The following is a 57,671-nucleotide window of genomic DNA, read 5'->3' as shown; positions in this document are numbered from 1 at the left end:
GCCTCGGCGAGCATCGACAGCTCCACCCCGAAGCCGGCGTTCGCGGCCTGGGTACCGGCGATCGACTGGAACACCAGGTCGACCGGGGCGCCCGCGGCGATCAGGTCGATCGTGGTGGTGACGTGGGTGAGGACGCAGGACTGGGCGGGGATCGCGTACCGCTGCCGTACCTCGTCGATCAGGTGCAGCAGCCGGGCCACGGTCCGCGGGTTGTCCGAGGCCGGGTTGATACCGATCACCGCGTCGCCGGAGCCGAGCAGCAGCCCGTCCAGGATCGCGGCCGCCACCCCGGCGTGGTCGTCGGTCGGATGGTTCGGCTGGAGCCGGGTCGCGAGGCGGCCGGGCAGCCCGAGCGTGGTCCGGAAGCCGGTCACCACCGAGGTCGCCGCGGCCACCGCCACCAGATCCTGGTTGCGCATCAGCTTGGAGACCGCCGCGACCATCTCCGGCGTCAGCCCGGGCGCCAGCGCGCTCAGCACCGTGCTCGCGCCCGGCCGCGCCACCAGGTCGAGCAGCCATTCCCGGAACCCGCCGACGGTCAGATGCCGCACCGGTGCGAAGGCCACCGGATCGTGCGTGTCCACGATCAACCGCGTCACATCATCTTTCTCGTACGGCACCAGCGGCTCGTTCAGGAACGCCGTGAGAGGCACGTCGGCCAGCACCCACCGTGCCGCGGCGCGCTCGGCGTCGGTCCGCGCCGCGCATCCGGCCAGCACGTCCCCGGACCGCGACGGCGTGGCCTTGGCCATCACGTCCACGAGCCCGTCGAACTCGTAGGTGTGCCCGTGCAGGGCCTGCCGATAGCGCATTGATCAAGAGAAGCCGGGGAGACTCCGCAGCGTCAACGGCCACCGGCAGATGCAATACACAGTTTCCGGGCCGGAAATACAGCACCGGCTCCCATATTCAACGTATATCGCAGAGGGGGCCTTGCGGCAAGACCCCGGCAGCGGCGGAGAATCGCTGTTCACCTGGGAAAATGGGGGCTCTCATGATCGATGTGATCGTTGCCGGCGGCGGGCCCACGGGGATGATGCTCGCCGCCGAGCTGCGGCTGCACGGGGTCGGCGTGGTGGTGCTGGAGAAGGACGCCGCGCCGCCGCCGTTCGTCCGGGCGCTCGGGCTGCACATCCGCAGCGTCGAGGTGATGGACCAGCGCGGGCTCCTGGAGCGCTTTCTGGAACACGGGAAGCAGTACAAGGCCGGCGGGTTCTTCGCCGGGATCGCGAAGCCGTGGCCGGACGGGCTGGACACCGCGCACGAGTACATCCTCGGTGTGCCGCAGACCGTCACCGACCGGCTGCTGGCCGAGCACGCCGCCGAGGCCGGGGCGGACATCCGGCGCGGCGCCGAGCTGGTGGGACTGCGCCAGGACGACGACGGGGTCACGGTGCTGCAGGCGGACGGGACCGAGCTGCGCGCCCGCTATCTCGTCGGGTGCGACGGCGGGCGGAGCACCGTACGCAAGCTGCTCGGGATCGGATTCCCCGGTGAGCCGAGCCGGACCGAGACGCTGCTCGGTGAGATGGCGGTGACGGCCACGCCGGAGGCGGTGGCCGAGGTGGTGACCCGGGTCCGGGAGACCCAGAAGCGCTTCGGGCTCGGGCCGGTCGGCGACGGGATGTACCGCGTGGTGGTGCCCGCCGACGGGGTGGCCGCGGACCGGAGCGTCCCGCCGACGCTGGACGAGTTCCGGCGACAGCTGCTGGCCACCGCGGGTACCGACTTCGGGGTGCACTCGCCGCGCTGGACGTCCCGGTTCGGGGACGCGACCCGGCAGGCCGAGCGGTACCGCGACGGTCGGGTGCTGCTGGCCGGCGACGCCGCGCACGTCCACCCGCCGGTCGGTGGCCAGGGGCTCAACCTCGGGATCCAGGACGCGTTCAACCTGGGCTGGAAGCTGGCCGCACAGATCCGGGGCTGGGCGCCGGACGACCTGCTGGACACCTACCACGCCGAGCGGCACCCGGTCGCCGCCGCGGTGCTGGACCTGACCCGCGCGCAGATGCAGCTGCTCGCCACCGAGCCGGGACCGCAGGCCGTCCGGCGCCTGCTCGACGAACTGATGGACATCCCGGAGGTGAACCGGCACCTGATGGCCCGGATCGGCGCGATCCACCTCCGCTACGACCTCGGCGCGGACGACGACCTGGTCGGCCGCCGCCTGCGCGACCTGCCGCTGAAGAACGGCCGTCTCTACGAACTCCTGCGGACCGGCCGTGGCCTGCTGCTCGACCGGACCGGGCGCCTCTCGGCCGGCGGCTGGGCGGACCGCGTCGACCACGTCACCGAGTCGGGCGACGAGCCGGCCGTGCCCGCGGTGCTGCTACGGCCGGACGGCCACGTCGCCTGGGCCGGCGACGACCAGGAGGACCTCGACGCGCACCTCACCCGCTGGTTCGGTCGCCGCCGAACGTGAGCACGGGTTTGACGGCGGCGCCGGTCGCGGCCGCCTCGATCTCGGCGAAGGGATACTCGGTGACGAGCTTGTCGACCGGGAGACGGCCCTGCCGGTAGAGGTCGATCAGGTACGGCAGGAAGGTGGCCGGGTCCGCGTCGCCCTCGATGACGCCGCGGATCCGGATGCCGTGGTACAGCACGGTCATCACGTCGACGGTCGCCGTCGTGCCGATGCCGACGAGCGCCAGCGTCCCCCGGCGGCGCAACGCGGAGATCGCCGTCCCGATGACGTCGGAGCGGCCGGTCGTGTCGACGGCGTGGTGGAAACCGCCGGGCGGCTTCCCGGACGGATCCAGCGCCGCGACCGCGCCGAGGCTCAGTGCCAGCGCGCGGCGGGACGCGACCGGCTCGACCACCGTCACCGCGCAGTCACGGCTGACGGCGGCGAGCAGCGCGCTCAACCCCACGCCCCCACCGCCGAAGATGACGACGCTGTCGCCGGGCGCGGGGTCGAGGACGTTGAAGACCGTGCCGGCACCGGTCTGCACGCCGCAGCCGAGCGGCGCCGCGATCACCGGCGGGAGGTCGGCGGGAACACGGATCGTGTTGCTCTGGTACGCGATCGCGTGCGTGGCGAAGCTGGACTGCCCGAAGAAGCCGCCGTAGACCGGTGCGCCGTTCCTGGTCAGCGGCGTCGTACCGTCCGGGCGGGTGCCGCGGGTGTTGAGGCCGCTGCGCAGGCAGTAGGCGGGGTGCCCGGCGCGGCACTCGTCGCAGGCCGCGCAGCTGCGGTAGCTCAGGCAGACCGCGTCGCCGGGCGCGACCGTGGTGACCCCGGCGCCGACCGCGAGCACGGTGCCGGCGCCCTCGTGACCGAAGACCATCGGGGTGCGGGCGGCCGGCCACTGCCGTCGCATACTCAGGTCGGTGTGGCAGACACCGACGGCGGCCATCGCCACCAGGATCTCGTCGTCGCGCGGCTCGCCGATCTCCACGTCGTGGATCGTGAAGGGGCCGCCGGGTTCCTCGACCAGTGCCGCCCGGGCCCGCATCTCAGGCGCGGTCCAGCAGGAAGTAGTAGTGGCGGCCGCCGTCCAGGACGCCCCGGCCGTTCATCACCCCGAGCAGGGTGTCCTCGCCGGCCGGTTTGAAATGGTCGAGGATCGGCCGCCGGTCGTAGACCATCGTCGCGGTGGTCTCGCCGCGGAACTCGACACTCCAGAGGCTCGCGCCGCCCTTGGCCAGCTCGATGTTCGCGTACAGGGAACCGTCGTCGGCCCGGCAGACGATCGGGGTGACGTCGGTGAGCGAGGCGAAGGTCTTCCCGTACCACCCGACGCGGGCGAGGCTGCCCTCGAAGCTGTGCCCGGTCACGAATTCACTGCCGGCCCAGGTGCCGAGGATCGCGTCGGGACGAACGGTCGGCAGCGCCGCCCAGATCTCGTCGAGCTCGTCGATGGTGGCCTTGCCGCCGGATTCGCGGATGGCGGTGACGCGGGCGCGGGCTTCGGCTGCATCCATCGCCACAATTTAGTGGCTCGTCACGCGGCGGACCAGGATGGAAATGTCACTCCGTCCTGGTCCGCTCACGTCGCGTCTACTTCGCGGCGAAGGTGAACTCACCGCCGTAGTCACGGGTGTGGTCGCGGTAGACCGTGTGGTAGTGGATCTGGTTCGACAGGACGACGCCGTTCTGGCAGACGAACTCGATCCAGACGCTCGGCCCGTCGATCCGGACGTAGTCGGCGTGGTTGGTCAGCGAGGTGGTGCCGGACCAGCCGATGTACGTGTCGTCGAGCTCGGACTCGTACGTGCTCATCAGGGAGGTGGCGGTGGCGTCGTCGGCGTTCGCGACCCACGGCTTGATCGCGGCGAGGACCAGCTTCTTCTGGTCGTCGGTGAGCTTGCTGACCTGCAGGCCCTCCTTCGTCGCCGGGAACTGGCCGTCCTCCTGCGGGCCGACCAGGACGTCGCTGAAGGACTCGGAGAGCTTCGCGGCGGCCTGCTCGTCGGCGCTGAGCCCGCTGGTCATCGCCAGCATCGCGCTGTGCATGCCCTCGAGCGGGGCGTACGTGGTGCCGTCCTCGGTCCAGGTGGTCGGCTCGACGCCGATGAAGAACGGGGAGGCGCCGGTGACCTGGCCGGCCTTGTAGGTCAGGTGGGTGGCGAGGTGGTGGCCACCGAAGTTGAGCTGCCAGGTGCCGGTGGTGCTGGGGGTGCCGAGGAAGGCGATGAAGTACGTGTCACCGGAGTAGCCGCCGGCACCGCCGTTGCCACCGCCGCCGGGACCACCGGAGGCGCCGGCACCGCCGGGAGCCTGGCCACCGCCGCCCGGGCCACCGGACGCGCCGCCACCGGGGAAGCCGCCCCCGTCCGGCGCACCCGACGCGCCGCCACCGGGGAAGCCACCGCCGTCGGGACCACCCGACGGCAACGCGCCGCCCGGAGCCTGGCCGCCACCGGGAGCACCCGAGGCGCCACCGGGAGCCTGGCCGCCGCCCGGAGCGCCGGACACGCCACCCGCACCCGGGCCGCCGCCGGTGCCGCTGGCCTGGACGCTGTTCAGGTAGGTGTCGGCCTTGAGGATCTGCATCATCTGGTCGTAGCCGCTGCCCTCGCCGGTACCGAAGGCCGTCAGCAACACGCTCTTGGCGGCCGCGAGCTGGCTCTCGTTCAGGTCACCGAAGCGCACACCCGGCCGGCAGCTGGAGCCGCACGGCAGGTTGGACCAGCTGACCGCGGTCTCCTGGGTGAAGTCCAGCTGGGCCTCGGCCGTCTGGTCGGCGTCCAGGGTGGCGAGGAACGCGGTGGCCGCCTCGACCACGCCCGCGACGCTCTTGTCGTAGGACTTGACCTCGGCGGTCGTCCCCTTGTCCTCGTCGGACCCGCTGCAGGCTGCGGTGCCCAGCAGCAGCACCGCCGAGGCGGCGGCACCGGCGAGGGCCGTCCATCGGCGCCGCGGCGTGGTGGATGTGAACACGGATTGCTCCTTCTCAGCGAACGCCCAGATCGTTGACAATAAAGTCAACGGAACGCGCGCTTGTCAATTCGCCGCCCGCCCTCACAGACGACTCAAAAGCGCCCCTGAGCTGTCGCTATTCACCTTCATCAACACCCGCGGCCGCGCTCCGGCGGATATTCACAGCGATTCGACAGCAACCTATGAACGTCCTGACAGCTCAGAACGGCGCCTCGAGCGACGCCAGGAACTCCCGCAACGACGGCCGCCGCCGCGGATCGGAGGCCAGCGCCGCCAGCACCGGCTCCTCCAGCGCCGGGACGAACTCCGGCCGCAGCAGGGTGGGCCGCAGGGGATCGGAACCGGCCGGCTCCCCGGTCGCCAGGTGATAGACGATCGCCGCGAGCTGATAGACGTCGGCCGGCGGCCCGGGCTGACTCAGCAGCGGCCGCTCCTGCTCGGGTGCGCGGTACTCACGCACACCCTCCCCGGCCACCGGCGGCGTCGCCGCCAGCCCCGCGTCCCGCAACCAGAGACGATCACGCGAGGCGATGAGCACTTCCGGCCGCAGGGCGCGGTGCGCCCGGCCGCTCACGTGCAGGCTCTCGAGCGTACGCCCCAATTGGGGTATCGATCTGACCAGCGCGTTCAACACCTTTATCGGGTACGGCGGGCGGCCGTGCACCGCGGGAAGCGCCGCGCCGGCCGGCATCGCCGTGACGAAGCTGAACACCCCGCCGCGCTCCTCGCGTGCCAGCAGCCGCGGCAGCCCGGCGACCCTCTCGTGCAGCCGGGCCTCCACCTTGAGCTCCGCCGTCTTGGCGATCGCCTCCGGTGCGGCCTCCAGCCGGGTCAGGCAGACCTCCCGCGCCGGGGTGCTGATCTGCCGGGCATCCGCGCGCAACAGCCGGTACGACCCACCGAGCGTCTCGGTGACCGTCCCGATGAGACGGTACCGCTCCCCGCCGATCCCCATCTCCCGGACACGGCCGACCGCCCACGTATCGACCTCGCCCGACGCCACGCCGACACGATAGGGGTACTAGGCGCGACAAGGCAACTACCCAGAGTCAGTCTCCTGGTTCACTCCGGGCCTTATCCGACATCCCGCGCACCGCCGCGGCCACGGCGGACAGCACCGGCTGCGGCAGCGTCCCCGCCGTCGCCCGCTCCACCGCGAGGCTCAGCAGCACCTCGGCGAAGAAATCCCCGGCGACCCCCTCCCCCGCCTCGGCCCCGGCCCCGGCCCCGGCGATCCTCGCTCGCAGCTCCTCCTCGATCTCGCTCGCGCTCCGGCCCGGCGCGAACGCCGCGAGCGCCGCGATCACCTCGCCCGCGGGCCCGAGGGCGGCGGCCCGGCGGCCGGCGTCGATCTCCCGCTGCGCCGCCAGCAGTTCACGGACATCGGCCCGCTGCCGCGCGGACATCGCGGGAGCGGGCGCCCTGCTCCGCCCCGAGGGTTCGGGCTTGGGTTCCTTCTTCCGTTTCCGCGACACCGGCATAGCGGAATCCTAGGAGCCCACCCCCGCGCGAACATTCCCCCACACGAGGCCCTATTCGCAGGTAAACACCCTTTCAGGCGTTGTCATGGGACCAGGCAGCCAAATCCTGGTAGATCTATGCCGCACGCCGCGCCGCATCGAGCCCGGCTTCTCTCCGAGAAGGGACCAGCACACGTGCCCGACATACCGAAACGGGACTACGACGGCCTGTACAAGGCACTGCTCGAAGCACACCCCAGAGACGCATTACGACTCCTGTGCCGAGCCGGCCCCGACGATCGCGCCGTCATCGTCGACGGCCCGACCGAACAGCCCCGGCTGCGCAGCCGCCAGCGGGACAAGGTCTTCGTCATCACCCAGCCCGACGGCACCGTCGACATCCATCACATCGAGATCCAGGTCAAACGCACCGACGAATTCCAGGTACGCATGGTCGCGTACTGGGCCGGCCTCGCCGCCAAGTACGAGGCGACCAGACACCGGATCCACCAGACCGTGGTCTGGCCCATCGGCGGCGGACTACCCGGCCACATCCGCCGGGACCGCCTCCAACTGGAGTACAACGCGGTGAACGTCCCGGACGACCTCGACCCCGACGCACTCCTGAACGGTCCCCTCGCCCCACTCGCCCTCTGGTCGACCCGGTGCCCACCCGACGCCGTCGACTAAGGCCTGTTTCATAACTGGGGCGAGAGCGAGGCGGGGTCCAGGTTTCGTCTGGCGTCGGCCCGTGAGGGCCCAGCTCCCGGTGTTGGAACTGGGCCCTCACGGGACGCCGTCAGACGGAAGCTGGACCCCTCCGCAGCCCCGCCTCAGTTATGAAACAGGCCTTAGGTCGCCACGCAGATCGCAAACCTGGCAGACAACGAGGAACAACTCGTCCTCATCGAGCTGAGTATGCTGGCGGGAGATGACGTCGCAGCTCAGGTGGTCACGTCACTGAAAGGCAGAGGCATGGTATTTCGTCTGGAAACGACGGAAGTCGGCCAGGAGATCGCCAACAAGTACCTCCAGAAAGGCCTCGAACAGGGGCTCGAGCGAGGGCTCGTGCGCTCGATGACGCTTCTCCTGAAGGCCAGGCACGGTGACTTCGACGGTGTGGAGGAACTCGCGGCGGCCTTGGTCGCCGACGATTATGAGGCCAACCTCGCGAAAGTCGTGAACGGTGCCGCACTGGAGGATCTCCGGCGTTCGTGATCCGGCGCCCGCCGGGGAGCGGACGACGCGCGCGACGGACGGGCGGTGAGCGGGGCGGTGCGGCGGGCTGGGTAGGGTGGGACAGTGCCGGAGACGCGAGACGCCACATTCGGGCTGGACGATTTCGGTCTCGATGACCGGATGCGCCTATTCGGATACGTCAACGCCGACAACCGGCTGGCCTACCTGTGGCTGCTCCGCGCGTTCGACACCGCCCGCTCGTCGTACCACGTCGTGTTGCACACCACCGAGGTGCAGGCCGCGCTGGCCGGGCTCGCGGCCGAGCACCGCGACTGCCCCGATCCGTCCACCATGGATCTTCCCCGGCTGCTCGACGCGCTGGTCGAATGGGGTGTGCTGGACCGCGGCCAGGACGGCACCCGCGCGGCCACCCTCGCCGAGTACCGCAACCGTCACTCGGTCTATCAGTTCACCGAGGCGGGATACCGCGCGCACCGGGCGGTGGAGAGCGTGCTGGCCGCCGGCATCGACGACAGCACCCTCTCCCGGCTGGTCTTCGCCGACCTGCTGGCCGACCTGAAGGCGCTGCGCGCCGCGAACGAGAGCGGCGACGCCGAGGAGGTGTACCGCAAGCTCAACCGGCTCGACCGGGCCCTCGCCGACGTCGCCGAGCGCGCTGCCCGCTTCTATCACATGCTGGGCGACCTGGGCCGGACCCACGACGTACGGCCCGAGGTGTTCCTCAGCCACAAGGACGCGCTGCTCGTGCACCTGCGCGACTTCCACGACGAGCTGCAGCGCTACACGCCCCGGCTCCGGGAGGCCGTCCTCGAGGTGGAGGAGACCGGCCTGGAGCGCATGATCGAGGCGGCGGCCGAGGCCGACGAGCGACTGTTCACCACGCCCGTCGAGCGGCTCGCCGACTGGCGGCGCCGCTGGACCGGCCTGCGCTCCTGGCTGGCTCCGGCGAACGACCGGATGAGCGAGGCCGACCGGCTCTCCGGCGCGACGATGGCCGCGATCGGCGACGTGCTGGCCCTGCTGCGGCGGGTCACCGAGGCACGCCGGGGCGGGGTGAGCCGGGAGTCGCAACTGCGGCACCTGGCCGCCTGGTTCACCGGCGCAGGCTCCGACGGCGCCGCGCACGCGATCTTCGACGTGGTCTTCGGCCTGGGCGCGCCGCGGCACGCCGGGGTGGCGTACGCCGACCCCGAGGCGATCGCGAGCCGCCTCTCCTGGTGGGAGGCGCCGGCGGTGGAGCTGTCCCGCTCACTGGTGCAGTCCGGCCGGATGCCCGGGCAGGGCAACGGCCGCCCGGCCCGCATCGACCGCTCGGACGCACCCCGCCGGGCCCTCCGCGAACGACAGGTCGCCGAGGAACGCCGGCAGGCCGGGGCCGCGGCCGGGCTGGTCGGCGCGGAGGTGCTCGACGACGACCAGGCCGCGGCGCTGCGCCGGTTGCTGGACATCGCGCTGGCCGCGCGGGTGGCCGGGCGGGGTGAGGCGCCCCTGGCCGCGGCCGCTTTCGGCGTACGCCTGACCCTCACCCCGTGCCCCGGCCGGTTCACCACGGTGCCCACCGTCTCCGGTCGCCTGCACCTCGACGGCTACCGGCTCGCGGTGACCCCGGCCGAGCACACCGCCCTGGGCCGAAGGGAGCCCGCCACCGTATGAGGTTCGCCGCCGACGTCTCCGACCTGGAGCTCGCCGACTATCAGCGCGCGGTACGACTGGTCCTGCGCCACCCGCTGATCACCACGACCTGGCCGGACGAGAAGGCCCTGCCCCGGGTCCGCCGGTTCGCCGCCGAGTTGCGCCGTGATCTCGCCGAGGCGTTCGGCTACCGCCTGGAGCTGCACGGCGGCACCGCCCGCCTGGTCCGCACCACCGATCAGCTGGTCGTCGACCGTCCGGCGGAGTCGCGGACCGGCCGCCCGTTCGACCGCCGCCGCTACGCCTACCTGACGCTCTGCCTGGCGACGCTGGGCCGGGCCGGCATCCAGATCACGCTCAGCGAGCTGGCCGGCGCGGTCGCCGCCGACGCCAACCGGATCGCCGGCCTGGGCCTGGACCCGGACACCGCCGCCGACCGGCGCGCCTTCGTCGACGCGGTCGCCTGGCTGGAGGACCGCGGCGTGCTGCGGCTGGCCGACGGCTCCAGCGCCGCCTGGGCCAGCGATCCGGGCGCCGGTGAGGCCCTCTACGACGTGGCCCGGGATGCGGTCTTCGCCCTGTTCCGCCCGCCCCGGGTACTGCAGCACCTCGCCTCGGTGACCGCCCTCCTGGAACGGTCGCTGAGCAGCAGCGGCAACGCCGAGCGACGCGCCGCGGCGCAGGCGGCCCGCCGGGCCGTGGTGGAACGGCCGGTCGTCTACTACGACGACGTCGCCGCCGAGATCGGCAACCATCTGCGCGGGCAGGCCCTCCCCGCCGACCTCGCCCGGTTGACCGGCCTGCGGCTGGAGCGGCGGGCCGAGGGCGTGTTGCTGGTCGACACCGCCGGCTGGTCGGCCGAGAGGTTCCCGGGTACCGGTTCGGTGGCGCAGGCCGCGGTGCTGCTGGCGGTCGCGATAGCCGAACGGGTCGCCGACCCGGACGGCCGCCGCGCCCGGCGGATACCGGTCCCGGAGCCCGGCGAGGCCCAGGAGAAGCTGATCAGCCAGATCGACGCGGGCCTGCCCACGGGTGTCCCGCTGCCCGCCGAGGACGATCCGGCCCGGCGGTTCGAGACCGGCGAGACCGGCGAGGCCGACGGGGACGCCGACCAGCGGCGGCTGCCGCTGATCACCGAGAGCTTCCTGCGTGAGGCCACCGCGGAGATCCTGCGGACGTACGGGTCGGCGTTCGGCGCGGCGTGGCACGCCGACCCGGAACGGCTGCGTACCGAGGCGGTCGGGCTGCTCACCCGTTTCGGCGCGGTGCTGGACGTGCCGGGCGGGGTGCTCGCCCGGCCGCTGATCGGCCGGTACCGCAGCACGGTCGCCCAGGTCAAACAACGCACGCTCTTCTGACTCGGACAGGATCGGTCTTGGCACGCTTCGCACCAACCCGCGCCGGCATCGTCAACCTCTGGGACTACCGGGACGAGGAGTTCCTCTTCGTCGACGGCTGGCTGGTGCTGCGCGGGCCGAACGGCTCCGGCAAGACCAAGGCCCTGGAGGTGCTCTTCCCGTTCGTCCTCGACGGGCGGATCGAGCCGCGCCGGCTGAACCCGTTCGCCGGCGAGGACCGGACGATGAAGTCCAACCTGCTCTATCGCGGGCAGGAGTCGTCGTACGCGTACGTGTGGATGGAGTTCGGCGACGGCAAGCGGTTCGTGACGATCGGCATCGGGCTGCGCGCGCACAAGCACAACGACCGGGTGACCCGCTGGCACTTCGTCGCGGACGGCCGGGTCGGCGTGGACCTCTCCCTGCTGGACGCCGACGACCGGCCGGTCTCCCGCCGTGACCTGATCGACCGGCTCGGCGCCGAGGCGGTCCGCGACTCCGCCGAGGAGTACCGCCGCCTGGTCGACGCGCGGCTCTTCGAGCTCGGCCCGGCCCGCTACGAGCAGCTGCTCGACCTGGTGCTGACGCTGCGCAAGCCACAGCTGGCCAAGGATCTCAACCCGGTCGAGCTCTCCCGCACCCTGCAGCGGGGCCTGCGCCCGGTCGAGGACCACCTGCTCGTCGAGGCGGCCCGCTCCTTCGACGACATGGAGGCGGTGGCCCGCACCCTCGAAGGGCTGATCGCCGCCGACTCGGCGACCACCGCGTTCCTGGCCGTGTACGCGACCTACCTGCGTACGCACGCCCGGGCCGCCGCCGACGCACTCACCGCACGCCGTGGCGCCGTCGGGGAACGCCGCGCCACCCTCGACGCCGACCGGGAGGCGGCCGCCGGCGCGGACCGGGAGGCCGGGGATGCCGCCGGGCGGCTGCACGCCGCCGAGGGCGAGCCGGGGCGGTTGCGCGCCCACCTCGAACGGCTCAAGGGCTCGGCCGCCTACCGCTCGCACGAGCAGCTCGCCGACCTGGACCGGCACGTCGGTGACCTCGCCACGGCGGCCACCGCCGCGGACGCCCGGGTCACCGCCGAACGGGAGACCGCCGGCCGGCGACGGACCGAATCGGTCAGGGCCGCCACCACCGCGCGGGACGCGCTCGCCACGGTCACCCGCCGTACCACCGACCTGGCCGCCGAGGCGGAGAACGGTGGGGTCGACTGGTCGGCCGGGGACGGATACCCGGACGGGCTGGCCACCCGGCTGGCCGCCCGGTCGCAGGCCCGTCGCGAGGACGTGCGGGCCGTCCGGGAGCTGGCCGGGCGCGTCACCGAGGCGGAACGGGAGCACACCCGGGCCGCCGAGGCCGACCGGGACGCCCGGGCCGCCGCCGACGACGCGGCCGTCGCCGAGGCGGAGGCCGCCGCTGCCCTGGAAACGGCCGTCGAGCGGACCGGCACGGCGATCCGTGCCTGGGGCGCGGAGCACGCGGCCCTGCTCGGCGAGCTCGGCCTGCCGGACCTGCCGGACGAGCTCGCCGCCTCCGTCCCGGACCCCACGACCTCGCTGCGCGACCTCTATCTCGCCGCCGTCGCGGCCCCCACCGGCGCGATCCGGGACGAGATCTCCGTGCTCGGGGCGCGGGCCGACCGGCTCACCGGCGAGCGCACGACGGTCGTCGCCGAACGCGCGGCGATCGCGGCGGAACACGACGACGCTCCCCCGCCGTCACCGACCCGCCCGGCGGCGCGCACCGGCCGGGTGGGCGCTCCACTGTGGCAGCTCGTCCGGTTCGCCGATCACGTCCCCGCGGCGGAGGCCGCCGCGATCGAGGCCGCGCTGCACGCCGCCGGACTGCTGGACGCCTGGGTGCACCCGGACCGGGACCACCCGGACGACCAGGACGCCCACCTGCGCGCCGGCCCGCCGGGAGACGGTGCCACCCTCGCCGCGGTGCTGGTCGCCGAGGACCAGGACATGGTGCCCGCCGCACGGATCACCGCGGTCCTGGACGGTGTCGCCCTCGGCGACGTCACCGGGCCGTCCGGCGTCACCGGCGACGGCCGCTGGGCGCAGGGCAGCGGCACCGGCCGGTTCGTCAAGGACCGCTGCGAGTACATCGGGGCGACCGCCCGGGCCGCCCGCCGGGCCGCCCGGATCGCCGAGTGCGATCAGCGGATCGCCGCCCTGGACGCGGACCTCGCCCGAGTGGAGAAGGACCGGGAGGCGCGCCGGGAACGGCTGGCCGAGGTCGGCGCGGCGGGCACGGCCCTGCCCGCACGGACCGCGATCACCCAGGCCGAGCGGGCTCTCGACCGGGCCGCGACCCTTCTCCGGGTACGCCGGGAGGCCGCGCACGAGGCGGCCGGGCGTCTCGACGCGGCCGTGGCCCAGCAGGCCGCCGCGGGCACGGCGCTGCGCCGGGCGGTGGCCGAGCGGTCGCTGCCCGTGGACCGCCTGGACGCGACCGGCGCCGCCCTGGACCGGTTCGACCGGCTCGGCATCGAGGTGCGGCACGCCCACGAGACCGCGGAGCGCACCGGGGTGGCCGCCGACGAGGCGGCCGAGCGGCACGCGGAGGCCGAGGAACGCGCCGAGGCCGCGGCGGGTACGGCGCGCGAGGCGCGGTTCCGGCACGCCGAGAAGGACGAGGAGCTGCGCACCCTCACCGCGGCGATCGGTGCCGAGGCGGCCCAGGTGCTGGCCGACGTGGCCCGGACCGAGCAGGACGTGGCCGCGGCGGAGACGGTGCTGTCGGCGGCCCGTGACGCGCACACCTCGGCACTGCAGCACCAGGCCGGCGCGCAGGCCCGGGTCCAGCTGGGGGAGACCGCGGTCGCCGAGGCGGCTCTCGAAGCCGCTCGTGAGGCGGTACGGCTCCGCCCGTACGCCCAAACCGATCTTCTCGGTCTGATGCGCTGCCCGCCGCACCTGCGGTGGCCCACCACCGAGACCGCGGAGAGCGACCTCGACCCCGCCGTGGTGACCCTGCACGAGGCGATCCTGGCCGCGACCCGGGAACTGAGCCCGACCGAGAGCTCGCTGAAGCAGTCCGCGACCCGGCTGACCAGTGCACTCACCGAACTGCAGGCCCAGCTGCCGGCCGCCGGGCTGGACCACCGGCCGGAGTGGGACACCGACGAGGGCGTGATCGTCGTGCGGGTCGCCGACGAACAGGGCATGACGCCGGTCGCGCACTTCGCCGAGCGCATCGCCGGTGAGCGCCGTGACCAGGAGCAGCTGCTCACCGACGCGGAGCAGCGCGTCTTCGAGGACGCCCTGCTCGGGCAGCTGGCCGGGCAGATCCACCGCCGCACCATCGAGGCCCGTGACCTGGTCGGCGAGATGGACGACCAGATGCGGCTCCGGCGGATGTCGTCCGGGCTGACCGTCGGCGTCGGCTGGCGGCTCGCCGACGAGCTCGACCCGGAGCAGCGCGAGGTCTGCAAGCTGCTGGAACGGGACCCGGCCCGGCTCGGCCCGGGTCAGCTGACCACGCTGCGCCGGCACTTCGCGAGCCGGATCAAGGCGGCCCGCGCCCAGGCGCCGGAGAAGCCGTACCGGGAGTTGCTCGCCGAGGTCCTGGACTACCGGCAGTGGCGGGTGTTCGCGTTCACCCTGCACCGGCCGGGCGGCGTCACCGAGCCGCTCACCCGGGCCCGGCACAGCCAGCTCTCCGGCGGCGAGCAGTCGGTCTCGCTGCACCTGCCGCTCTTCGCCGCGGCGAACGCGCTGTTCGGCTCGGCCCGCCCGGACGCGCCCCGGCTGCTCGGGCTGGACGAGGCGTTCGCCGGGGTGGACGACAACGGCCGGGGTGAGCTGATGTCGCTCGCCAAGCAGTTCGACCTGGATCTCTTCATGACCGGGTACGACCTGTGGGCCACGCATCCCGCGGTGACCGGGTGTGCCCACTACGACCTGTCCCACTCGACCGTGGAGCACGCCGTCTCGACGGTGCTGCTGGTCTGGGACGGGACGATGAACGTGGCCGATCTCGACGGAACGCTGGCCCGGGCGCTCGGCTCACCGGAGAGCCGCCGGGCGCCGTCCCATGAGTGACGCGGTCTCCCTCCTGCCGGGCGCGCCGGGCTGGCGGCGGCTGCTCGCGGCGGCCCGGCGCAGCCTGGAACGCACCGGCGGCAGCCTCGACGGCACGATCTCGCTCGCCTCCCCCGGCGAGGAGGAACGGCTGGTCGTGATCGGGGTGACCGGCGTGCACCGGCCCGCCGGGGTCGGCCGGGTGACCGTCCGGCTGGCCGAGCTGGACGCCTTCCTCCGCGACGCGTACGGTGCCGGCCTGGCATCGGTGGCGGGCCCGGTCCGCGATCGTCCCGGCGAGCGCGCCCGCGAGGCCGTGGGCCGGGACGCCGTACTGGCGCTGGCGTCCGATTCCGCCCACTCCGGGCAGCCGTGGTTCGCGCGGTGGCTGGACACCCTGCCGCTGACCCGGATCGTCCGCTCCGGGCTGCCCTTCCCCCAGGTGATCACGGTGCTGGACGCCCTGCCCGCGGACGACGAGCCGATGCCGGTCTTCGCGGAGCGGGTACTCGGCGACACCAAGGCCCTCGCCGACGGCCCGGTCCGCGGCCTGGTGCTGCGCGCCCTCGCCACCTGGCACGAGGTGGCGGTGCCCGCCGGAGCGGAACAGGAGCGGGCACTCTGGGAACTGGCCGGGGTGGTCCCCGACGACCTGGCCAGCCAGGTCCTCGTGCTGAACCTGCCCGCCACCGGCGGCCTCCTCGGCGACTGGCTGACCTCGGCCGCCACCGCCCACGTGCCGTTCCGGGTCACCCTGCACCAGCTGCGGCTGACCCCGCTCACCCTCGACGCGCCGGCGCTCTTCGTCTGCGAGAACCCGGCGGTGCTGCGCGCGGCCGCCGGACGGTCGACGCTGCCGTTGGTGTGCACCGAGGGCGTACCGTCGGCCGCCGTACACCGGCTGCTGGCCTCGGCCGCGCCCGGAACCACGATCCACTGGCGCAACGACTTCGACTGGACCGGCGTACGCCTGACCGGTTCTGCCCTGCATCGTTATCCGGGTGCCACGCCCTGGCGGATGGGGGCGGCGGACTACACGGCCGCCGCCGGGCAGGGCGTGCCGCTGCTCGGCACCCCGGCCGCGACCCCCTGGGATCCGTCCCTGGCCGAGGCGATCGCCGAGAGCGGCCGGGCCGTGATGGAGGAACGCCTGCTCGACATCCTCCTCGGCGACCTGACTATACGTCGGTAAACACCCGATAGGGCGTTGTCCTGGGACCGCCCCGGCGAATCCTGATAGATCTATGCGGCGCCGGGCCGATACGGACCACGGCTTTCTCACCGGAAAGGCGATCCAGGTGTCTCACGCGCCGCCCCAGGAAAATGTCGAACGGAACGCGCCCAAGGATTACGACGGCCGGTACAAGGCGATGCTCGATGCCCACCCGCGAGTCGCATTACAGGTCCTGTGCGGAGTCGAGACCGATGACCGAACGATGATCGTCGACGGCCCCACCGAACAACCGCGGCTGCGCCCTCTACAACGAGACAAGACGTTCCTCGTGTACCGGTCCGACGGAACCCTCGACATCCACCACATCGAGGTGCAGGTCAAGCCGGACAACGACTTCCCGATCCGGATGGTCCAGTACTGGGCCGGACTGGCCGCGAAGTACGAACACACGACGACCCGGATCCATCAGACCGTCGTCTGGCCGATCGGAGGCGGCCACCCGGGAACCTTCCGGCGAGATCGTCTCCAACTGGACTACCGCGCCGTCAACGTTCCGGACGACCTCGATCCGGACACACTCCTGGCCGGCCCTCTCGCCCCGCTCGCCTTCTGGTCGGCCGACCCCCCGCCCGACGTCATGGACCGAGTCGTCGGCCAGATCGCGAGGTTGACGACCGATGAGGAAAAGTTGGTTCTCTTCGAAATGAGTATCCTGGCAGGACATGACATCGCCGCTCAGATGTTCGAGGAATTGGGAGAAAAGGACATGAATTTCCCTCTCGAAAAGACGAGCATCGCTCGGAAGATCGCCCACGACAACCTCCAGCGCGGCCGCGAGGAGGGCCGCGAGGAAGGGCGGGCGGAAGGACGCGCGGAAGGACGGGCGAAGGGCCGAGTGGAAGGGCGGGCGAAAGGACGAGCGGAAGGACGAGCGGAGGGGATCGAGCAAGGGCTCGTGCGCTCGATGACGCTCCTGCTGCGGGCCCGGTTCGGCGAGGTCGACGACCTCGACGACCTGGCCGCCGACCTGGTGGCCGGCGACCATGCCGCGAACCTGGCGAAGGTAGCCGGCGGTGCCGCGCTGGACGAGCTCCGGCGTCTCTGACCCGAGGACATCCCGTCTCGGGACGATGGCCACGAGCCCGGGCCGGCCTGCCGGGCTCACCGCCCTTACTCGATGAGGCGAGCCTGGTAGTCCGGCCTCCGCTGGTCCGTACCCAGGCCAGGGTGCCACTCGCCATGCGCGTAGGGGCGGCACCGCTCGATCAGCTCCGCCGGCGTGCCGAGGCGTTCGCCGAGCCAGTCGACCCACGCCGGCATCGCCGTGAGCACCGTCGGCCCGAATTCGTCGTCGTAGTACTCGCGGATGTGCACCGTCATGGCGGCCACCCGGTGCGGTGAGCAGGTGGCGAAGAAGGTGTCGCTCTCGGCGTCACCCCACGACTCGGCCAGCGCCTCCGCGACGTCCCCGACATCGTCGGCCGCCACGATCCCCCGGCCGGTGAGGTAGTCGGCGAACTCCCGCGCCGCGGTCTCCCGGCCGACCGGCGGATTCGTGGTCACGCCGGATCCATCGAGCTCCAGCAGGGTGCCCGCCAGCCTGCGGGCACGGTAGTACTCGGCGAACTGAGCGGCGTGCTCACCGCCGAACCGTAGAGGCCCTTCGAATTGCGGCACGACGTCGCCGATCGTCGCGATGTCGGCCGGGCTCCACTGGGCGCCGGCCGCCGTGGTCGCGCCGACCCCGGCCCGCCACGCGTCGAGCGCCGCCTCCGGATTGGCGTAGAAGCCACTGTGCACCGTGAAAGGCTTGAAGGTGCAGGCGTCCACGTCCCACAGATACCAGCGGACCGTCCCCTCCGCGTCGAAGGGAGCGAGCACCCCGACCCGGCTGCCGTACGCGTCCCGGGTCCAGAGCACCTCGCCGGCGAGCGGCCGATCGGCGAGCAGATTCTCACCGCCGGGGAACTGCGGCGGCACCTCGACGAGCCGTGGCGTCCAGGGAACGATACCGGCGACGGCCGCAAGCACCGCGTGCCCCAGCGTGCCCTCGGTCGCCTGCTCGATCACCACGCCCAGCAGCACCTCCGCGAAGAGGTCCGCACTGATGTAGTCCTCGACGCCGGTCCGGCCCTCCATCTCGGCCAGCAACGGGCCGAGCCGCACGCACAGCTCGTCCTCGACCTCGGCACCGGTGCGGCCCGGCGCGAACTCCGCGATCCCGGCGACCAGATCCCGTGCGGGTCCGGCTGCCGCCACTCGCCGACCGGCGTCGAGCTCCGACCGGGCGGTCAGCAGCTCGTCGATCAGCGCCGGTTGCGGCGCGGGCACACTGACGATGTGGTTCTGCACCCGTTTCGCGGGGGCGGGCTTACGGGCCTTCTTGCGTTTGCGCGACACCGGCATGGCGACATTTTAGGACCAGGCCATCCCCGACCGTTTCCTCCGTACGAGGTACGCCGGGAGCCGCACGGCGATGACGGAACCGGCTTCCTCCTCATGGAGTCCCCTGACAGCGCGGTGAGACTTCGGGCGACCACCGGGAGCAACCCCGGCATTAACATGGACAGCAATTGATCGGATGTTCGGCGTGCCGGGGGATGCCCGTGGCGAGAGACATCGATGCGGCCGAGGAGTGGCTCGACCAGTGGAGCGCGAGCGTCGGCGCGCGGGCCCAGGACGCCGCCCGGCTGGCGCAGCGGGTCTCCGATGTGACCGCGCGAGCCGGCAACCGGGATGAGTCCATCGTGGTCACGGTGGCCTCCACCGGAGCGATCATCGATCTACGCCTGGAGGAACGGGTCCACGAGGTTCCCGCCCGGGAGCTGAGCAGACGAATCCTCGACGTGATGCGGACGGCTCAGCACCGGCTCAACGACGAGATCAGCGCCGCGGTCCGGGACACCGTCGGCAGGGACTCCGCCGCAGGCCAGGCCGTTACCGACGCCTACCAGCACCGCTTCCCGCCGGCGGAGCGCTCCGATGAGCGGTGACCGGCTGCGATTACCCTCCGACGAGATGGTCCGGCACAGCTCGGCCGTCGACGACATCGCGGCGGCGCTCCGGCAGGCGCGGGCGGCCGCCGGTCAGGTCAGCCTGGACACCCAGGCGTACGGTCGACTCTGCTCTTTCCTGCCCCTGCTGCTCGGCGGCGTCACCGAGTCCGCGATCGTCGCGATGAACGGCAGCGCGGACGCCCTCACGGAGACCGCCCTCCGGCTGCGGGAAGCCGTCGCCACCACCGAACACACGGATCACCTGGCCGCGCAGGACATCGGCGAGGCCGGGCTTCGATGACCCGGCCGCTGGTCGCCCCGGCGCACGACTCGACGACCGCCGTCACGGGGTTCGGGCTGATCGAGGACGCCCAGCAGATCAGCGAGGGCATCCGGGACCGCAGCTGGGTGGAGGGCACACTCGGCGGCGCCGGGACCGCCCTCGACACCCTCTCCCTCGTCGTGGATCCGATCGGCACGCTCGCCGCCTGGGGCGTGGCGTGGCTGATGGAACACGTCCAGCCCCTGCAGGACATCCTCGACCGGCTCGCCGGGAACGCCGACGAGGTCGCCGCGCACGCCGCCACCTGGGCGAACGTCGCCGCCCTCACCGGCAGCGCCCGCGAGGAGTACGCCGCTCGTCTCCGCACCGAGGCCGCCGGATGGTTCGGGGCGGCGGGCGACGCCTACCGCACCCACGCCGGCGAGCACCTGGCCGTCCTGGACGGCATCACCACGGCGGCGAACGGCATCTCGTACGCCATCGAGGGCGCCGGCCTGCTCGTCGCCGCCGTCCGCGGCATCGTCCGCGACCTGATCGCCGAATTCCTCGCGACCCTCGCCGTCCGGCTGCCACAGTGGCTCGCCGAGGAGGGCCTGACCCTGGGCGCCGCCACACCCCTGGTGATCAGCCAGGTCGCGAGCCTGGTGGCCAGGTGGGCCGACCGCATCCAGCACTTCGTCCGGTCCCTGCTGACCAGCCTGCGCCGCCTCTCCCCGCGGATCACCGCCCTCGGCGACATCCTCGACCACCTCCGCCTGCACAGCGACCGCCTCGCCCGCTCCGACCCGCATCGGCCGACCGTTCCCGAGCCCGCCTTCTTCAGCAAGAGCCCGGTCATCAGCAACCGGGAGGTTCTCGATCGCGGACCCGGCACCCCGATGACCCCGGAGAACATCACCGCAACCGCCGAGAGGATGGGTATCGACCTCGGCGACATCGAGGTCGTGATCATCTCCGAGGCGGAGGAGATCCGTTATCTGGACTTCATGGAGGCGTGCGCCTACACACCGAGCGAGTTGAACGGCACGCAGATCCGCCTCGGCCCGGCGAGCTTCGCCGACGCGGAGACGCTGGCGGCTACCATCGCGCATGAACACATCCACACCCGGCAGCAACAGAACGGCGAGCACCTCAGGCGTCCGCTGAAGGAGCTCGAGGACGAGGCGTACGCGGGTGAGCCGTCGGCACTGGACCGTTATCGGAGCGGACATTCATGACTGCGACACAGTTCCGGGTCACCGAGGTTTTCGACGTTCCCGCCCGGGCCGGGCTGGTCGTCGTCGGTGACACCGCTCCCGGCCAGTTCGTGGGGGTGCCGGCCCTCCACGACGATGTGACCGGGCATCCGATCGGTGTGCTCGCCGTCGACCATCCCACGCCTCGTACGCGTCGTACCGGGGAGACGATCCTTCTGGTGAATCGCGGCGACGCCGCTTTCGCCGTCGCGGGTCGCCTGTGGACCATCGACGCCTCGCCCGCCACCGGGTGATGCCGGGCCCGCGCGGGGTAAACCTGTCGGCGGATGCCGTAGTTTGTGACGCTGTGTCGGATGTGCTGCAACGGTCCCTTGCTGAACACCTTGCCGGACTGAGTGGGCGGCAGGTCGCTGAGCTGATCGCCAGGCGCCAACCGGGTGGGGAACAACCGCTGCCCACGGAACCCGCGACGCTGGCACGGCGGCTTCTCGCGCCGGAGTCGGTTGCCGGGGCGGTCGGGCTGCTCGCCCTGCCGCACTTTCAGGCCGCGGAGGCCGTCACCGCTCTGGGTGACCGGTTCACACCGGGACGGCTGGGCGCGCTTCTCGGCGTACCCGAGAATGATCCTGGGCTGAGGGAAGCGATCGCCGGGCTTTCCGCGGTGGGTCTGGTGTGGCCGCAGGCCGACGGGTTCGCGGCGGCGCCACTCGACGTGATCTGGTCGGAGCCGCTCGGGCTCGGGCCGTCCGCGGCCACGCTGCTGGAACAGTACAACCAGCCGAAGCTGCGGGACCTCGCACGGCGGTACGGTATGCGCCTCCCGAACGGGTGCACCAAGGCTGCCGCGGTGGCCGAGGTCGCCGGCCGGCTGACCGATCCCGGCACGGTCGAGAAGCTGATCGCCGAGGCGCCCGCGGACGTCCTCCGGCGCCTGCACGAGATCGCGGTACGGCCGCCGTACCCCTACGGCATCGCGGCGTTCACCTTCCACTCGTTCCAGCCCGAGGTGCCGTGGGCGACCGAGCGGGGGCTGATGGTCCCCGCGATCTACGGCAATGGCGGTCAATTGGCCCGCGAGGTCGCGATCACGCTGCGGCTCGCCGCCGGATGGCACGCGCCGTTCGATCCGGAACCGCCGGCCCTGGTCACCACCCCGGTCACCGCCGACGTCGTGGCCCGGGACGCCGCGGCCGCCGCGACCGAGACGCTCGCCGCGATCACCGCCGTCGTCGAGGCGGTCGGGCAGGCGCCGGTAGCGTTGCTGAAGACCGGTGGGCTCGGCGTCCGCGAACTGCGCCGCATCACCAAGACGTCCGGGCAGTCCGAGGCCCGCACCCGCCTCACCCTCGAACTGATCACCGCCGGTGCCCTGCTCACCTCCGACGAGAACGGCCTGAGCGTCAGTGGCGCCTACGACGACGCCTACGCCGTGCTCGGATCAGCGGAACAGCTGCTCGGCACGATCGAGACGTGGCTGGAGATGCCCGCCAGCCCGCTGGCCGAGGGCACCGAGCGGCTCCTCTACTGGGATGCCGAGGAGGAACACCTGCTCATCGGCGTGCGCGCGGCCTTCCTGCGTACCCTGGTGAAGATCCTCCCGGAGGACCGCGCCGTCACCGTCGACGCGGTGGCCGGCCAGATCGCCTGGCACCTGCCGGTCATCGGCGACACCCTTGGCGACTACGACCTCGATCGGTACGTCGCCGGCATCTGGCAGGAGACGCACGCCCTGGGCCTGCTGGCACACGGCACCCCGACGCCGCTCTGCCGCCGCCTGCTCGACGGCGATCCGCGACCGGAGGCGGCGGCGCTGGTCCCGGAGAGCCGCACCACGGTCGTCCTGCAGAACGACCTGACCGCGGTGGTCACCGGCACCCCGGCCGGGACGCTGCTCGCCCTGCTGGACGGCCTCGCCACCCCGGAGTCCCGCAGCGGCGCCTGGACCTGGCGTTTCTCACCCGCCTCGGTGCTGCGCGCCTTCGACGCCGGCCTCTCCGCCGAGGGCCTGCTCGCCCAGCTGACCACGGTCGCCGAGGGCGGCCGGCTGCCACAGGCGCTCCGCTACCTGATCGAGGACGTCGCCCGCCGGCACGGCCAGGTCCAGGTCCGCCCGGTCGGCTGCTGCCTGTGCAGCGACGACGAGGCCCTGCTCACCGAGATCCTGCACACCCGTTCGCTGGGTTCACTCAAGCTGGTGCGGCTGGCCCCGACGGTGCTGGCCAGCGGCAAGCCCCAGGACCAGACGCTGGTCGCGCTGCGTGCGGCCGGTTTCGCTCCTTCGGGCGTACGCCCGGACGGCACCCCCAAGATCGAGCGCGCGTCGCGGCGGCGCTCATGAGTCCGTCACCGATCGCCGAGTTGACGGCCAGGGTGCGCGCTTTCGCCGTGGAGCGCGACTGGCAGCAGTTCCACACGCCGAAGAACCTCACCATGGCCCTCGCCGGCGAGGTCGGCGAACTGCTCGCCGAGTTCCAGTGGCTGACGCCGGAACAGTCCGCCGCGGTGATGAGCGACCCCGAGCTGGGCCCCCGGGTCCGCGCCGAGATCGGCGACGTGATGATCTACTTGATCCGGTTGACCGACACCCTCGGCATCGACCTGATCGAGGCCGCCAACGACAAACTGGACGAGGCCTCCCGCCGCTACACCGTCGACGCGGCCCGCGGCTCCGCCGCCAAGATCGCCAAGGACCACCCACCCGCGTCATAGCGGCCTGATGATCGTCCGGCTACAGTCTGCGTTGTCCGAATGCGGTCCGACAGGCTTCCGGTACGTGGACATGCCTCCCATCCGCACGATCATTTCGTGCTGCCCGGGGGCAACAGTCCATGTCGGCGTTCCGCGTGTCCGCGGCCGGTCTCCTTCGTCTCGCCTCCGACGGCACCCTGGTCGACCGGGTGGACGAGCAGGTACGCATGACCAGGGGCTACGGTGCCGCCCCGGCCGAACGCAGGTCCTGGGAACGCAGCCTCGCCGTGCTCGCCCAGGATCTCGCCGACGCCGGACTGCACGATGTCGAGGTGCTGATCGAGTACCAGCTTCCGCTGACCAGCCGCCGCGTCGACGTGATCCTCGCCGGGCTGCATCCGCGGACCGGCGCCGATTCGTTCGTCGTCGTCGAGCTCAAACAGTGGTCCCGGGCGGATCCGTACGAGGACTCGGCCACCCTCGTCGACGTCCCGGGCTCACCCCGGCCGCGCCACCTGCACCCCGCCGTCCAGGTCGAGGACTACTGCCAGTATCTGATCGACTTCCTCGGCCTGTTCGCCGAGAGTCGCAACACCGTCCGCGGCGTGGCCTACCTGCACAACGCCGCCGACCGGGACGTGGCCGGGCTCTTCGATCGCCCGGCCACCGAACAGAGCCGACTGTTCACCATGGACCGGCGGGCCGCGTTCCTCGACCACCTGCGGGCATCGCTCGACGGGTCGCAGCCCGGCGCCGGCGCGGCTGACCGTTTTCTGCACAGCGCGGTACGGCCCAGCCGACGTCTCCTGACGTACGCCGCGGCCGAGCTCCAGGACCGCACACACTTCGTCCTGCTGGACGAGCAGCGGATCGCGTACGAGTCGGTGATGCACGCCGTCGAGGCCGCCCGGGCCGCGGACAGCAAGCGGATCGTAGTGGTCTCCGGCGGCCCCGGCAGCGGCAAGAGCGTGATCGCCCTCAGCCTGCTCGGCGAACTCGCCCGCCAGGGCCGCGCCGCACTGCACGCCACCGGTTCCCGGTCGTTCACCCAGACCCTGCGCCGGTATGCGGGCAAGGGATCCCGGCGGATCCAGAGCATGTTCCTCTACTTCAACAGCTTCATGACCGCCGAGCGCAACGGCATCGACGTGCTGATCTGCGACGAGGCGCACCGGATCCGGGAGACGTCGGTCAACCGGTTCACCCGGGCAGCCCAGCGCCAGAGCGCCCGGACACAGCTCGAAGAACTGGTCGCGGCCGCCCGGGTGCCGGTCTTCCTGCTCGACGAGCACCAGGTGGTCAAGCCCGGTGAACAGGGCAACGTCGAGATCATCATCGCGTACGCCCGACAGCGCGGCCTCGACGTCGAGGTGATCCCGCTGCACGACCAGTTCCGGTGCGGTGGCAGCGAGACGTACGAGCAGTGGGTCCTCGACCTTCTCGGCCTCGGCGGCGGCAAGCCGGCGGTCTGGGAGGGCGACGGCCGCTTCGACCTGCGCGTCGCAGGCTCGCCCCGGGAGATGGAGTCCTTCCTCGCCACGCGGCAGGCGGCGGGCGAGACGGCCCGGATCACCGCCGGATACTGCTGGCCGTGGAGCGACCCGCGCCCCGACGGCACCCTCGTCGACGACGTCCACATCGGTGACTGGGCACGGCCCTGGAACGTCAAGAGCGAACGGAGCGTCGGCAACGCCCCCGGCAGTGCGTTCTGGGCGACCGACCCGAACGGTTTCGGTCAGGTCGGCTGCGTCTACACCGCGCAGGGTTTCGAGTACGAATGGTCCGGCGTCATCCTCGGTCCCGACCTGGTCGCCCGCGACGGCCGTCTCGTCACCCGTCGCGACGAGTGCCGGGATCCGGCGTTCCGCAGGACCACCCCCGATGCCGAGGCCGACCGCCTGATCCGCAACACCTACAAGGTCCTGTTGACCCGTGGCATGCGCGGCACCGTCGTCTACTCGGCCGATCCCGAGACCCGCGACTTCCTCACCGGCCTCGTCCACGTCCGCCGGAAACCGGAGACCGTCTACGCGTCCGCCGACGGCACGGTCCCCTGACCGGCGCCGTCAGCTCCCGGAACAACCGCGCCTGTGGATAACCCCGATCCGGGGGTCGCCGTCTCCTAACCTTGACATCGCTCGATCGGATGACGTCCCGGCCGCTGCTTCCCTGGGGGTCGGTACTCTTCCGGCAACCGGTCTGGGAGGCATCCGTGGCGCGATTCGTTCTGACCGGGGAGGAAGCCGCGATCTGCGAGGCGGTCGGGGTCACGGCGTTCGCCGCCGCCCGGGCCATCGTCGCGCTCGACGAGGTCTTCGAGGCCGGCTGGGACGTCACCGGGCAGACCGCCGCCGGGCGGCTCCGGGGGCGCGTCATCGGGACGGTCAGCGCCCGCCCGGTGGTCGGGCCGGACGGTGCGGTCAAGGGTGTCGAGGGTACCTGCTCGTGCCGCTGGGCACCCGACTGTTACCACGTGGTCGCCGTGCTTCTCGCCGCCGGGCTGCGGCCGCTCCCCCGCTCCTGGGAGACCGCCCTCACCTCGCTGATCGGTGATGACGGCGATGACGGCGAGCCGAACCGGCGAGACGATGCCGGGCCCTCGCTCGCGCTGCAGTTCGAGGTCGAGCCCGGAACCCGGCGGCTCGCGATCCGGCCCGTCGTGCCGGGGCGTACCGGCTGGTCACGCAGCATGAACTGGCAGTCGCTGAGCTACGGTAACCGCGGCTGGGCCAAACGTACCCGGCAGCAGGCCGCCCTGTTGCAGGAGATCTACGCGCTGGCCCACAACGCGCACTACGGCTACGCTCCCCGGGTCATCCACCTGGACGAGATCCGTAACCACCGGGTCTGGGACATCCTCGCCGAGGCCCGCGACGCCGGGCTGCCGCTGGTGAACACCGGCCGGCCCGCGGAGCCGGTGATCCTGCATGCCGAGTCGTTCCGGTTCACCGTGCAGGCCGACCGCGACGACGACGGCCTGGTGCTGCGGCCGGTCCTCACCGACGGCGCGATCGTCATCGATCCGGCGAGCATGCTCCTGATCGGCGATCCGGCGCACGGCGTCGCCTGGTGGGAGCCGGGTCATCGTTCGCTGCGGCTGGCGCGTACCCGCAAGAGGGTCGGTGCCGAGGCCGCGCTGGCTCTCGCCGCGCCGCCGATCGTCGTCCCCGCCGACCAGGAGCAGGCGTTTCTCCGGCAGTACTACCCGGGTCTGGCCCGCACCGCCGAGGTCGTCGTGGTCAGCGACGCGGTCACGCTGCCGGATCTCGACCGGGCGACGCTGACGCTGACCGGGCGCCGGTTGCCCGGGCACCGCCTGGCGGTTCTCTGGGACTGGGTGATCCCGCTCGGCGACGACGAGCACCGGGAGCCGTTCAGCGCCGTCGCGCCCAGAGGAAGCCGGGCGCGCACGCTCCAGGCGGTGACCGGCCTCTTGGCCGAGGAACGGAGCGCGCTGATCGAGACCGGACAAGACGGTCCGCGTCTGCGCGGCGAAACGCTCCTTGCCGGTGACGCCATGATCCGGCTGCTCCGCGATGTGCTCCCCCGGCTCGCCGAGATCCCCGACGTCGCGGTCGAGTTGTGGCTCGACGACACGGAGTACGTCGAGGAGACCGGCTCGCCGGAGGTGCTCTTCGAGACGAGCGGTGACGGCGGGCAGCGGGACTGGTTCGATCTCGCGGTCCGGGTGACCGTCGGCGGCGAGCAGGTCGACTTTCAGCAGCTCTTCGTCGCGCTCGCCGAGGAGCAGGAGTTCCTGATCCTGCCGAGCGGCCGCTATTTCGCGCTCGACCAACCCGAGCTCCGCCGGCTGCACGACCTGATCGTCGAGTCGCGCGCCCTGCACGACACCCCGTCCGGCGCCGTGCGCGTCGGCCGCTTCCAGGCAGCCGTCCTTCAGGACCTGACCGAGGTGGGCACGGTCACCGGCAAGGCGTCCGCCTGGCTCAGTTCCCTGGGTACGCTCACCGCCACTGATCAAGAACAGTCCAGCCCGCTCCCCGCTGGATGGGACGCGACGCTGCGCGGATACCAGGCCGAGGGTTTCCGGTGGCTCGCCACCCGTTACCGGCACCGCCTCGGCGGGATCCTCGCCGACGACATGGGCCTCGGCAAGACCCTGCAGACGCTGGCCCTGATCTGCCACGCCGTCGAGGAGAGGCTCACCGACGCGCCGTTCCTGGTCGTCGCCCCGGCGAGCGTGGTCGGCAACTGGGCCGCCGAGGCCGCCCGTTTCGCCCCCGGCCTGACCGTGACGCCGGTCCAGCAGACCCGCGCCCGCCGCCGCGGCACCCTCGCCGAGACGGTCGCCGGCGCCCATCTCGTCGTCACGTCGTACACCCTGTTCCGCCTGGAGTACCAGGAGTACGCCGCCCTGCCCTGGGCCGGTCTGATCCTGGACGAGGCACAGTTCGTCAAGAACCCCTCCTCGCAGGGCTACCGGTGCGCCAAGCAGCTGCCCACCGACTTCAAGCTGGCCGTGACCGGCACCCCGATGGAGAACAGCCTCGACGACCTCTGGGCGCTCTTCTCGATCACCGCGCCCGGTCTGCTCGCCCGCAACGACCGGTTCGCCGACTACTACCGCCGCCCGATCGAACGCGAACGTGACCAGGACCGGCTCGCCCACCTACGGCGCCGGATCCGCCCGCTGATGCTGCGGCGGCGCAAGCAGGAGGTCGCCGCCGAGCTCCCGCCCAAGCAGGAGCAGGTCCTCGATGTCGAGCTCAACCCCCGGCACCGCCGGGTCTACCAGATCTATCTGCAGCGCGAACGCCAGAAGGTCCTCGGTCTCCTCGGCGACCTGCAGAAGAACCGGTTCGAGATCTTCCGCTCGCTGACCCTGCTCCGTCAGGCCAGCCTCGACGTGAGCCTGGTCGACCCGCAGCACGCGGCGATCCCGTCGACCAAGCTGGACACCCTCGTCGACCGGGTCACCGACATCGTCGCGGAGGGCCACCGCATCCTGGTCTTCAGCCAGTTCACCCGGTTCCTGACCGCGGCACGCACGCGACTGGAGGCCGCCGGCGTCGCCTGCTCCTACCTGGACGGCCAGACCTCTGACCGTACGCACGTGATCGCCGACTTCAAGGCCGGCGCCGCCCCGGTCTTCCTGGTGAGTCTCAAGGCCGGCGGTTTCGGCCTGAACCTGACCGAGGCCGACTACTGCATCCTGCTCGACCCGTGGTGGAACCCGGCCGCCGAGGCCCAGGCCGTCGACCGCGTCCACCGCATCGGCCAGACCCGCAACGTGATGGTCTACCGCATGGTCGCCCGGGACACCATCGAGGAGAAGGTGATGGCGCTCCAGGCGCGAAAGGCCGAGCTCTTCACCTCACTGCTCGACGGCGGCGACTTCTCCTCGACGTCGCTGACCGCCGCCGACATCCGGTCCCTCCTCGACTGAGGCAGCCGCCCCGACCTGATGAACGGAGCACGATCCGGTGGGCAAGAACAGCCGCGAACGGCACAAGGCCAAGCGGAAGGCCGAGGGGGCCGCCCGGCGCCGGCGCTCCGGCGAGCCCGGTGACCCCTTCGGCCTCTTCGGCGCGCCGCGCGTCCCGGACCAGCATCAGGTCGTCGAGGCGCTGATCGACGAGGCGATCCACGCCCTCGGCCAGGACGCGGGGAGCACGGTCGACCGCTGCGTCGATCGGCTGGCCGCCGGGCCGGGTGGCGCCGCCGGGCTCCAGGTGGTGAACCGGCGGCTGTTCACGGGGCTGCTGTGGGAGGTCGACCAGGCCTGGCGGCGCGGCTGGCAGCCGTCGGAGATCGCCCGGACGGTACGCCGGGAACACACCGCACGGCACGGCGCGCTCGTCGCCGACGCGATGGCCGCGCGGATGCGGGAGTACCCGGCGGCCTCCGTCGACGCGCGCTGGCTGGCCCAGCTCGACGCGCTCGGCGCCCGCGTGTGGTGGCGGCACGACGATCACTTCGTGGACGAGTGGGCGAAGCGGCACGGCGCCGACCGGGGCGTGGCGGTCCGGACCGCGATCGAGGTGCTGTACCTGCTTCTGACCCTGCACCAGGTCGCACCGGTGCTGCCGATGCCGGGCACCGGCCGCCCGGCGCCGGCCACCGCGGGAGATCTCGATCAGCGGCTGCTGGACCGGGTCCGGGCACTGCTCGCCAAGGCGGAGTCCACCGACTTCCCCGAGGAGGCCGAGGCGTACACCGCGAAGGCCCAGGTGCTGATGACCCGCCACCGGATCGACCACGCGCTGCTGGCGGCGGCGGGCGAGGGCGACCGCGACCGTCCGGGCACCCGGCGGGTCGCCGTCGACAACCCGTACGAGATCCCGAAATCTCTGCTCCTGCAGGTGGTGGCCGAGGCCAACAGTTGCCACACGGTCTGGATGAAACGGTTCGGCCTGGTCGCCGTCGTCGGTTTCGCCGCGGACCTGGACGCCACCGAGCTGCTGTTCACCTCGCTGCTCGTGCAGGCGACGCGCACGATGACCGGCGCCGGCAGCCACACCGACCGGCACGGCCGCAACACCACCCGCTCCTTCCGGCAGTCCTTCCTGACCTCGTACGCGCACCGCATCGGCGAGCGGCTCGCCGCGGTCTCCGAGGAGGCCGAACAGGCGGCGGCGTCGACCGCGGGCCCCGCGCTGCTGCCGGTGCTCGCCGCGCGCTCCGACGCGGTCCGCGACGCCGTCACCGAGCAGTTCCCCGACCTGCGGCAGGTCTCGGCCACCGTCAACAACCGCGAGGGCTGGGCCTCCGGCCGCGCCGCCGCCGACCACGCCGTCCTGCACGGCCGCGACCAGCTCACCCCGGACCAGGGATGAGGAACAGCTCTTCCGGTACGCCCCTGGGGGTGGACGTGCGGGCGAATCGATGACAGAGACGGCATACCTGCTCCGGAGCCCGGTCAGCGCCGATGCGCTCCGCACGCGCACCTGTACCTGGCGAACTGGGGCAGCCGGCGCGTCATGCTGCGCCTGCCCCGCACCTCGCTGCATCCGGAGACCACCGCGGCGTTCTGTGACGGCGAATCCGCCGCGTCCTGGGCGACCAGCACCCACACGATCATCGATCTGAGCAGCGAGATTGAGGGCGGCGACGAGGACTGGCCCGAATCCGAGGACCGGCTGGCGGCGATCGTTCCGGTCCGGGAGTCACTGGCCGCGGGCGACCAGCGGCTGCTGTACCTGGCCTGGCTGCTCACCGTCCAGCACGTGGAACACGAGGACGACGTACCGGAGCCACCCGTCCCGGCCGGCCTGAAGACGCTGCCGCGTCCGCTGCGCGCCCTCACCGAGTTCCTGCGCCTCGACGATGACCTGCTGGCTGTGGCGGCTTCGGCGAGCGCTCCGCTGCCGGCGCGGAAGGCACCCTCCAAGGCAGCCCTGGCCCGGTGGGTGAAGGCTCTGCCCGAGTCCGACAAGGATGCCGCGCTGCTCCGTCTCCTGCACGACGACGGTCCGGGCGCCCGTACCGAACTGCTGCACCGCTTCCGGGGCACCACCACTCACCCGTCGACTCCGACGACCCGCACCGCCGGCACCCTCCGCGAAGCCGCCGAGGCCCGCTGGTCCGACCGGCGATGAGAGCCACCACCATCCCACCGACCGCCGAGGAGGACGGTCGGTAAGAGGCCACGGTTACCGGGGCGCCGCCAGGTCGGTGGCGATGGCGCGCAGGGTGTCGGCGACCGTGCGGACCGCGGTGCGGTGCAGGGACTCCGGGCGGGTCAGGATGTCGATGTGGCGGCTGGCCGGGACGTCTGCCAGTGGGCGCAGGACCAGCCTCGGGTCCGGTGGTGTCGTGTAGCCCGGCAGCAGGGCCAGCGCCGCGCCGGACGCGACCAGGGAGGCGGCCACCGTGAACTCGTTGATGCGGTGGAGGATGTTCAGCGGGCGGCCCGCCGCCGCCACGACGGCGGTCAGCGACGCGGCGACCGGGAATCCCTCCTGTACCGAGATCCACGGCTCGTCGCTGATGTCGGAGACGGAGAGCGAGGGTGCGGCGGCCAGGGGGTGAGCCGCCGGCATCGCGACGTACAGCGGCTCGTGGAGCAGGGGCAGCACGGTGACCCGGTCGGCCGGCCATGGTGGGCTGTGTGCCGGGCGGTGGGCCAGGACCAGGTCGAAGTCGGCGGCCAGGGCCGGGAAGTCGGCCTGCGTGACGTCCTGGTCGCAGAGGTGGACCCGCGGGCCGCCGGACGCGGCCAGCCGGGCGACCAGCGGGGCGAACATCGCCAGGGCGGCGCTGTTGAAGGCGGCCACCGACACCGGTGCGGCCGGGTCGTCGAGGTATTCGCCGACGGCCCGGGAAGCGCGATCCAGAGCGGTCATCACGTCGACGGCGGCGGTGGCGAGGGCACGGCCCGCGTCGGTCAGGGCGAGGCGGCGGCCGCGGCGCTCGGTGAGCGGGACGCGGGAGGAGCGCTGCAGGGTGTTCAGCTGCTGGGACACCGCGGACGGGGTGATGTGCAGCGCGCGGGCGACGGCGGCGACGCTGCCCCGGTCGCCGAGCTCGCGCAACAGTCTCAGGTGATGCGGATCCATTAGCCCCACTACATCGTTGATTCAACACATGCCGTCTTGTCTACCGGATCGTACGATCGCAAGCTCTTCGGCGTGAGAACAGACCTCCTCCTGCTCGCGGTCGCGGTGATCTGGGGTAGCAGTTATCTGGCGGCGAAGAGCATGGTCGTGGCCGGGGGCGTCCTGGTCGTGCTGGCGATGCGCTTCCTGCTCTCGGCGGCGGCGCTGCTGCCGGTCACCGTGATCAGAAGCGGACGTCCGGGCAGGCGGGAGCTCGCCGTCGGGCTCTTCCTCGGGTGCACCCAGTCGGCCGTCCTGGTGCTGGAGACGTACGGTGTCTCGCTCACCAGCGCGACCAACGCCGGGGTGCTGATCAGCCTGACCATCCTGCTCACGCCGGTGCTGGAGGGGATCGCCCGGCGGCGACTGCTGCCGCCGCGGTTCTTCGGGGCGGCGCTGCTCGCCACCGCGGGCGTGGCGCTGCTGGTCGCCGGGCCTGGCTGGGTGCGTCCCTCGGCCGGTGACGCGCTGATGCTGGCGGCGGCGGTGGTCCGGGCCGTCCACGTGACGTGCTCGGCGCGCCTGACCCGGGGGCGGGACTACGACACGGTCACGCTGACCACGCTGCAGACCGTGACCGGCGCCGTGATCTTCGGGGTGGCTGCCGGGCCGGCGCTGGTCCCGGCGGTCGCGGACTACTCGGCCGGGCAGTGGCTGGGCGCGCTCTACCTGGCCCTCGGCTGCAGCGTCTTCGCGTTCCTGGTCCAGCTCTTCGCGGTACGCCGGACCTCGGCCGCCCGTGCCAGCCTGCTGCTCGGCACCGAGCCGGTCTGGGCGGTGCTGATCGGTGTCGGTCTCGGCGGCGAGCACCTGACGGCCCTCTCGATCGCCGGCATCACCCTGGTCCTGATCGGCACGTACACGGGTCAGCGGGTGGAGGCGCTGGACCGCACCTCGGAGCGCCAGAGGTGGTCGCTCAGGGCCTCGACGCCGGCGGCCAGGTGACGGCGGTAGGTGCCGAAGGGCAGACCCAGGCGCTCGGCTGCGGCCTTCTGCGTCGGCGCGCCCTTGAGGTACGTGGCCACGACGGCGCGATACCGGTTCTCGCCGCCGCGGTCCTGCCGGAGGGCCTCGGCGGCGGTGCGCAGGATGTCGCCCAGATCCCGGCCGTCGGCGACGGCGAGCCGGGTCCGCAGCAGCGGGTTCCCGGCCAGTGACTGGCGCTGCTGCATCCCCTGCAGGGCGTCGCGCAGCGCGGCGTCGAACTCCCGGCGGGAGATCGACGCGCGGCCGGTGGCGGCCGGTCCGCTCCGTCCGGGGCGGGGGCGGCCGGAGAGCATGGTCTCGCTGCGGGCCCGGAGCCAGCTCGCGGGTGTCCGGGTACGCCAGTCGTGCCCGAAGATCGCGTACCGGTGCCGGCCGATCCTGGGGCGCTCGGCGACCGGGGTGAGGTCGGCGTTCGCCAGGTGCGTGTCCCACCGGCCGTCGTCGCGGTGCACGGCGCAGGACCAGGCGAGCCGTTCCGCGCGGGCGATCTCGGCGAACGACCGCCACCGGATCAGGGTGAGCGCCGCCGAGGGCTGCCGGTGCACCCGGTCGGCGACGGAGAACCGGGCGATCCCGATGTGCTCGCCGGGGTGCAGCGGGTCGGTGGCCCGGACGTGCTCCCACGCCGCGGCCGCCGCCGGATCGCCCTTCTCCAGCCCCTCGCCGTCGGTGAGCCGCAGCCAGGCGCCGAAGCCGGTGACCTCGCCGGTGCGGGTGTCGGCGTACACCCGGAACGCCTCGGGCTGCCGGTCCAGCCAGAACGCCACCACGCCCGGGTCCTCGTCGCCGGTGGTGGCCGCGAGCCGGAGCACGTCGGCCACGTGCGCGGGGCGGTACGACATCTCGGTGACCCGGCCGGTGACCTGCCAGTCGGTGGCGTGCGCGAAGAACGGGTCACGCCGGAAGAGGTAGAGCAGGTCACCGACCGCCCCGAAGTGCTCGGCCGGCGGAGCGGTCCGCAGCCGCGCGAACAGGTGGTCCCGCAGCCGTCCGTGCAGGGCCGCATAGCCCTGCGGGCTCCGCGACCGAAGATCGACTTCCAGGGTCTCCCGTACGGCTTCGTGCGGCACCAGCCCGGCGCCGGTCGTCTCCAGGTACGGCTGTTCCCGCAACCACCCGAACAGCGCGGGCGCGTCGTCCCCCACGACGGCCCGCAGCAACGGCTCGGTGGTGACCCGCGCGTGCGCGCACACCTCCAGCGCGGCGCGGTGCCGGTCGGACGGCACGTGCCCGATGAGCTGCCGCGACAGCATCCGTACCGCGTCCGGGTGCGGCTCGCCGGCCGGGGTGACGAAGAGCCCGCGCAGCGCCAGCGCGGTGGCCAGCGCCAGGGTCAGCGGGTGCCCGCCGGAGAGCGCCAGCACCAGCTCCGCCTGCTCCGGCGGCACCCGGTGGGCGTCCAGGTACGCGGCGGCCTCCGCCGGCGGGAGCGGCCCGAGCACGGTGACCTGCGCCAGCCCGTCCCAGCCGGGCTCGGTCGTCCAGCGGGGGTCGGGGGCGGTCCGCCCGGCGATCACCGCGACCGCGCCGACCGGGAGTGTGGGGAGGAACCGCTCCCAGAGCCAGCCCTCTAGCCCCTGGCAGCGGTCGAACGCGTCGACCAGCAGCACACCGGCCGGCTCGTCGAGCACCCGCGCGGCCGCGGCCCGGAACGCGCCCGGGTCGAGTGTGTGGCCGTCCAGCATCACCACCGTACGGCCGGCCGCGCGGGCGGTGGCGGCATAGGCGCGCAGCAGGGCGGACTTGCCACTGCCGGGCGGGCCGTGCAGGAAGTGCACCGGCCGCGAGCCCGGCTCCTCGTCCAGGGCCGCGCGGAAACGCTTCGACTCCGCCCATCGCCCCGCGAACATCAGCCGCTCACACCCGTCGCCCGCTGCCAGAGTTCCTCGGCGACCTCGTCGATCGCGGCCGCCAGGCGATGACGGTACGTGCCGAACGCGACGCCGATCCGCTCGGCCGCGGCCTCCTGGGTCAGGGTGCCGTGGAAGAACGTGACGGCCAGCGTACGGTGCAGTTTGTCGCCGCGGGCGGTGCCCTGCATGGCGTCGACCGCCTCCTCCACCGCGCCGCGCAGCGCCTCCACCCGGTCGGCCAGCGGGCCCTCGCCGCCGAGCGCCGTGTTGATCAACGGGTTCGCCTCCACCGACGGCCGGTGCCGCCAGGTGCGCAGCAGGTCACGGACGGCGCGCTCGAAGTCGGGGCGGGACGGCACCGTGGCGGCCGGGCGGTACGACGGCGCGTTCGGGCCGTGCAGCAGCCGCTCCTGCAGGGTGTCCAGCCACGGGCGTACCGGGATCGCCTGCCAGTCGTGCGCGAACGCCGCCGCGAGGTCGCCGGTCAGCCGGACGTGGCCGAGGTAGTCGAACGCCGCCTCCCAGAAGTCCGGGTTCGGCATCAGCAGGTACGTCCAGGCCAGGTCCGGTTCCCGCATGCAGAGCGCCGCGCCGCGCATGAAGAGCAGGTCGCTGAGCGGCTCCACCTCGGGCTCGCCGCCACGGACGTTGATGAACCGCTGCACCGCGACCTTGGTGCCGGGCCGCGGCGGGGCGGTCTCCAGCACGTGGGCCCAGACGTCGCCGATCACCGGGTCGGTCGCGTTCTCCAGCGTGTCCGGGTGGTACAGCCGCAGCCAGCAGACGTACGCGACCGGCTCCTCGAAGCCCGGGCGCCGGCAGACCCGGAACGCCTCCGGTTGCCGCCGCAGCCAGAAGTCGACCAGCGTCGCGCCCTCCGGGCCGTCCAGTTCCCCGGCCATCCGCAGCACGGCGTCCCGGTCCTCCGGCCGGTACGCGTCCTCGTACACCTCGCCGCGCCCGCGCCAGGTGATGAACCGGGCCAGCGTGTCGCCGTACCGGTGCAGGTACTTCAGGGCCGCCACATGGGTGAGCATGTCCGGGCCGGTGGCGGTGAGCGCCCGCTCCACGAAGTACGGCCGGACCTGTTTCTGCAGCTCCCGCCACTCCTCCGGGTCCCGCCACCGCAGATCGGCGATGAGCAGGTCGCGGACCAGCTCGTGCGGGCGCAGGCCGTGCCGTCCCGCCTCGATGAACGGCTGCTCGCGGAGCCAGGCGAAGAGCTCGGCGCCCCGCTCGCCGAAGATCGAGCGCAGCAGGTCCTCACGGGTGACCATCACGTGCGCGCAGATCTCCAGCGCGCGGCGGTGCCCGGCCGAGGGCAGGTCGCCGACGAGCCGGTCGAGCAGCATCTTGATGGCCGGCTCGTGCGGCGGCCAGTGGCCGACGTCGGCGGCGTTGCGCCCGGCCACCTCGGCGGCGAGCACCAGCGCGAGCGGGTGACCGCCGGCGAACGCGTAGAGCGACTCGCCGAGCGAGGCCGGCACGCCGCGGCGGCGCAGCAACTCGGCCGCGTCCGCCCGGGACAGCTCGCCGAGGCGGAGCACGTGCACCGCGGTCGACCACTCCGGGTCCCGGCTGCGGGTGGGGTCGGGCTGATGACGGCTGGCGACCACGACCAGTGTGTCGGCGGGCAGCCCGGGCAGGAAGTCGTCCCAGAACCAGCCCTCCAGGCCCTGGCCGGCCTCGAAGGTGTCGATCAGCAGGATCCGCCCGGGCTTCCGGGCCTCCCCGGTGGCCTCGGCGAACCCGGCCGGCGAGCGTTCGATGGAGTGCGCGTCGACCCGGACCACCACCCGGCCGGCGGCCTCCGCCTCGTCGCCGAGCCGGCGCAGCAGCGCGGACTTGCCGACGCCGCCGGCACCCCAGATGTAGAGCACCGCGAAGCCGCAGACCGGCCCGTCGCGGTGCAGGGCCGACCGGAACAGCGCGATCTCCTCGTCGCGGCCCGCGAAGGTGGCGGCGCGTACCCGCCGCAATCGGTCCGCCAGCGTCTCCCTGACCGGTTCGGCGCCGATCGTGCTATTCACGCAGTCCCCGCAATGCATCGCCGTTCATCAAGGTGATCTTCCCACTCGCCGGGCGCCGATTCGCATTCCCGCGGAGTCGGCTAACCGACGTCACGCCGATGCAACGGGTGACGCCCGGCATACGTTCAGGATGCTCGATGCCGACGGCACTTTCCGTGCTCGAACGGCACGTTTGGCATGATCCCGTGACCTTGGCGCGACAAGCACCATCACTCTTGGTAATCAGAAAAGAACGCAAGGAGAGGGCCGCCGAAAACCGCTACTCCGGCGGATAACAGCGGATGACCGGACGTGAGCAGTGAATGGGCTGCCCGGTGAGCACTCCGGTGTCCGACCATGCTCGCCGTGAACCCCCCGATCCGCGGCGCCGCGCTCCCTCACCCCGGCGGCTCCCCCTGATCCCGCCGGCCCAGCCCGCTGCCGCTCCCCACCCGACGGTGGAGAACCGGACACCCCCGAGAGCGGGCTGGACCGGCGTCACCCTGCTCCCCGCCGCCCTGCCCCCGCTCCGAAAGCCCGAGGTTCCGATGCCCCCGGTCACCTTCCACGACCAGCCCCTCGTCCGGCTCTCCCGGATACGCCCGTAGCGCGACTTCCGGGGGCGCCGTTCGTGCGCACATGCCGCCCAGCCGGCGCGCCCGCCACCCGGGAACCACGCCGGCCGACCGGCCGGAACCTCACGCCTCCACGGCGAGCGGGATCGTGGCGGTGTAGGTGACGTTGCCGAGGGCGGCCAGGCGGGCCAGGGCCCACCACCGGGCGCCCGGGCGGGCGTGGGCCGGAGCGGTCACCGTGAACTCCAGTGTGGTGGATTCGCCCGGGGGTAGTGCGTAGCCCTGGATCCACGGGCCCGCCGACAGGTCGTCGGAGGTGTCGCCCCACGTACCGAACGGGGTCAGGAGCTGCGCCTCGCCCCGCACCGGGATGCCGGCCGGGTTCTGCACGTGCAGCGTGAGCACGGCGGACGCACCGGGGGCCACCGTCACCGCGGCCGGGGCGAGCGACGCCACCAGGGCCGGCTGCTCGGCGCCGAGGGCGGTGTCCTCCAGGATCTGGCCGTACGGGTCGCGGATGCGGGCCGACACGTACGCCGGGCGGCCGGTCACCGGCGGCTCGACGAAGCGGTGTCCGCCCGCCGCCAGGGAGTACTCGACGGACGTGACGCCGTCCGGGGTCTCGATCTCCAGGGTGCCGGCGTGCGCGGCCGTCGAGGAGGCGAGGGTGATCCGGAAGGTGGACGGGTCGACGTGCACGCTGACCGGCATGTCGCCGAGCGGCGCCGGGCCCTTGTTGTGCATCCAGTACCGGGTGAAGACCGGCTGGACCGGCTCCGCCAGGAAGACCGGCGCGACCGGCACGGACGGGCGGGCGGCCACCGTGACCACATCGGCGGGGGCGATCGCGAGCACCACGTCGGCACCGTCGGCACCGGCCCGCGGAGCGCCGCCGTGGTGCGGCTCCGCCGAACCGCCGGGGTGCGGCTCCTCCAGGACGTTCGTGGTGACCGGCTCGGCGAGGCCGCCGTGCAGGCTGATCCGGGCGGTGGCCGGGGCGCCGGTCGACTCGTAGACGCGGACCGCGACGCCACCGGCGGGGCGGGGCTTGAGCGCGGTGAGCACCACGGTCGACGGCTCCACCGCGCCGAGGCTGGCCCGGGACGGCAGCTCGCCGCCGGTGGACGCGACCGGCGAGGCGGTCAGCGGGTGGTTGAGTTCCTGACCGGCGCGGACGAAACCGGCCCGGCGCCAGTCGCCGTCGCCCGCGACCAGGCTGTACCGGAACGTGTGGCTCCAGTGTTGCAGCGCGAACCCGGCGCCGTCCGGGGTGAACCGCTGCGGGCCGTCGATCCAGACGCCGCTGGGCCAGCCGGAGCAGGCCCGCATCAGGGAGAGGTAGAGGCTGCCGTCGTGGCTCGCCACGAAGCCGGGCGTGCCGTGGTTGACCAGCGCGGCGGAGTACCCGGTGAAGGCCGGTTCCCGCAGCTCGCCGACGACGCCGGTGACCTCGACGACCGCGTCGGCCAGGTCGGCGATGAGCGCGTCCACCGCGTCCGGGGCGACGACCAGCAGCGGCAGGTCGCGCATCCCGCGAAGGTCGGCGTCCGGCTCCCAGACCTCGGCGCGCGGCCGTGTCGCGGGCAGCAGGATCCAGCCGGTGGCGGGCGCCTCGATCTCGTCCAGCGAGCCGATCAGGATGCGTACGTCGGGAAGGTTGGAGTCGCCGTCGAGGGAGCCGTACCGCTGCCCGCCGGGTTTGGTGCTGGTCGCCGTGACACCCTGCCGGGCGAGGGCGACGAGCAGTTCCCGGGTCTCCCCGTCGCCGATCACCTCGGCGACACCGATGGCGATCTCCCGGTCACCGGCGGCGTCCGGAGAAGAGCCGGCGGCGTCCGGAGAAGAGCCGGCGGCGTCCGGAGAAGAGCCGGCCGCGGAAGAGGAGCCGTCGGCGGCAGGCCCGCCCAGGCGCAGGCGGGCGGTGGCGGAGAGGCCGGCCCAGGTGTGCGCCGGGTTGTCCAGCGTCCAGAGGCTCTCGGCGGCGTCCAGCTCGGGGAAGCCGAACGAGCGGCCGATCGCGGCGAAGCCGACGTCGGAGACCGGTAGTGCACCGGGCAGGTCGAGGTCGAACCGGACCCGCAGCAGGCGGTCCTGTCCGATCGAGCCGTCCACGTGCGTACGGAAGTCGAGGTTGCCGGATCCGTGCCAGAGGATGACCTCGCGGGTGATGGTGAGCTCGTCGAGGGTGACCGTGCTGACCAGGCGGCTGCCCGCGGCGGACGACTCGGCGCGGACCGACCCGCCGTCCGGGGTGACGCCGGGCCCCTTGGGGAGCAGGTGCCACGGGCCCTCGCCCCAGAACGGGTGGTCCGCGTACTCGTCCTGCACGACGATCTCGCCGCCGACCCCGCCGGGGCGGAGCAGTTCACGGCCGCTGCGGAGGTCGACGATGCTGGTCAGCGCGCCGCTGGAGGCCGCGCGTACCTCGAAGACCTCGTTGCGGATGACGGCCGGGCCATCGGCCCGCACCCATTCCGGGGACGCCGCCGTGGCCTCGACGACCCGCCAGACGCGGTAGCCGAGCGCGGGCACCGCCTGGCCCGCCACCGCGAGGGTGATCGCGGCGAGCGTGCCGTCCGGGTGCCGCACCGCACCCTCGACCACCGACGGGAGGACCGTGCCGGTCTCGTCGAGGACGGTGACGGACGACGGGCCGGGGGCCGGGTAGGTGAGCGAGACCCGGGCGATGCCGTCGCGCTCCCAGGAGAGGGAGTTGGTGACCAGCACCGCGCGCCCCTCCCCCGCGGTGTCGACGGCCGCGGCGAGGCCCTCGATCGCACCCCGGCGGGCGGACGCGCCGATCTCGTACGCCTCCCGCCAGCCCGCGAGCAGGTCCAGGTACACCTGATCCGATTCGGTCCCGGTGACCGCGTCGTGGTGGGCTCCGTAGGCCAGCAGCCGCCACGCCTTCTCCAGCGCGTCGGCCGGGTACGCCGTTCCGAAGAGGCCGGCGAGCGTGCCGAGCCGCTCCGCGTCGAGCACCACGGTCTCGATCGCCCGCTGCGCCTGCTTGGTGTCGATGTAGGAGACGTCCTTGCCGGTGTAGACCGGGTTCATGTCCCGGGTCTGCGGCGAGAGCGGCACGTTCTCCGCGCGCACCGCGTCGAAGAAGTCCCGCGGCAGGCCCATCCGGAACTTCGGCCACGCGTAGCGCTTCGGCCACTCGCGGTGGATCTCGGTGCACCACTTCGACGGGATGTTGTGGTCGTGCCCGACCGGCAGCATCGCGTTCCTGGTGGCGGAGACCTTCTTCAGCTCGCGGTACTGCGCGTACGCCTCCGCCATCGCCTCGTCGAGGGTGGACTTGCGCTCCACGTCCCAGCCGGCCACGTAGTGGTTGGCCATGTACGCGGTCAGCACGCCCCGCCCGGTCGGCGAGATCCACTCGAACTCGCTGGGGAACTGCATCCGCTCGATGTCGCCGGTGTGCCGCTTGGCGCCGATGTGGTGGAACGGCCCGCGCGCCCACGAGCTGGAGGTGAGCCCGGCGTCGGCCATCAGCCCGGGGAAGGCCGGGTCGTGCCCGAAGACGTCCAGCATCCAGGCGCTCTGCGGGTCGCCGCCGAGCACGTCGCGCTGGTAGGCGACGCCGAGCGCGGTGTTCCGGATGGTCGACTCGGGGTGGGTGAGGTTGGTGTTCGGCTCGTTGTACATGCCGCCGACCAGCTCGACCCGGCCCTCACGCAGCATCCGCCGCATGTCGTCGCGGTCCTCGGGGTAGACGTCCCAGTAGGGCTTCAGGTAGTCGATCTCGGCGAGCACGAAGCGGTAGTCCTCGTCGAGCCGGGCCGCGTCCAGGTGCGCGCGTACCAGATCGAAAGCGGTCCGGACGAACGCCGGCCGCAGCTTGTCGGCCTTCGGCACGTCCGGCAGTTGCTGCCACACCTCGGTGAAGCCGCGCTGGGTGTTCCACCAGACCGGGTCGTAGTGGAAGTGCGAGATCATCCACATGGTCCAGCCGGTCGCCGCGGCGCGCAGCCGTCCCTCGGCGGTGACCCGCCCGGTCTCGCTCTCCGCGATCACCGTGATCCGGTGCACCGACCCCTCGGAGGCGGGCGCGGCGACGTGCACGCCGACTTCGACGACCCGTTCCTCACCGGCGGCGAGGGGGCCGGTTGCGCTTGCTTCGGGGGTACGTACGGTCGGGCCCTCCACCCGCAGGCGCACGGGGCCCGTCGGGGTCGCCGTGGTGAGCGTGACCCGCACGACCTGCCGGGGCGCCGCGTCCGGCCCCAGGAACAGGTCGGTGTCCTCGATCGCGGCGATCCTCATGCAGATTCCTCAGGTGTCCAGGTGAACGGTTCGGCGCGGGCCCAGGGAGCCCCGGTCTCGCTGTAGAGTCGGCCGGTCGCGGCGGCCCGCCGGGTGATCTCGCCCAGGTCGGTGAGTTCGTCCTGCGCGACCGTCAGTGGTGGCGGGGAGAGCCGGACCGCCTCGGCGATCTGGGTGAAGCCGAGCGTGTCGGCGAGCGGCACCAGCAGCTCGACGGCCGGGTCGGCGAGGTGGTCCAGGAGATTGTCCAGCAGGTCGGCGCGGCCGTGCCGGGTTTCGCCGGCCGCGGTGACCAGCCGGTCCTCGGTGTAGTAGAGCTCCGCGCTGTCCCGGCTGCCGTACACGGTGACGACCGGGTCGGACTCGTGCTCGGCGCAGAGCGTGGTGGCGATGGTCGCGGTGGTGCCGCGCGCGGTCAGGATCCGGGCGCTCGCGGTGTCGTGCGCCTCGGCCGCCCGGGTGCGGTAGGTGTCCAGCTCGACCCGGCGGACGGACTCGCCGCCGCCGGAGCCGTCCAGCCGCAGCGCGAGGGCGACCGCGTGCGCGAACGGGTTGGTCAGCGCCCCGTCGTTGACCGGGGTCCCGCCCAGTTCCCGGCGCCCGGCCCAGCCGGCCCGGCTCCAGTACGCCTCGCCGCGCCACCAGAGCCCGGTGCCGCCGATCGCGTGGATCTCGCCGAGCACCCCGTCGGCGATCCGGCGGCGCAGCTCGGTGACCGCGCCGGACCCGAACGCCTGGAACCCGACCTGGACGGTCCGGCCGGTCTCCCGCTGCACGCGCAGCAGCCGGTCGAGCCCGTCCAGGGTGGGCGCGGGCGGCTTCTCCAGCAGCAGGTGCGCGCCGGAACGCATCGCCGCCTCGGCGAGCGCCACGTGCGTGTGCACCGGCGTGACCAGCACGACCAGGTCGGGCCGGGTCGCCTCGATCAGCGCGACCGCGTCCGGCCCGTACGCCGCGTCGCCGGCGAGCGCGCGCTGTTCGGCGTCGAGCGGGCGCGGGTCGGCGACCCCGGTGAACCGGAGCCGCCCCTCGCCGTGCAGTTCTGCGAGCCGTTCCAGGTGTCCCCGGCCGTGCCCGTGTGCCCCGACCAGGACGGTGCGGAGCGGTCCCCCGTGCTGTGGTGCCATGTTCTCTCAGCCTCGCGTGACCCGGACCAGAACCGCGGTGCGGGTGTAGACGGCCTCGGCGCGGTAGCCGGGGTTGGTGACGGTGACCGTGCTGAACTTCCCGGACACCCGCTTGCCGCTGAGCACCGTGATCAGGTCGCAGTGGCCGTCGGCGGAGATCTCCAGGGCGGCGCCCTTGCCGATCTCGACGGTACCGGCGACCTTCAGCGCGCTCGCCTTGCCCTTGTACACGCTGGTGGTGAGCTCGCCGCCGCTCTGCCGGTAGTCGCCGCGGACCTCGGCCGCGTGGGTGAGCCGCAGCTCGCCACCGGCCACCTCGACGTCGCCGTGGCCGAGCGCGCCGGACGACCCGGCGGTCAGCGTGCCGCCGAGCACCCGGACCCCACCCCGGAAGGTGTTGTCGCCGGTCAGGCCGAGCGTGCCGGTGCCGCGCAGGGTAAGCCCGCCCCGGCCGTCGATGTCGTTGCGCCAGGTGTCCGACCCGGCGAAACCACCCGCGGACGCGTCCAGCGTGACGTCGACGTCGGCCTCGAAGGAGCCGTAGCCGTCGGCCGCGGTGAACAGGTCGAGCCGTCCCCACTGCTCCGGGCCGTCGATCAGCGCGTAGCCGGCGGGGAGCGCGGTGCTGCGCAGCACGGCCCGGCGCTGGTCGGCGCTGAGGTAGGGCTGCCGGGTCTCCAGCAGCACCTCGGCGCCCTTGGGCACGGTCAGCGCGCTGTCCTTGCCGGTGCGCGGCAGGATGTAGGTCAGGTGCGGGGTGACCTGCCGACGGTTGGCGGCGCGGTCGGCGTACGCGTCGGTGGACGTACCGGCGCTGTGCGCGTACGCGTAGAGGGTGTCGGCGGTGGTGCCGGTCTGCGCCTGGAGGTACGACGCGGCCTGCGCCCGGGCGGCGGCCTTGAGGGTGGCGTTGGCCGGGTCGTTGAGGATGGCCGCGGCCAGCGCGGTGGCCATGATCCGGCCGCTGACCACGTCGACCGGCGAGTGCATGCCCGCGGTGATCCGGGTGTCGGCCAGGTCGAACGCGCAGGCGACCAGCTCCTGGAAGCGCTCCGGGATGGCGTACGCGTAGGAGAGCGCGGCCAGGAAGAGGGCGTTGGTGTGGCCGCTGGGGAAGCCGCCGTCCTCGGCCGGGACCAGGCTCCGCTGGCGCAGCAGCTGGGTGACGACCACGACCTTGGAGTCGTAGACCGGGTAGCCCAGGTCGTCCAGGACCCCGGTGTCGACGACCTGCGAGGCGTCGTTCATCCGCCACGGCCGCGGGTACTGCACCGCGTACTTGGCCGGGTTGCCCGAGGAGTAGTTGCCGCGCACCGTGTTGACCAGGGTGGCGACCTGGCCCAGCGCCGACGTGGTGGAGCCGGCGCCGATCGCCGAGCCGGCCGGGGCGCCGGCCGGCACCGCGTCGCTGATCGTGGTGGCCGGCACGCCGTCCGGGGCCTCGGTGACGCCGGTGACGGCGAGCGCGCCCGCCTTGTAGACGTCGGCGAGCGGGCCGAGGCCGGCGATGGTCGAGTAGCTCTGGTGCTGCCGGTCGACGAGGAACGCCCGGCGGGCCTGCGCCTCGGTGCGCGACGCGGTCCGGGTCTCGCAGAACCGGACGTTGGCGCGGAGCACCGCGGCGTTCACCGGGGTGCCGGTGTTCCAGGCGTCGCCGGTGTGCCAGATCTTCTGGACCCCGGAGAGGATCCGGACCACGGCGTTGGTGTCGACGGTGAGGTTGGTGGTCAGGTTCGTCTGGTAATCGTCGACGAAGTCCAGGGCGGTGGCGGCCAGCGCCGGGCTGCCGAGGCCGCCGAGGAGCGGGGCGACGGCGGGCCCGGCGACGACACCGGCGGAGGCGAACAGGAAGGTGCGGCGACTCGTCATCTCTTCCTTGCTTTCGGGGTGGGGGGTCAGTCCTTGAGGCCGGCGTTCATGTCGGCGCTCATCACGTACTTCTGGAAGACCAGATAGATCGCGACGAGCGGGACCATGGAGAGCACCGACGCGCCGAGCAGCACCGACCAGTTGACGTTGTTCGCGCCGATGATGCTGGCGACGCCGATCTGGAGGGTGAACTGGTTCGGGTCGTTCAGGATGATCAGCGGCCAGAGGTAGTCGTTCCAGCGCCACTGGAACGAGAAGATGGCGAGCGTGAGGATGATGGGCCGGGCCAGCGGCAGCATGATCCGCAGGAACGTGGAGAACTCGCCGGAGCCGTCGATCCGGGCCGCTTCGAGCAGGTCGTTTGGGGCGGTCAGGAAGAACTGGCGGAACATGAACGTGCCGGTCGCGGTGATCACCGCGGGCACCACCACACCGCTGAGGCTGTTGTAGAGGCCGAGGTTGCGGACCACCAGGAAGAGCGGGGCGAGGATGGTCTCGCCGGGCAGCATGGTGGTGGCCAGGATGCAGACCGCGAAGATCTTCAGCCACCAGCTCTGGTACTTCGCCAGGGCGTACCCGGCCATGGCGCTGGCCACCACGGTGAGCACGGTCGCGGAGACCGCCACGATCAGCGTGTTGATGAAGTACTGCGCGAAGTCGAACTGGGTCCAGGCCTTGACGTAGCCGTCGATGGTGAAGTGCTTGGGCCAGAAGGTCAGCGGATAGGTGAAGAGCTCACCGGCCGACTTGAAGGAGCTGACCACGAACCAGAGGGTCGGCAGCGCGTAGATCACGACCAGCACCCACATGACGGTGCTCGAGGTGACCGCGCGGAGCAGGTCGCCGCTGCGGGCGCCCGCCTTCTTCCGGGAGCGGCGCAGGGCGGGCGGCTTGGTGTCGACGGCCATGTCAGTTCCCCTTCCGGCGGTTGGCGAGCATCTGCACGAGGGCGATGACCATCAGGATCAGCAGCAGGATGAAGGACGCCGCGCTGGCGTAGCCGATCTGCGCCTTCCGGAAGCCGGTGCTGTAGATGTACTGGACGATCAGGTTGTTCTCGGTGCCCGGCCCACCGGCGTTGACCGCGACGATGAGGCTGTACTCCTTCATCGTGTGCAGCGTGCTGAGCAGGATCACGATGAACGAGGTGGGTGCGATGGCCGGCAGGGTGATCCGGCGGAACTTCTGCCAGGCGTTCGCGCCGTCCAGGTCGGCGGCCTCGTAGTAGGAGACCGGCACGTTCTTCAGCGCGGCGATGAAGAGCAGCATGTTGAACGCGGTGCCGGCCCAGGTCGCCGCGACGATCACCACGATCAGCGACAGGTCGCCGTTCGACTGCCACGACACCGCCGAGCCGCCGAACTTCTCGATGATGAAGTTGACCAGGCCGAAGTTCTCGCCGAAGAGCCACCGCCAGATGACACCGACGATGATCGGCGAGATCAGCCAGGGCAGGAAGAAGACCACCCGGGCCACCGACTTACCCTTGGTGTACGGGCTGACCAGCAGGTACGCCGTGCCGAGCGCGGCCACGAAGCTGAGCGGGACGACGCTGGCGGTGTAGATCAGCGTCCGCTTCAGCGCCGCCCAGAACGCCGGGTCGGCGAAGAGCTTCGTGTAGTTGTCGGTACCCACGAAGGGCGCGTCGCCGATGCCCGTGTAGCTGGTGAACGAGTAGCCCAGGCCGATCGCGGCCGGCCAGACGAAGAACAGCGCGAACAGGACCAGGTTGATGGAGATCATCAACAGGGGCGCCCCGGTGTAGCTGTTCAGCTTGCGCCGGAATCGCCGCCGGGGTTTGTCGTGGTTCACCGGCCCGATCGCCGGCTCGGCGGTCCGCTGGACGCTGTCGACCATGGTGCTTCCTTCTTTCCCTGCGAGGCAGGCCCGCCGTGCCGGCGGGCCTGCCCTCATGGTCCTAGCCGATCGACGTGTTGAGCCCGGTGAGGATGTTCTCCACCGTCTTGTTGACGTCCTGCTCGTTGTTGATGAACTTGGCCATCTCGTCCTTGATCGAGTCCTCGACCAGCTTCTTGCCGTCGAGCAGCAGCGTGGTCTGCGTCGCCTGGCCGCTGGACGAGATCGGGTCGGCCGCCGCGATCTCCTTGTTGTAGAGCGCGAAGGCGTCCAGGGCGGTCTGCTTCTCGAACGGGTACGTCAGGGTCAGGTTCTGCTCGATCGGGAGGTAGCCGCTCGCCTGGGCCAGCTTGGTGTAGTTGTCCCGGTTGAAGATGAACTCGACCCACTTCTTGGCGGACGCGCTGGTGTCGCTGTTGTTGAAGGCGACGACCTTGCCACCGAGGTTGATGTCGGTCGCGTGGGTCGGCTGGGCCGGGCTCGGCACGCTGGCCCAGTCGAAGTCGGTGATGCCGTCAGCGAAGTCGGCGACCTGCCAGACGCCGGAGTAGTACGCGACGACCTGTCCGCTCTTGAACAGCGCGTTGGGGTCCGCGCCGGAGGTCCAGACCGACTTCGGCATCACCTTGTCGTCGTTGATGTCCTTGAAGCTCTGCAGCGCCGCGACGGTGGCGGCGTCCGGGGTGGCGTACTTGCCGTCGGCGCCGAGCTGGAAGCCCTTGCCGCCGTGGGTGTAGATCCAGGAGCGGATGCGAGCCGGGGAGCGGTCGTAGACCAGGTCGTACTTGGCGCCGGTGGCGGCCTTCACCTTGTCGGCGGCGGCCAGGAACTCGTCCCAGGTCCAGGTCTTCGCCGGGTCGGTCGGGTACTCGACGCCGGCCTTCTCGAACAGGCTCTTGTTGATGAACAGGCCCGCCGCGGTCACGTCCGAGGGGATCGCCAGAACCTTGTCGCCGTCCTTGGTGATCAGGTTCGTGTTGATCTGAGTGGTCGTGTCGCTGACGATGTTGCTCAGGTCCTGCACCTGGTTCACCCAGAGCGGGTCGAGCGACGGGACGCTGGCGGTGTCCGGCAGCGCGTTCGCCTGGGCCGCCTGCTGCAGCTTGTCCTGGTAGCCGTCGCTGGGGATGTTGACGATCTCGACCTTGATGCCCTCCTTGGCCTCGAACTCCTTGGCCAGGTCGGCGTAACCCTGGTCCTGGGCGGAGGTCGAGTACCAGAAGGTGATGCTCTTGGCGTCGCCGGAATCATCCGAGCCGGAAGAGCAGGCGCTGAGGGCGAGCACGCTGGCGGCGCCGGCCGCGAGCACTCGCATACTCCCCTTACGGAGCGCTGCGGAAATGGCCATGACTATCTCCTCGATGAAATGTCGACTCGTGGCGACGGACGTTAGAGGAAAGCGCTTACCCCGTCAATGATCTCGACATCCACAGGTAACATATTAATCGGGATGCGTCGATTGACAGGCCACACTCGTAATCACCGTCCGTCAACCCGGCCGCGGGGGGTTGCCGGTTTAGTTTCTTAAAAGCCGCGACCGATATGCATTCGCAACCGGCCGGGTGCCTTGCCCGAGACATAGAGACGCTCTCCGGAAGCCGCGTCCGTTCCCCCGAGGAACTCGTAGTCCTCACCGGGGTGATATCCCGCCGTGCTCTCCGATTCGGGTACCGGTCCGGTGACCGTCACCGAGAGCACATCCTCGCCCACGCGGTACTCCGCGCGGACCGCGTCCACGTCGTGATGCCCGGGGTCCAGCTGCCAGCGCCCGTCGCCGAGCGCGCGGGCGCCGGTCATCGTGCCGCCGGGCCGGAACGCCAGCTCCAGGCACCAGTCCACGGTCGCGCCGGCGACGTCCACGGTCAGCTCGGCGCCGTCCGCGTGCGGCTCCACCCGGACCGTGGTGGTCAGGGCGACCTCGTCCCGGCCGCGGCGGCCGAAGTCCATCGCCGCGCTGAACCGGCCGTCGTCGACCACCGGATATCGCGCGTCGGCCCGCCGGTCGCCCGGGGCCAGTGGTTGGTAGTAGGCGGCCGAGACGCGTTCCTGGAGCACGACCCCGGACTCTTCCATGGTCAGGCCCTCGGCACGGAACGGGCCCAGGCCGAAGAACGTGCGGGAGAGCCGGACACTGTCCAGCACCGCGTTCCCGGCGAACATCCGCAGGAAGGTCGGCGAGTTGGCCAGCCCCGAGCGGATCCGCCCGTGCCGGGCGTAGTCGGAGCCGCCGAAGACGACCGTGGTCACGGCCGGATGGTGCCGCAGCAGCGTGCCCGCGGCGGCGAAGTGCCGGTGGCGGGGCAGCGCGGGCGCGACCGGGGACGGCAGCTCGGCGCCGATCTCCGGATGGAGCAGCAGCTCGGCCGCGACGTGGCCGGGCTCGTGGACGCCCTGCGCCAGCGCCAGACCCGCGGCCCAGGCCAGGTCGCCACGGCCGCGCAGCAGCGCGAGACGGCGCAGCGGGACCAGGTACGGGGCCAGGTACGCCGCACCCTTCTGGTCCTGGCGCCGGGACAGCACGGTCTCCACCGCGCCGTCCGGCAGCAGCAGGTCCAGGGTCGCGGTCAGGTTCTGCTCGACCGCGTCGAGGAGGTCGGGTTGCTCGAAGACGTCCGCGATGACCAGCAGCGACGGGTTGGAGACCGCGGCGGCGTAGTTCGAGCTGCGCTCCGAGTAGAGCCCGTCCTCGATGTCGACGCCCTCGGCCAGCCACTGCGCCACCCGGTCGGCCAGCGCCGGGTCCGGGGCGAGCCGGTGCAGCCGGGCCAGCGCCGCGGAGAGCTCCCAGCGGTGGTTCGGGGTGTGCACCCCGCCCTTGACCAGGGCGGGGGTGACCGCCGCCAGCAGCTCGCCGAGTGCCGCCCGCAGGGGCCCGTCATGCTCGCGGAGCAGGAAGGCCACGTCCGCGAGGTCGTTGACGCTGAACGCCGAGTCCGGCGGCGAGTCGACGTTGTCGCCGCCGCGGAAGAGGCCGCTCGCGCCCTGCAGATCACGCAGCAGACCGGCGAGGGTCAGCGCGTGGCCGAGCAGGTCGTCACCGGTGGCCGGGTCGCGGCGCCACGCCGTGACCAGTGCCTTGATCCGCTCGGCCAGGCGCCGGTGCTGCAGGCGCCGCCAGGCCTCGCCACCGTCGCCCGCCTCGGCGACGATGGCGCGGACCTCGCGGTCCAGCCCGGCGTGTACCGCGGCCAGGAACGCCGCGTCGGTTCCGTTGTTCATCAGTCGAGCGCCGCCGTTATCTCGTCCGCGGAGAGGCGGCCGTCGGCCACCAGCACCCGCACGTGCCGGGTCAGCGGCTCGGAAGGTTTGATCACGAGAGGATCCTCCCAGGCCAGGGCGGTGCACACACCGTTGTAGTCCCCGGTCCGCGCGAACCAGCGGTCGTTGCCCGCCAGTCCGCGGAAGACCAGGGTGTACGCGTCGTCGACGATCATCGCCAGCCAGGGTGTCACGGCGCCGTGCGGGTCCTCACCCGAGGGCACGAATGCCTCGGCGCGACCGGGTGCCACCCGCCAGAAGAACCCGCCGTACCCGGCCCCGCCGGTGCGCCCGTTGGTCGCCGGACTCCCCACGAGCACCTCCGCCTCGCCGGGGGCGCTCAGCGCGTACGTGAAGGAGAGCTCCCAACCGGCGGTCGCCGCACGGGCCCGGACCGAACGATGCTCGCGCAGCAGCAACCGGCCGGCGGCGTCGGTCCAGCGCAGGTCCTCGTCGAAGCCGCCGTCGGCGGGCCGGAGCCCGTCGCTGACCACCCGGCCGTGATCGTCGCGCCAGATGTAGCCCTCGTCGCGGACGTAGGTGCGCCCGCCCCAGACGTTGATCCCGTCGACGTCCTGCATGGTCACCGACGCGCCCAGGTGCCAGGGGTGGTCCTCGGGGAACTCGTCGGTGACCACCTGCCCGGACAGTGTGCGGACCGGGTGCAGATAGGGCCGTGGGGCCAGCCGGATGTCCACGTCCGGGTCGGTCGTATAGGTAGCGACCGGGATACCGTCCACGCGCAATTCGGTCATGTTCTGCCTCTCGTTCCTCTCGGCGCCCCGGAAACGATTATCGGTAGATTTTCGGAACCGGCGGAAGACTGACCTCGTGCCGTTCCCCGCTCGCCAATGCGGCCACACAGGCCCGCGCCACGAATGTCGCCGCGAAACCGTCCCAGGCGCTCGCCCCGCCGCCCGCGCCGTCCACCCAGTCCTGCAATTCCAGCCGGTACGCCTCGGCGAATCGCGGCCGCCAGTCGCCGGGCAGCTCACGGCCGGTCACCCCGCCGCGGCGCAGCGTGGTCGGCCGGGGCGAGTCGAGCGTGACGGTGCCGAGTTCGCCGACGAGCTCACAGCGGACCTCGTAGCCGTACCGGGCGTTCACGAAGACCTCCACGTCGGAGATCGCGCCGGACTCGGTGCGCAGGATCAGCAGCTGCGGGTCCTGGGTGCCGCCGCCGTGCGAGGTCTTGCGCGGCGCGTGCACCGCGACCTCGACGATCTCCTCGTCGAGGATCCACCGGGTGATGTCCAGCTCGTGCACGGCCGAGTTGGTGATCAGGCCGGCGTCCGGCTGGCCCGGCGCGTTGGCCGGGTTGCGGTGCACGTTGTGCAGCATCAGCGGTACGCCGATCGCACCCTCGCCGAGCCGGCGCTTGAGGTCGTTGTAGCCGGGGTCGAAGCGGCGCATGAACCCGACGGTGATCAGCCGGGCGCCGAAGCGGTCCTCGGCCTCCAGGATCCGGGCGCAGCCCTCGACGGTCGGCGCGAGCGGCTTCTCGCAGAGCACCGGCTTGCCCGCCTCGATGCAGGCGAGCGCGAACTCCTCGTGGGTCGCGTCCGAGGAGGCGATCAGCACGGCGTCGATCTCGGCGTCGTTGATCAGCTCGTGCGGGTCCTCGAAGACCCGCGCGCCACCGCTGGCCGCGGCGACCCCGGCGGCCCGGTCCGCGTCCAGGTCGAAGACGCCGCCGACCACCGCGCCGGAGACCGCCTCGGTGAGCAGGCGGGCGTGGTCGGCACCCATGATGCCGGTGCCGATGATGCCGACGCGTTTCATCGGGGGGTCTCCTTCAGGTAGGTGAGGCTGCGGCGGACGTCGCCGACCGGGCCCTCGCCCTCCGGCGTGTCCGAAAGCGCACAGTCCTGTTCGAGGACGTACCAGCCCCGGTAGCCGGCCGCCTCGAGGGTCGCGACGATCCCGGTGACGTCGACGTCGCCGGCGCCGAGCGGGGTGTAGAGGCCGTTCCGGACGCCGTCGAGGTAGCTGCGCTCACCGTTCTGCACGGTGGCGGCAACCGCGAGATCAACGTCCTTCAGGTGTACGTGGGTGATCCGGCTCGCGGCCAGCTCCAGGAGCTCGGCGGGCTGCATGCCGCCGATCAGCAGGTGACCGGTGTCCAGGCAGATCGGGATGTCGCTGCCGTCCAGGACGCGCAGCACCGACGCCCGGTCCTCGACCGCCGTGCCGACGTGCGGGTGCAGGCTGGAACGGAGCCCGCGGGCGGCGGCCATCTCCTGCAGCGTGCCGAGGGTGGCGAAGAGCTTCTGCCACTCCTCCTCGGTCAGGTGCACCTTCTCGTCGTAGCTGCCATCGCTGGACCGAGCCGCGAGCACGACCACCTCGGAGCCGCCGGCGGCGAGGGTGTCCATCGCCGCGGCGGCCTCGGCCAGGTCGGCCTCGGTCGCGATGTGCATCGGCACCGGCAGGAACCCGCCGATCAGCGTCATCCCGTGCCGGGCCAGCGTCGCGCGCACGTCCGCCGGGTCCTTGCCCAGGTAGCCGGTCGGGCCCAGCTCGGTCGCGGTCAGGCCCAGGCCGCTCATCTCGGCCAGGACGCGCTCCGGCGGAAGCTCGATGCCCCAGCCCGGCGCCTCGCAGACACCCCAGGAGATCGGGGCACCACCGATACGGTCTTCCATCTCTTCTCCCCTTAGAGGTAGTCGCGCTGGGCTTGCTTGCCGTCGAGGTAGCGGGCGTGCGCCTCACGGACCGTGTCGAGCGTCGAGGTCTGCGCGACCGGGACGTCCCACCACGACTCGCTCGACGGCGAGTCCACGTACGGGTCCGCGTCGACGTGCACGACGGTCACCCCGTCGGTCTTCTTCGCCTCGGTCAGGGCCGCGCGGAACTCGTCGACCGTGGTGGCCCGCAGCACGTGGGCGCCGAGGCTGGCGGCGTTGGCGGCCAGGTCGACCGGGAGCACGTCGTCGCCGCCCCGGAACCGGTACTTGGTGCCGTACCGCTGGGCGCCGACCGACTCGGAGAGCCGGCCGATCGAGGCGTAGCCGTGGTTCTGCACCAGGACGACGATCAGCTTCACGCCCTCCGCCACCGCGGTGACCAGCTCCTGGGCCATCATCAGGAACGAGCCGTCGCCGACCATCACGTAGACGTCGCGGTCCGGGGCGGCCAGGCTCACCCCGAGGCCACCGGCGATCTCGTAGCCCATGCAGGAGAAGCCGTACTCGACGTGGTAGCCCTTCGGGTCCCGGGTGCGCCAGAGTTTGTGCAGGTCACCGGGCATCGACCCGGCGGCGCAGACCACCACGTCGCGGGGGTCGGAGACCTCGTTGACCACACCGATGATCTCGGTCTGGGCGGGCAGCGGGGTGTGGCCGAGGGTGTAGGCGCGCTCGACGATCGCATCCCACTCCCGGGCTTTTTGTCCGGCTTTGTCGCTGTACTCGGCTTTTGTCTTATAGGTGGCCAGGGCCGTCGTGAGGGCGTCGAGCGCGGCCCGGGCATCCGCGACGACCGCCTCGCCGGCGTGCTTCGCCGCGTCGAACGCCGCGATGTTGACGTTGACGAAGCGGACGCCGTCGGCGCCGAACGCGCTGCGGGACGCCGTGGTGAAGTCGCTGTACCGGGTGCCGATGCCGATCACCACGTCGGCCTCGCGGGCGAACGCGTTGGCGCCGGGCGTGCCGGTCGCGCCGACCGCGCCGAGGCTGAGCGGGTGGTCGTAGGGGAGCGAGCCCTTGCCGGCCTGCGTCTCGGCCACCGGGATGCCGGTCGCCTCGGCGAAGAGCCGCAGCGCCTCGGTCGCCTCGGAGTAGATGACGCCGCCACCGGCGACGATCAGCGGGCGCTCGGCGCCACGGATCAGCGCGGCGGCGCGGGCCAGGGCGCCGGGCTCGGGCAGGGTGCGCGGCACGTGCCAGACCCGGGGGCGGAACAGCTCCTCGGGCCAGTCGTACGCCTCGGCCTGCACGTCCTGCGGCATCGCCAGGGTGACCGCGCCGGTCTCGGCCGGGTCGGTGAGCACCCGCATCGCGCCGAGCAGCGCCGACGGGAGCTGCTCGGGGCGCCAGACCCGGTCGAAGAAGCGGGAGACCGGGCGGAACGTGTCGTTGACGCTGACGTCGTAGCCGCGCGGGTCCTCCAGCTCCTGGAGCACCGGATTGGCGGCCCGGGTGCCGAAGACGTCGCCGGGGAGCAGCAGCACCGGCAGCCGGTTGACCGTGGCCAGGGCCGCGCCGGTGACCATGTTGGTGGCGCCCGGCCCGATCGAGGTGGTGCAGGCGAGCGTGGACATCCGGTTGCGCATCCGGGCGAAGCCGGCGGCGGCGTGCACCATGCCCTGCTCGTTACGGGCCTGCCGGTACGGGGCCGCACCCGGATCGGTGAGCTCGGCCTCCAGGAGAGCCTGGCCCAGCCCGGCCACGTTGCCGTGCCCGAAGATGCCGAACCAGCCCTCGATCAGCCGGTGCTCGACCCCGTCCCGCTCGGTGCGCTGAGCGGCCAGGAAGCGGACAGTCGCCTGCCCTACGGTGAGCCTCATCGGGCGTCTCCTCCGAACGGCAGTCGTGAATCGATCTCCTGGTCCTTCCAGGTGTCGCGGACCCAGGCGTGCTCGGGGTGGTCGCAGATCAGCCAGGCGCGCTCGCCGGGACCGGCCATCACGTTGAGGTAGTAGAGGTCGTAACCGGGGGCGGCCATCGACGGGCCGTGCCAGCCGTGCGGGATCAACACCACGTCACCCGTGCGGACCTCTTCGAGGATGTCGATCGGGCGCTCGTCGGTGCCGGAGACCCGCTGGTAGGCGGGGCCACCCCCGGCCACCTCGAAGTAGTAGATCTCCTCGAGGACGGACTCGTGCTCGCTCTCCTCGTCGTGCTTGTGCGGCGGGTACGAGGACCAGTTGCCGCCCGGGGTCAGCACCTCGCAGGCAATGATCCGGTCCGCGTCGAGGACGTCCGGCGTGCCGAAGTTGTTGACCTGGCGGGAACAGGATCCGGCGCCGCGGAGCTCCACGCGTACCTCGGGAAGCTGAACGTGGCGGAAGGGAAGACGGCGCGTGGCCCGCGCGGTGGCCAGGGCGAAACGGCCACCCCGCGCGCTGCGCAGCAGCAAGGCCGCACCGATCGGGACATAGGCGACATCGGTCGGGCCCGCGAAGACATTGGCACGTCCCGCGAGCTCGGCGGTTTCGCCGTCGGCGGTCACCGTCACCGCCCCCTGCAGCGGAACCACGATCGTCTCGTCGTCACCGGTGTCGCAGCGATACTCGCCCCCGGCATCCAACTCGACGACTTTCAATCCGCTGTAGCCCCAGCTTGCGCTTTCCGGCGTTATGTCGATTTTTTTCATGACTTAGTCACCAAGTCCACGGCGGCGTCGACGGCGGAAGCGACATCGCCGTCGGGCGGGTAGAGCAGGGCGCGGCCGACCACCAGGCCACGGACGCCGGGGGTCTTGAGGGCGCGGGCCCAGGTCGCGTAGGTCTCCGCCGGGTCGCCGGACGGGTCGCCGCCGAGCAGCAGCGCCGGCATCGTCGTCGCGGCCATCACCGCGTCCATCTCCTCGACGACCGGCAGCTTCAGCCAGGTGTACGCACTGGTCCCGCCGAGACCGGCCGCGATCGCCACCGACTTCGTCACGGCCGCCGGGCTGAGGTCGTTGACCACCCGCTTGCCGTCACGGGAGGAGAGGAACGGCTCGACCATCGCGATCAGGCCGTGCGACGCCAGCTCGTCGACCGCGCGGGCACTCGCCTCCATGGTGCGTACGCTCGCCGGGTCCTCCGCGTCGATCCGGAGCAGCATCTTGCCGCCGTCGAACCGCATCCGCGCGATCGACGCCGCGTCGTACCCGGTGAACCGGTCGTCGAGCTCGAAGACCGCGCCCTGCAGACCGCCCCGGTTCATCGAGCCGATCACCACCTTGTCCTCCAGCTCGCCCATGAGCAGGAGGTCCTCCAGGATGTCGGCGGTGCCGAGCACCCCGTCGACACCCGGGCGGCGCAGCGCGGTCCGCAGCCGGCGCAGCAGCTCGTAGCGGTCCGCCATCGCGTCGCCGTCGCCGCGGACGCCGAGCGCGCCCCGGGCCGGGTGATCCGCGGCGACCAGCATCAGCTTGCCGCTGTCGGCGAGCAGGGGACGCTTGGCCCTGTTCGCGGCCGCCTCGGCGACGGCCTCCGGGCGGGTGGCCCGGACGTCTCTCAAGATCGCGAATTCCTGGTCAGACACGTCCGGCCTCCATGACCTTCTCGACCTCGGCCGTGGTCGGCATCGCGGTCGAGCACTCCAGGCGGCCGGCGACGATCGCCCCGGCGGCGTTGGCGAAGCGGATGACCCGGTCGAGGGGCCAGCCTTCGAGGAGGCCGTGGCAGAGGGCGCCCCCGAAGCCGTCGCCCGCGCCGAGGCCGTTCACGACGTCGACCGGCGTCGGCTTGATCCGTCCCTCTTCCCCGGCGGTCTTGTAGAGCACGCCCTCGGGGCCCATCTTGACCACCGCCAGCTCGACCCCCGCGTCCAGCAGCGCGTCGGCGGCCTTCTCCGGCTCGGTCTCCCCCACCGCGATCTCGCACTCGGCGAGGTTGCCGACCGCGACGGTGACGTGCGGCAGGGCCGCCCGGACCGCTGCGGTCGCCTCCTCCGGCGACTCCCAGAACATCGGCCGGTAGTCGAGATCGAGAACGGTCAGCGGCCGGCGCCCCCGGGCCTCCCAGGCGGCGTGGTGCGCGGTCCGGCTCGGGTCCCGGGACAGGCCGGTGACCGTGCACCAGAAGATGTCCGCGTCCCGGATCGCGTTCAGGTCCAGCTCGTCCGCGGCGATCATCAGGTCCGGCGCGACCGGCAGCCGGTAGAAGTAGAGCGGGAAGTCGTCCGGCGGGAAGATCTCGCAGAACGTGACCGGCGTCGGCAACCCCGGGACCGCCGAGACGAACTCGTCGGAGACGCCGAGGTCGGTCAGTGCCCGACGGACGTACCTGCCGAACGGATCCTCGCCCACCCGGGTGATGACGGCCGACCGGCGCCCGTGCCTCGCGGCGGCGACCGCGACGTTGGTCGCGCTGCCCCCGAGGAACTTGCCGAAGGAGGTCACGTCCTCCAGGCCGACACCCGTCTGCAACGGGTAAAGATCAACGCCGACACGACCCATCGTGACGACCGCAAAGCCCTGCATCCACCCCTCCAAACGTTACGGCGACGTGTTGCCGATATTTCGACAGCGTCGCCACAGCGCGTGTGAGCAGCCTGCGACGCCCGGTCACCAAGGTCAAGAGTTTGTCTTGACATTGTTCTCAACGCACTGACAAACTCTCGCGATTGTCAATCCTGTGGCCGCGACCACACCCCCGTTCTCCCCCGACAAGGCAGGTGTCCCCGATGCCCATGCCACCCCTCGAGATCGATCGCACCAGCCCGGTCCCGATCTACTTCCAGCTCAGCCGCCGCATGGAGGAGTCCATCGAGCGCGGCGAGATGGTCCCCGGCGAGCGCCTCCCCACCGAGATCGAGCTCGCGGCCGCCCTGGAGATCTCCCGACCGACGATCCGGCGCGCCATCGAGGAACTCGTCGACAAGGGCCTGCTCACCCGCAAACGCGGCGTGGGCACCCGGGTCACCGACGTCCAGGTCCGCCGCCGGGTCGCCCTGACCAGCCTGCACGACGACCTGGCCGCCGCCGGCCGCCATCCGCGCACCGAGGTGCTGCGCTTCGAGCCCGACTCGGTCGACCGGTACGCCGCGCGGATGCTGGGCCTCCCGGCCACCGAGCGCCTGGTCCACGTCGAGCGGCTGCGCTACGCCGACGACATCCCGCTCGCGGTCCTGCGCAACTGGCTGCCGCCCCGCTTCGCCGACATCACCGCCGAGTCCCTCGCCACCACGAGCCTCTACCGCCTGATGTCCCAGCGCAACGGCAAGCCCGCGGTCGCCAAGCAGCGCATCACCGCGAAGGCCGCCAGCCCCA

Annotated in this window: 44 protein-coding genes (2 of these 44 cut by a window edge); 20 read left to right on the top strand and 24 right to left on the bottom strand. The window is 72.2% G+C overall.

All coding sequences use genetic code 11. The features are described 5' to 3' along the window. Positions 1 to 812, bottom strand: the 5' portion of a protein-coding gene (locus AB0M08_RS11865) for an ethanolamine ammonia-lyase subunit EutB (protein WP_364491832.1). The gene continues 601 nt to the left of window position 1, outside the view; the window shows 812 of its 1,413 coding nt (coding positions 1-812); the start codon lies at positions 810 to 812; its stop codon lies beyond the left edge, outside the window. A 182-nt stretch (positions 813 to 994) separates the two neighbouring features. On the opposite strand from AB0M08_RS11865, the gene rox reads away from it, so the two are divergent. After that, entirely contained in the window at positions 995 to 2,422 is a 1,428-nt protein-coding gene (rox, locus tag AB0M08_RS11860) for a rifampin monooxygenase (RefSeq protein ID WP_364491830.1), read from the top strand. Here rox and AB0M08_RS11855 read toward each other — a convergent pair. From AB0M08_RS11855 to AB0M08_RS11835, 5 genes are all read right to left on the bottom strand, one after another. Beyond that, positions 2,391 to 3,455: an NAD(P)-dependent alcohol dehydrogenase gene (locus AB0M08_RS11855; RefSeq protein ID WP_364491828.1), complete on the bottom strand. Its 1,065-nt coding sequence runs from the start codon at positions 3,453 to 3,455 to the stop codon at positions 2,391 to 2,393. The genes rox and AB0M08_RS11855 overlap by 32 nt on opposite strands. Position 3,456: 1 nt before the next feature. Continuing rightward, on the bottom strand, positions 3,457 to 3,924 hold the full coding sequence (locus AB0M08_RS11850) for a DUF4334 domain-containing protein (RefSeq protein WP_364491826.1): 468 nt from the start codon (positions 3,922 to 3,924) through the stop codon (positions 3,457 to 3,459). Positions 3,925 to 4,000: 76 nt separating this feature from the next. Continuing rightward, the gene (locus AB0M08_RS11845) at positions 4,001 to 5,383 is read right to left on the bottom strand and encodes a DUF3500 domain-containing protein (protein WP_364491824.1); all 1,383 of its coding nucleotides are present in this window, start codon (positions 5,381 to 5,383) and stop codon (positions 4,001 to 4,003) included. Between the two features lie 199 nt (positions 5,384 to 5,582). After that, positions 5,583 to 6,386, bottom strand: a complete 804-nt coding sequence (locus AB0M08_RS11840; protein WP_364491822.1) for a hypothetical protein — start codon at positions 6,384 to 6,386, stop codon at positions 5,583 to 5,585. A 46-nt stretch (positions 6,387 to 6,432) separates the two neighbouring features. After that, complete coding sequence (locus AB0M08_RS11835) at positions 6,433 to 6,789, bottom strand: hypothetical protein (protein WP_364491820.1); 357 nt, start codon at positions 6,787 to 6,789, stop codon at positions 6,433 to 6,435. Between the two features lie 249 nt (positions 6,790 to 7,038). Here AB0M08_RS11835 and AB0M08_RS11830 point away from each other — a divergent pair, with 249 nt between their 5' ends. The 7 genes from AB0M08_RS11830 (at position 7,039) to AB0M08_RS11800 (ending at position 17,325) form a co-directional block, all read left to right on the top strand. Next, positions 7,039 to 7,533, top strand: a complete 495-nt coding sequence (locus AB0M08_RS11830; protein ID WP_364491818.1) for a hypothetical protein — start codon at positions 7,039 to 7,041, stop codon at positions 7,531 to 7,533. A gap of 228 nt (positions 7,534 to 7,761) precedes the next feature. Further along, the gene (locus tag AB0M08_RS11825) at positions 7,762 to 8,061 is read left to right on the top strand and encodes a hypothetical protein (protein ID WP_364491816.1); all 300 of its coding nucleotides are present in this window, start codon (positions 7,762 to 7,764) and stop codon (positions 8,059 to 8,061) included. 84 nt (positions 8,062 to 8,145) lie between these two features. Then, positions 8,146 to 9,696, top strand: a complete 1,551-nt coding sequence (locus AB0M08_RS11820) for a TIGR02677 family protein (protein ID WP_364491814.1) — start codon at positions 8,146 to 8,148, stop codon at positions 9,694 to 9,696. Next, entirely contained in the window at positions 9,693 to 11,033 is a 1,341-nt protein-coding gene (locus tag AB0M08_RS11815) for a TIGR02678 family protein (RefSeq protein WP_364491812.1), read from the top strand. The genes AB0M08_RS11820 and AB0M08_RS11815 overlap by 4 nt, the downstream gene beginning before the upstream one ends. 17 nt (positions 11,034 to 11,050) lie before the next feature. After that, the gene (locus AB0M08_RS11810; RefSeq protein ID WP_364491810.1) at positions 11,051 to 15,067 is read left to right on the top strand and encodes a TIGR02680 family protein; all 4,017 of its coding nucleotides are present in this window, start codon (positions 11,051 to 11,053) and stop codon (positions 15,065 to 15,067) included. Then, the gene (locus tag AB0M08_RS11805) at positions 15,060 to 16,238 is read left to right on the top strand and encodes a TIGR02679 family protein (protein WP_364491808.1); all 1,179 of its coding nucleotides are present in this window, start codon (positions 15,060 to 15,062) and stop codon (positions 16,236 to 16,238) included. Before AB0M08_RS11810 ends, AB0M08_RS11805 begins: the two co-directional genes overlap by 8 nt. Before the next feature lie 52 nt (positions 16,239 to 16,290). Further along, a complete protein-coding gene (locus tag AB0M08_RS11800; protein WP_364491806.1) occupies positions 16,291 to 17,325 on the top strand; it encodes a hypothetical protein in 1,035 nt (344 codons plus the stop codon). A 65-nt stretch (positions 17,326 to 17,390) separates the two neighbouring features. On the opposite strand, the gene AB0M08_RS11795 is transcribed toward AB0M08_RS11800, so the two are convergent. After that, the gene (locus tag AB0M08_RS11795) at positions 17,391 to 18,626 is read right to left on the bottom strand and encodes a hypothetical protein (protein WP_364491804.1); all 1,236 of its coding nucleotides are present in this window, start codon (positions 18,624 to 18,626) and stop codon (positions 17,391 to 17,393) included. A gap of 194 nt (positions 18,627 to 18,820) precedes the next feature. On the opposite strand from AB0M08_RS11795, the gene AB0M08_RS11790 reads away from it, so the two are divergent. The 10 genes from AB0M08_RS11790 (at position 18,821) to AB0M08_RS11745 (ending at position 30,942) form a co-directional block, all read left to right on the top strand. After that, entirely contained in the window at positions 18,821 to 19,213 is a 393-nt protein-coding gene (locus tag AB0M08_RS11790) for a hypothetical protein (RefSeq protein ID WP_364491802.1), read from the top strand. Further along, positions 19,203 to 19,517: a type VII secretion target gene (locus tag AB0M08_RS11785; RefSeq protein WP_364491800.1), complete on the top strand. Its 315-nt coding sequence runs from the start codon at positions 19,203 to 19,205 to the stop codon at positions 19,515 to 19,517. The genes AB0M08_RS11790 and AB0M08_RS11785 overlap by 11 nt, the downstream gene beginning before the upstream one ends. After that, positions 19,514 to 20,716 carry a hypothetical protein gene (locus tag AB0M08_RS11780; RefSeq protein WP_364491798.1) on the top strand — a complete coding sequence of 401 codons (1,203 nt, stop codon included), beginning with the start codon at positions 19,514 to 19,516 and terminating at the stop codon, positions 20,714 to 20,716. Before AB0M08_RS11785 ends, AB0M08_RS11780 begins: the two co-directional genes overlap by 4 nt. Further along, entirely contained in the window at positions 20,713 to 20,988 is a 276-nt protein-coding gene (locus AB0M08_RS11775; protein ID WP_364491796.1) for a hypothetical protein, read from the top strand. Before AB0M08_RS11780 ends, AB0M08_RS11775 begins: the two co-directional genes overlap by 4 nt. Before the next feature lie 53 nt (positions 20,989 to 21,041). Beyond that, positions 21,042 to 23,033: a helicase-associated domain-containing protein gene (locus AB0M08_RS11770; RefSeq protein WP_364491794.1), complete on the top strand. Its 1,992-nt coding sequence runs from the start codon at positions 21,042 to 21,044 to the stop codon at positions 23,031 to 23,033. Further along, positions 23,030 to 23,404 carry a nucleotide pyrophosphohydrolase gene (locus AB0M08_RS11765; protein ID WP_364491792.1) on the top strand — a complete coding sequence of 125 codons (375 nt, stop codon included), beginning with the start codon at positions 23,030 to 23,032 and terminating at the stop codon, positions 23,402 to 23,404. Before AB0M08_RS11770 ends, AB0M08_RS11765 begins: the two co-directional genes overlap by 4 nt. A gap of 119 nt (positions 23,405 to 23,523) precedes the next feature. Continuing rightward, complete coding sequence (locus AB0M08_RS11760) at positions 23,524 to 25,440, top strand: DUF2075 domain-containing protein (protein ID WP_364491790.1); 1,917 nt, start codon at positions 23,524 to 23,526, stop codon at positions 25,438 to 25,440. A 155-nt stretch (positions 25,441 to 25,595) separates the two neighbouring features. Further along, entirely contained in the window at positions 25,596 to 28,790 is a 3,195-nt protein-coding gene (locus tag AB0M08_RS11755; RefSeq protein ID WP_364491788.1) for a DEAD/DEAH box helicase, read from the top strand. A 37-nt stretch (positions 28,791 to 28,827) separates the two neighbouring features. After that, positions 28,828 to 30,180, top strand: a complete 1,353-nt coding sequence (locus tag AB0M08_RS11750) for a DUF2786 domain-containing protein (protein WP_364491786.1) — start codon at positions 28,828 to 28,830, stop codon at positions 30,178 to 30,180. A gap of 144 nt (positions 30,181 to 30,324) precedes the next feature. Then, on the top strand, positions 30,325 to 30,942 hold the full coding sequence (locus tag AB0M08_RS11745) for a hypothetical protein (RefSeq protein ID WP_364491784.1): 618 nt from the start codon (positions 30,325 to 30,327) through the stop codon (positions 30,940 to 30,942). Positions 30,943 to 30,996: 54 nt separating this feature from the next. On the opposite strand, the gene AB0M08_RS11740 is transcribed toward AB0M08_RS11745, so the two are convergent. Continuing rightward, the gene (locus AB0M08_RS11740) at positions 30,997 to 31,902 is read right to left on the bottom strand and encodes a LysR family transcriptional regulator (RefSeq protein ID WP_364491782.1); all 906 of its coding nucleotides are present in this window, start codon (positions 31,900 to 31,902) and stop codon (positions 30,997 to 30,999) included. A gap of 72 nt (positions 31,903 to 31,974) precedes the next feature. On the opposite strand from AB0M08_RS11740, the gene AB0M08_RS11735 reads away from it, so the two are divergent. Next, positions 31,975 to 32,886, top strand: a complete 912-nt coding sequence (locus AB0M08_RS11735) for a DMT family transporter (RefSeq protein WP_364491780.1) — start codon at positions 31,975 to 31,977, stop codon at positions 32,884 to 32,886. On the opposite strand, the gene AB0M08_RS11730 is transcribed toward AB0M08_RS11735, so the two are convergent. The 16 genes from AB0M08_RS11730 to iolC form a co-directional block, all read right to left on the bottom strand. Next, positions 32,808 to 34,778: a hypothetical protein gene (locus tag AB0M08_RS11730; protein ID WP_364491778.1), complete on the bottom strand. Its 1,971-nt coding sequence runs from the start codon at positions 34,776 to 34,778 to the stop codon at positions 32,808 to 32,810. The two genes, AB0M08_RS11735 and AB0M08_RS11730, sit on opposite strands and share 79 nt — an antisense overlap. Further along, positions 34,778 to 36,811: an ATP-binding protein gene (locus AB0M08_RS11725; RefSeq protein ID WP_364491776.1), complete on the bottom strand. Its 2,034-nt coding sequence runs from the start codon at positions 36,809 to 36,811 to the stop codon at positions 34,778 to 34,780. Before AB0M08_RS11725 ends, AB0M08_RS11730 begins: the two co-directional genes overlap by 1 nt. A gap of 677 nt (positions 36,812 to 37,488) precedes the next feature. Further along, positions 37,489 to 41,637 (bottom strand): glycoside hydrolase family 38 C-terminal domain-containing protein, encoded by a 4,149-nt coding sequence (locus AB0M08_RS11720; protein WP_364491774.1) that lies wholly within the window; start codon positions 41,635 to 41,637, stop codon positions 37,489 to 37,491. Further along, positions 41,634 to 42,764: a Gfo/Idh/MocA family oxidoreductase gene (locus tag AB0M08_RS11715; RefSeq protein WP_364491772.1), complete on the bottom strand. Its 1,131-nt coding sequence runs from the start codon at positions 42,762 to 42,764 to the stop codon at positions 41,634 to 41,636. Before AB0M08_RS11715 ends, AB0M08_RS11720 begins: the two co-directional genes overlap by 4 nt. Before the next feature lie 6 nt (positions 42,765 to 42,770). Further along, positions 42,771 to 44,633, bottom strand: coding sequence for a phosphatase PAP2 family protein (locus AB0M08_RS11710; RefSeq protein WP_364491770.1), 1,863 nt, complete (start codon positions 44,631 to 44,633; stop codon positions 42,771 to 42,773). Between the two features lie 26 nt (positions 44,634 to 44,659). Next, positions 44,660 to 45,541, bottom strand: a complete 882-nt coding sequence (locus AB0M08_RS11705) for a carbohydrate ABC transporter permease (RefSeq protein ID WP_364491768.1) — start codon at positions 45,539 to 45,541, stop codon at positions 44,660 to 44,662. A gap of 1 nt (position 45,542) precedes the next feature. Next, positions 45,543 to 46,490 (bottom strand): sugar ABC transporter permease, encoded by a 948-nt coding sequence (locus tag AB0M08_RS11700; protein WP_364491766.1) that lies wholly within the window; start codon positions 46,488 to 46,490, stop codon positions 45,543 to 45,545. A 61-nt stretch (positions 46,491 to 46,551) separates the two neighbouring features. Continuing rightward, positions 46,552 to 47,838, bottom strand: coding sequence for an extracellular solute-binding protein (locus AB0M08_RS11695; protein WP_364491764.1), 1,287 nt, complete (start codon positions 47,836 to 47,838; stop codon positions 46,552 to 46,554). Between the two features lie 176 nt (positions 47,839 to 48,014). Next, complete coding sequence (locus AB0M08_RS11690) at positions 48,015 to 49,709, bottom strand: hypothetical protein (RefSeq protein WP_364491762.1); 1,695 nt, start codon at positions 49,707 to 49,709, stop codon at positions 48,015 to 48,017. Further along, complete coding sequence (locus AB0M08_RS11685) at positions 49,709 to 50,503, bottom strand: PmoA family protein (RefSeq protein WP_364491760.1); 795 nt, start codon at positions 50,501 to 50,503, stop codon at positions 49,709 to 49,711. Before AB0M08_RS11685 ends, AB0M08_RS11690 begins: the two co-directional genes overlap by 1 nt. Positions 50,504 to 50,540: 37 nt before the next feature. Continuing rightward, entirely contained in the window at positions 50,541 to 51,530 is a 990-nt protein-coding gene (locus AB0M08_RS11680; protein ID WP_364491758.1) for a Gfo/Idh/MocA family oxidoreductase, read from the bottom strand. After that, positions 51,527 to 52,393 (bottom strand): TIM barrel protein, encoded by an 867-nt coding sequence (locus AB0M08_RS11675; RefSeq protein WP_364491757.1) that lies wholly within the window; start codon positions 52,391 to 52,393, stop codon positions 51,527 to 51,529. The genes AB0M08_RS11680 and AB0M08_RS11675 overlap by 4 nt, the downstream gene beginning before the upstream one ends. Before the next feature lie 11 nt (positions 52,394 to 52,404). Further along, positions 52,405 to 54,255 (bottom strand): 3D-(3,5/4)-trihydroxycyclohexane-1,2-dione acylhydrolase (decyclizing), encoded by a 1,851-nt coding sequence (gene iolD, locus AB0M08_RS11670; protein WP_364491755.1) that lies wholly within the window; start codon positions 54,253 to 54,255, stop codon positions 52,405 to 52,407. Continuing rightward, positions 54,252 to 55,064, bottom strand: a complete 813-nt coding sequence (gene iolB, locus AB0M08_RS11665) for a 5-deoxy-glucuronate isomerase (protein ID WP_364491753.1) — start codon at positions 55,062 to 55,064, stop codon at positions 54,252 to 54,254. Before iolB ends, iolD begins: the two co-directional genes overlap by 4 nt. After that, positions 55,061 to 55,942, bottom strand: coding sequence for an aldolase (locus AB0M08_RS11660; RefSeq protein ID WP_364491750.1), 882 nt, complete (start codon positions 55,940 to 55,942; stop codon positions 55,061 to 55,063). The genes iolB and AB0M08_RS11660 overlap by 4 nt, the downstream gene beginning before the upstream one ends. After that, complete coding sequence (gene iolC, locus AB0M08_RS11655) at positions 55,935 to 56,858, bottom strand: 5-dehydro-2-deoxygluconokinase (RefSeq protein ID WP_364492120.1); 924 nt, start codon at positions 56,856 to 56,858, stop codon at positions 55,935 to 55,937. Before iolC ends, AB0M08_RS11660 begins: the two co-directional genes overlap by 8 nt. Before the next feature lie 227 nt (positions 56,859 to 57,085). Here iolC and AB0M08_RS11650 point away from each other — a divergent pair, with 227 nt between their 5' ends. Continuing rightward, on the top strand, positions 57,086 to 57,671 hold the 5' portion of the coding sequence (locus AB0M08_RS11650; protein WP_364491748.1) for a GntR family transcriptional regulator. 152 nt of this gene lie beyond the right edge of the window; only the first 586 of its 738 coding nucleotides appear in the window; its start codon is at positions 57,086 to 57,088; its stop codon lies off the right edge, out of view.

This window comes from Actinoplanes sp. NPDC051851 (genome assembly GCF_040681165.1).
Taxonomy (GTDB): Bacteria; Actinomycetota; Actinomycetes; order Mycobacteriales; family Micromonosporaceae; genus Actinoplanes.
This window is presented reverse-complemented; position numbering and strand designations above follow the sequence as displayed.

Bases quoted from the DNA above. Each gene is read 5' to 3' on its own strand.
- rox (WP_364491830.1), top strand. From the start codon at position 995: ATGATCGATGTGATCGTTGCCGGCGGCGGGCCCACGGGGATGATGCTC.
- AB0M08_RS11855 (WP_364491828.1), bottom strand. From the start codon at position 3,455: ATGCGGGCCCGGGCGGCACTGGTCGAGGAACCCGGCGGCCCCTTCACG.
- AB0M08_RS11850 (WP_364491826.1), bottom strand. From the start codon at position 3,924: ATGGATGCAGCCGAAGCCCGCGCCCGCGTCACCGCCATCCGCGAATCC.
- AB0M08_RS11835 (WP_364491820.1), bottom strand. From the start codon at position 6,789: ATGTCCGCGCGGCAGCGGGCCGATGTCCGTGAACTGCTGGCGGCGCAG.
- AB0M08_RS11825 (WP_364491816.1), top strand. From the start codon at position 7,762: ATGCTGGCGGGAGATGACGTCGCAGCTCAGGTGGTCACGTCACTGAAA.
- AB0M08_RS11815 (WP_364491812.1), top strand. From the start codon at position 9,693: ATGAGGTTCGCCGCCGACGTCTCCGACCTGGAGCTCGCCGACTATCAG.
- AB0M08_RS11805 (WP_364491808.1), top strand. From the start codon at position 15,060: ATGAGTGACGCGGTCTCCCTCCTGCCGGGCGCGCCGGGCTGGCGGCGG.
- AB0M08_RS11800 (WP_364491806.1), top strand. From the start codon at position 16,291: ATGCGGCGCCGGGCCGATACGGACCACGGCTTTCTCACCGGAAAGGCG.
- AB0M08_RS11795 (WP_364491804.1), bottom strand. From the start codon at position 18,626: ATGCCGGTGTCGCGCAAACGCAAGAAGGCCCGTAAGCCCGCCCCCGCG.
- AB0M08_RS11790 (WP_364491802.1), top strand. From the start codon at position 18,821: ATGCCCGTGGCGAGAGACATCGATGCGGCCGAGGAGTGGCTCGACCAG.
- AB0M08_RS11785 (WP_364491800.1), top strand. From the start codon at position 19,203: ATGAGCGGTGACCGGCTGCGATTACCCTCCGACGAGATGGTCCGGCAC.
- AB0M08_RS11780 (WP_364491798.1), top strand. From the start codon at position 19,514: ATGACCCGGCCGCTGGTCGCCCCGGCGCACGACTCGACGACCGCCGTC.
- AB0M08_RS11775 (WP_364491796.1), top strand. From the start codon at position 20,713: ATGACTGCGACACAGTTCCGGGTCACCGAGGTTTTCGACGTTCCCGCC.
- AB0M08_RS11765 (WP_364491792.1), top strand. From the start codon at position 23,030: ATGAGTCCGTCACCGATCGCCGAGTTGACGGCCAGGGTGCGCGCTTTC.
- AB0M08_RS11760 (WP_364491790.1), top strand. From the start codon at position 23,524: ATGTCGGCGTTCCGCGTGTCCGCGGCCGGTCTCCTTCGTCTCGCCTCC.
- AB0M08_RS11745 (WP_364491784.1), top strand. From the start codon at position 30,325: ATGCTGCGCCTGCCCCGCACCTCGCTGCATCCGGAGACCACCGCGGCG.
- AB0M08_RS11740 (WP_364491782.1), bottom strand. From the start codon at position 31,902: ATGGATCCGCATCACCTGAGACTGTTGCGCGAGCTCGGCGACCGGGGC.
- AB0M08_RS11730 (WP_364491778.1), bottom strand. From the start codon at position 34,778: ATGTTCGCGGGGCGATGGGCGGAGTCGAAGCGTTTCCGCGCGGCCCTG.
- AB0M08_RS11720 (WP_364491774.1), bottom strand. From the start codon at position 41,637: ATGAGGATCGCCGCGATCGAGGACACCGACCTGTTCCTGGGGCCGGAC.
- AB0M08_RS11715 (WP_364491772.1), bottom strand. From the start codon at position 42,764: ATGGCACCACAGCACGGGGGACCGCTCCGCACCGTCCTGGTCGGGGCA.
- AB0M08_RS11710 (WP_364491770.1), bottom strand. From the start codon at position 44,633: ATGACGAGTCGCCGCACCTTCCTGTTCGCCTCCGCCGGTGTCGTCGCC.
- AB0M08_RS11705 (WP_364491768.1), bottom strand. From the start codon at position 45,541: ATGGCCGTCGACACCAAGCCGCCCGCCCTGCGCCGCTCCCGGAAGAAG.
- AB0M08_RS11700 (WP_364491766.1), bottom strand. From the start codon at position 46,490: ATGGTCGACAGCGTCCAGCGGACCGCCGAGCCGGCGATCGGGCCGGTG.
- AB0M08_RS11695 (WP_364491764.1), bottom strand. From the start codon at position 47,838: ATGGCCATTTCCGCAGCGCTCCGTAAGGGGAGTATGCGAGTGCTCGCG.
- AB0M08_RS11690 (WP_364491762.1), bottom strand. From the start codon at position 49,709: ATGAACAACGGAACCGACGCGGCGTTCCTGGCCGCGGTACACGCCGGG.
- AB0M08_RS11685 (WP_364491760.1), bottom strand. From the start codon at position 50,503: ATGACCGAATTGCGCGTGGACGGTATCCCGGTCGCTACCTATACGACC.
- AB0M08_RS11680 (WP_364491758.1), bottom strand. From the start codon at position 51,530: ATGAAACGCGTCGGCATCATCGGCACCGGCATCATGGGTGCCGACCAC.
- AB0M08_RS11675 (WP_364491757.1), bottom strand. From the start codon at position 52,393: ATGGAAGACCGTATCGGTGGTGCCCCGATCTCCTGGGGTGTCTGCGAG.
- iolD (WP_364491755.1), bottom strand. From the start codon at position 54,255: ATGAGGCTCACCGTAGGGCAGGCGACTGTCCGCTTCCTGGCCGCTCAG.
- iolB (WP_364491753.1), bottom strand. From the start codon at position 55,064: ATGAAAAAAATCGACATAACGCCGGAAAGCGCAAGCTGGGGCTACAGC.
- iolC (WP_364492120.1), bottom strand. From the start codon at position 56,858: ATGGGTCGTGTCGGCGTTGATCTTTACCCGTTGCAGACGGGTGTCGGC.